This is a genomic window from Thalassotalea castellviae, from assembly GCF_031846185.1.
GTDB classification, from domain to species: Bacteria; Pseudomonadota; Gammaproteobacteria; order Enterobacterales; family Alteromonadaceae; genus Thalassotalea_H; species Thalassotalea_H castellviae.
This window is the reverse complement of sequence record NZ_JAVRIF010000006.1, coordinates 115,343-173,013: the sequence shown is the minus strand read 5'-3', so window position 1 is coordinate 173,013 and position 57,671 is coordinate 115,343. Positions and strand designations below refer to the sequence as shown.

General features: G+C 36.3%; 44 protein-coding genes (2 of these 44 running past the window's edge). 27 read left to right on the top strand and 17 right to left on the bottom strand.

The genetic code is table 11. The annotated features are described in order from the left end of the window. The 4 genes in view from RM573_RS12270 to glmS are tightly spaced (each overlapping or abutting the next) and all read right to left on the bottom strand, a layout consistent with a single transcriptional unit that may run on beyond the window. Positions 1-572: the 5' portion of an AMP-binding protein gene (locus RM573_RS12270; RefSeq protein WP_311582329.1), read on the bottom strand. 1,000 nt of this gene lie to the left of the window's left edge; the window shows 572 of its 1,572 coding nt (coding positions 1-572); the start codon lies at positions 570-572; the stop codon falls past the left edge of the window. Beyond that, on the bottom strand, positions 563-1,783 hold the full coding sequence (locus RM573_RS12265; protein WP_311582327.1) for a glutamate mutase L: 1,221 nt from the start codon (positions 1,781-1,783) through the stop codon (positions 563-565). Before RM573_RS12265 ends, RM573_RS12270 begins: the two co-directional genes overlap by 10 nt. Then, complete coding sequence (locus RM573_RS12260) at positions 1,780-3,144, bottom strand: hypothetical protein (RefSeq protein ID WP_311582325.1); 1,365 nt, start codon at positions 3,142-3,144, stop codon at positions 1,780-1,782. Before RM573_RS12260 ends, RM573_RS12265 begins: the two co-directional genes overlap by 4 nt. Next, positions 3,144-3,569: a methylaspartate mutase subunit S gene (gene glmS / locus RM573_RS12255; protein ID WP_311582322.1), complete on the bottom strand. Its 426-nt coding sequence runs from the start codon at positions 3,567-3,569 to the stop codon at positions 3,144-3,146. The genes RM573_RS12260 and glmS overlap by 1 nt, the downstream gene beginning before the upstream one ends. A gap of 129 nt (positions 3,570-3,698) precedes the next feature. Here glmS and rraA point away from each other — a divergent pair, with 129 nt between their 5' ends. Then, entirely contained in the window at positions 3,699-4,178 is a 480-nt protein-coding gene (gene rraA / locus RM573_RS12250) for a ribonuclease E activity regulator RraA (protein WP_311582320.1), read from the top strand. 114 nt (positions 4,179-4,292) lie between these two features. Beyond that, on the top strand, positions 4,293-8,057 hold the full coding sequence (locus RM573_RS12245; protein WP_311582317.1) for a S8 family peptidase: 3,765 nt from the start codon (positions 4,293-4,295) through the stop codon (positions 8,055-8,057). Between the two features lie 108 nt (positions 8,058-8,165). Here the strand turns inward: RM573_RS12245 and RM573_RS12240 are convergent, their stop codons facing one another. Continuing rightward, a complete protein-coding gene (locus RM573_RS12240) occupies positions 8,166-9,353 on the bottom strand; it encodes an amino acid aminotransferase (RefSeq protein ID WP_311582314.1) in 1,188 nt (395 codons plus the stop codon). A gap of 297 nt (positions 9,354-9,650) precedes the next feature. Between RM573_RS12240 and RM573_RS12235 the strand changes: the two genes are divergently transcribed. Continuing rightward, positions 9,651-10,370 (top strand): hypothetical protein, encoded by a 720-nt coding sequence (locus RM573_RS12235; RefSeq protein ID WP_311582311.1) that lies wholly within the window; start codon positions 9,651-9,653, stop codon positions 10,368-10,370. A 40-nt stretch (positions 10,371-10,410) separates the two neighbouring features. Here RM573_RS12235 and RM573_RS12230 read toward each other — a convergent pair whose 3' ends face one another. After that, the gene (locus RM573_RS12230) at positions 10,411-11,418 is read right to left on the bottom strand and encodes a LacI family DNA-binding transcriptional regulator (RefSeq protein WP_311582308.1); all 1,008 of its coding nucleotides are present in this window, start codon (positions 11,416-11,418) and stop codon (positions 10,411-10,413) included. Positions 11,419-11,562: 144 nt separating this feature from the next. Here RM573_RS12230 and RM573_RS12225 point away from each other — a divergent pair, with 144 nt between their 5' ends. The 4 genes from RM573_RS12225 (at position 11,563) to RM573_RS12210 (ending at position 16,584) form a co-directional block, all read left to right on the top strand. Beyond that, positions 11,563-12,606, top strand: coding sequence for a UDP-glucose--hexose-1-phosphate uridylyltransferase (locus RM573_RS12225; RefSeq protein WP_311582304.1), 1,044 nt, complete (start codon positions 11,563-11,565; stop codon positions 12,604-12,606). Beyond that, positions 12,606-13,751 carry a galactokinase gene (gene galK / locus RM573_RS12220; RefSeq protein WP_311582301.1) on the top strand — a complete coding sequence of 382 codons (1,146 nt, stop codon included), beginning with the start codon at positions 12,606-12,608 and terminating at the stop codon, positions 13,749-13,751. Before RM573_RS12225 ends, galK begins: the two co-directional genes overlap by 1 nt. A 51-nt stretch (positions 13,752-13,802) precedes the next feature. After that, the gene (locus RM573_RS12215; RefSeq protein ID WP_311582298.1) at positions 13,803-15,377 is read left to right on the top strand and encodes a sodium/sugar symporter; all 1,575 of its coding nucleotides are present in this window, start codon (positions 13,803-13,805) and stop codon (positions 15,375-15,377) included. A gap of 142 nt (positions 15,378-15,519) precedes the next feature. Next, positions 15,520-16,584 (top strand): aldose epimerase family protein, encoded by a 1,065-nt coding sequence (locus RM573_RS12210; protein ID WP_311582296.1) that lies wholly within the window; start codon positions 15,520-15,522, stop codon positions 16,582-16,584. Between the two features lie 50 nt (positions 16,585-16,634). Here the strand turns inward: RM573_RS12210 and RM573_RS12205 are convergent, their stop codons facing one another. Together RM573_RS12205 and lacZ are read right to left on the bottom strand one after the other, a co-directional pair. After that, complete coding sequence (locus RM573_RS12205; protein ID WP_311582294.1) at positions 16,635-18,968, bottom strand: aminotransferase class III-fold pyridoxal phosphate-dependent enzyme; 2,334 nt, start codon at positions 18,966-18,968, stop codon at positions 16,635-16,637. Positions 18,969-19,034: 66 nt separating this feature from the next. Continuing rightward, positions 19,035-22,178: a beta-galactosidase, LacZ type gene (gene lacZ / locus RM573_RS12200; RefSeq protein WP_311582291.1), complete on the bottom strand. Its 3,144-nt coding sequence runs from the start codon at positions 22,176-22,178 to the stop codon at positions 19,035-19,037. Between the two features lie 240 nt (positions 22,179-22,418). Between lacZ and RM573_RS12195 the strand changes: the two genes are divergently transcribed. Beyond that, positions 22,419-23,141, top strand: a complete 723-nt coding sequence (locus tag RM573_RS12195) for a FadR/GntR family transcriptional regulator (protein WP_311582288.1) — start codon at positions 22,419-22,421, stop codon at positions 23,139-23,141. A 69-nt stretch (positions 23,142-23,210) separates the two neighbouring features. Here the strand turns inward: RM573_RS12195 and ygjK are convergent, their stop codons facing one another. Further along, complete coding sequence (ygjK, locus tag RM573_RS12190) at positions 23,211-25,625, bottom strand: alpha-glucosidase (protein ID WP_311582285.1); 2,415 nt, start codon at positions 25,623-25,625, stop codon at positions 23,211-23,213. Between the two features lie 137 nt (positions 25,626-25,762). On the opposite strand from ygjK, the gene RM573_RS12185 reads away from it, so the two are divergent. Continuing rightward, positions 25,763-27,757: a tryptophan halogenase family protein gene (locus RM573_RS12185; RefSeq protein WP_311582283.1), complete on the top strand. Its 1,995-nt coding sequence runs from the start codon at positions 25,763-25,765 to the stop codon at positions 27,755-27,757. Between the two features lie 42 nt (positions 27,758-27,799). Here RM573_RS12185 and RM573_RS12180 read toward each other — a convergent pair whose 3' ends face one another. Further along, positions 27,800-30,736: an nSTAND1 domain-containing NTPase gene (locus RM573_RS12180; protein ID WP_311582280.1), complete on the bottom strand. Its 2,937-nt coding sequence runs from the start codon at positions 30,734-30,736 to the stop codon at positions 27,800-27,802. 243 nt (positions 30,737-30,979) lie between these two features. Between RM573_RS12180 and RM573_RS12175 the strand changes: the two genes are divergently transcribed. Then, positions 30,980-31,615 (top strand): hypothetical protein, encoded by a 636-nt coding sequence (locus RM573_RS12175; RefSeq protein WP_311582277.1) that lies wholly within the window; start codon positions 30,980-30,982, stop codon positions 31,613-31,615. 131 nt (positions 31,616-31,746) lie between these two features. Here the strand turns inward: RM573_RS12175 and RM573_RS12170 are convergent, their stop codons facing one another. From RM573_RS12170 to RM573_RS12160, 3 genes are all read right to left on the bottom strand, one after another. After that, entirely contained in the window at positions 31,747-32,895 is a 1,149-nt protein-coding gene (locus tag RM573_RS12170; protein ID WP_311582274.1) for a saccharopine dehydrogenase family protein, read from the bottom strand. Between the two features lie 11 nt (positions 32,896-32,906). Further along, a complete protein-coding gene (locus RM573_RS12165) occupies positions 32,907-33,974 on the bottom strand; it encodes a saccharopine dehydrogenase (RefSeq protein WP_311582271.1) in 1,068 nt (355 codons plus the stop codon). Positions 33,975-34,078: 104 nt separating this feature from the next. Next, entirely contained in the window at positions 34,079-36,793 is a 2,715-nt protein-coding gene (locus RM573_RS12160) for a TonB-dependent receptor (RefSeq protein ID WP_311582268.1), read from the bottom strand. Positions 36,794-37,254: 461 nt separating this feature from the next. Between RM573_RS12160 and RM573_RS12155 the strand changes: the two genes are divergently transcribed. Genes RM573_RS12155 through RM573_RS12145 form a run of 3 tightly spaced genes read left to right on the top strand, consistent with a single transcriptional unit; the run spans position 37,255 to position 38,845 of the window. Further along, positions 37,255-37,746 carry a DUF2878 domain-containing protein gene (locus tag RM573_RS12155; RefSeq protein WP_311582265.1) on the top strand — a complete coding sequence of 164 codons (492 nt, stop codon included), beginning with the start codon at positions 37,255-37,257 and terminating at the stop codon, positions 37,744-37,746. Beyond that, positions 37,743-38,291: a chalcone isomerase family protein gene (locus tag RM573_RS12150; protein WP_311582260.1), complete on the top strand. Its 549-nt coding sequence runs from the start codon at positions 37,743-37,745 to the stop codon at positions 38,289-38,291. The genes RM573_RS12155 and RM573_RS12150 overlap by 4 nt, the downstream gene beginning before the upstream one ends. Beyond that, the gene (locus RM573_RS12145; protein ID WP_311582257.1) at positions 38,291-38,845 is read left to right on the top strand and encodes a DUF3833 domain-containing protein; all 555 of its coding nucleotides are present in this window, start codon (positions 38,291-38,293) and stop codon (positions 38,843-38,845) included. Before RM573_RS12150 ends, RM573_RS12145 begins: the two co-directional genes overlap by 1 nt. Before the next feature lie 5 nt (positions 38,846-38,850). On the opposite strand, the gene RM573_RS12140 is transcribed toward RM573_RS12145, so the two are convergent. After that, on the bottom strand, positions 38,851-39,750 hold the full coding sequence (locus RM573_RS12140) for a TIGR01777 family oxidoreductase (protein ID WP_311582254.1): 900 nt from the start codon (positions 39,748-39,750) through the stop codon (positions 38,851-38,853). Positions 39,751-39,929: 179 nt separating this feature from the next. Here RM573_RS12140 and RM573_RS12135 point away from each other — a divergent pair, with 179 nt between their 5' ends. From RM573_RS12135 to RM573_RS12085, 11 genes are all read left to right on the top strand, one after another. Next, on the top strand, positions 39,930-41,759 hold the full coding sequence (locus RM573_RS12135; protein ID WP_311582251.1) for a fasciclin domain-containing protein: 1,830 nt from the start codon (positions 39,930-39,932) through the stop codon (positions 41,757-41,759). Positions 41,760-41,904: 145 nt separating this feature from the next. Next, positions 41,905-42,477 carry an LON peptidase substrate-binding domain-containing protein gene (locus RM573_RS12130; RefSeq protein WP_311582247.1) on the top strand — a complete coding sequence of 191 codons (573 nt, stop codon included), beginning with the start codon at positions 41,905-41,907 and terminating at the stop codon, positions 42,475-42,477. Positions 42,478-42,580: 103 nt separating this feature from the next. Next, on the top strand, positions 42,581-43,198 hold the full coding sequence (locus RM573_RS12125; protein WP_311582244.1) for a sigma-70 family RNA polymerase sigma factor: 618 nt from the start codon (positions 42,581-42,583) through the stop codon (positions 43,196-43,198). Further along, positions 43,191-43,865 carry a ChrR family anti-sigma-E factor gene (locus RM573_RS12120; protein WP_311582241.1) on the top strand — a complete coding sequence of 225 codons (675 nt, stop codon included), beginning with the start codon at positions 43,191-43,193 and terminating at the stop codon, positions 43,863-43,865. The genes RM573_RS12125 and RM573_RS12120 overlap by 8 nt, the downstream gene beginning before the upstream one ends. A 23-nt stretch (positions 43,866-43,888) precedes the next feature. Further along, on the top strand, positions 43,889-44,848 hold the full coding sequence (locus RM573_RS12115) for a YbgA family protein (protein WP_311582238.1): 960 nt from the start codon (positions 43,889-43,891) through the stop codon (positions 44,846-44,848). Positions 44,849-44,880: 32 nt separating this feature from the next. Continuing rightward, positions 44,881-46,269, top strand: coding sequence for a deoxyribodipyrimidine photo-lyase (gene phrB, locus RM573_RS12110; RefSeq protein WP_311582235.1), 1,389 nt, complete (start codon positions 44,881-44,883; stop codon positions 46,267-46,269). A 91-nt stretch (positions 46,270-46,360) separates the two neighbouring features. Then, positions 46,361-46,822 (top strand): nuclear transport factor 2 family protein, encoded by a 462-nt coding sequence (locus RM573_RS12105; protein WP_311582232.1) that lies wholly within the window; start codon positions 46,361-46,363, stop codon positions 46,820-46,822. Next, positions 46,822-47,544, top strand: coding sequence for an SDR family NAD(P)-dependent oxidoreductase (locus RM573_RS12100; protein ID WP_311582229.1), 723 nt, complete (start codon positions 46,822-46,824; stop codon positions 47,542-47,544). The genes RM573_RS12105 and RM573_RS12100 overlap by 1 nt, the downstream gene beginning before the upstream one ends. Then, positions 47,541-48,815 (top strand): NAD(P)/FAD-dependent oxidoreductase, encoded by a 1,275-nt coding sequence (locus RM573_RS12095; protein WP_311582226.1) that lies wholly within the window; start codon positions 47,541-47,543, stop codon positions 48,813-48,815. Before RM573_RS12100 ends, RM573_RS12095 begins: the two co-directional genes overlap by 4 nt. Further along, the gene (locus RM573_RS12090; RefSeq protein WP_311582223.1) at positions 48,815-49,588 is read left to right on the top strand and encodes a DUF1365 domain-containing protein; all 774 of its coding nucleotides are present in this window, start codon (positions 48,815-48,817) and stop codon (positions 49,586-49,588) included. The genes RM573_RS12095 and RM573_RS12090 overlap by 1 nt, the downstream gene beginning before the upstream one ends. Before the next feature lie 35 nt (positions 49,589-49,623). Then, positions 49,624-50,850, top strand: a complete 1,227-nt coding sequence (locus RM573_RS12085; RefSeq protein WP_311582219.1) for a cyclopropane-fatty-acyl-phospholipid synthase family protein — start codon at positions 49,624-49,626, stop codon at positions 50,848-50,850. 105 nt (positions 50,851-50,955) lie between these two features. Here RM573_RS12085 and RM573_RS12080 read toward each other — a convergent pair whose 3' ends face one another. Continuing rightward, positions 50,956-51,747: a sulfite exporter TauE/SafE family protein gene (locus tag RM573_RS12080; protein WP_311582216.1), complete on the bottom strand. Its 792-nt coding sequence runs from the start codon at positions 51,745-51,747 to the stop codon at positions 50,956-50,958. Between the two features lie 646 nt (positions 51,748-52,393). Continuing rightward, the gene (locus RM573_RS12075; RefSeq protein WP_311582213.1) at positions 52,394-52,858 is read right to left on the bottom strand and encodes a hypothetical protein; all 465 of its coding nucleotides are present in this window, start codon (positions 52,856-52,858) and stop codon (positions 52,394-52,396) included. Positions 52,859-53,077: 219 nt separating this feature from the next. Here RM573_RS12075 and RM573_RS12070 point away from each other — a divergent pair, with 219 nt between their 5' ends. The 3 genes from RM573_RS12070 (at position 53,078) to RM573_RS12060 (ending at position 57,170) form a co-directional block, all read left to right on the top strand. Next, positions 53,078-53,461 carry a hypothetical protein gene (locus tag RM573_RS12070; protein ID WP_311582210.1) on the top strand — a complete coding sequence of 128 codons (384 nt, stop codon included), beginning with the start codon at positions 53,078-53,080 and terminating at the stop codon, positions 53,459-53,461. Beyond that, complete coding sequence (locus RM573_RS12065) at positions 53,458-56,268, top strand: DEAD/DEAH box helicase (RefSeq protein WP_311582205.1); 2,811 nt, start codon at positions 53,458-53,460, stop codon at positions 56,266-56,268. The genes RM573_RS12070 and RM573_RS12065 overlap by 4 nt, the downstream gene beginning before the upstream one ends. A 458-nt stretch (positions 56,269-56,726) precedes the next feature. Continuing rightward, a complete protein-coding gene (locus RM573_RS12060; RefSeq protein WP_311582203.1) occupies positions 56,727-57,170 on the top strand; it encodes a hypothetical protein in 444 nt (147 codons plus the stop codon). 151 nt (positions 57,171-57,321) lie between these two features. On the opposite strand, the gene RM573_RS12055 is transcribed toward RM573_RS12060, so the two are convergent. Beyond that, positions 57,322-57,671: the 3' portion of a DUF1810 domain-containing protein gene (locus RM573_RS12055; RefSeq protein WP_311582200.1), read on the bottom strand. The gene runs 76 nt beyond the window's last position; 350 of the gene's 426 nt are visible here — the last part of the coding sequence; its start codon lies off the right edge, out of view — the gene reads right to left on this strand; the stop codon is at positions 57,322-57,324.

Here is a 57,671-nt window from a genome sequence, read left to right as displayed (position 1 = left end):
AAATATTGCGAAACTACACGTGCTGAATCAATTAAGTTACGATGAGAAATTACAATACCTTTTGGTCGACCCGACATACCAAACGAATAAGTAATTACGGCACTGCTGTAACTATTAATATTGCAGTGATAAGGCTTATTATAATATTTGAAAATCTCTTCAAACGAAGCCATGTTGTTATCGGTGGTTTGATATGAAATGACTTTGCCTGAAAAGTTTATTTCTTCAATACTTTCAAGTTGTTGCTTATCAGTAATAATACACTGTATGCCACAATCGTTAATAATATACTCAACTTGCTCAGGTTTTAACAACTTAGTGAGCGGTACTAAAATATAGTCGGTCGATAAAATCGCTAAGATGGCAATTACTTGTTCAATACTTTTACTTGAATAGATACCAATGCGTGAATCTTTCGGTAAATCGAGCTCTTTCAAATAAAAAGCAACTTGATTCACTTTTGCAAAAAGTTCTTTGTAAGTTATTGATTTATCGTTATATACAATGGCAGTTTTATCGCTATGCGTTTCTACCGCATTTTCAAGAAGCGTTCTAATACAGTTTATTGACATGCTGCTTTTCCTTTGGCACCTAAAGTCCAGATATCATAATTACTATCTAGTACAGTCGCAGGATTGTGATCTGAATTCATAATTTTCTTATAAAAGAAGGAGATAATATCTTCAATTTCTTCCACGGTAAGCACTTTCGTGATCCCTCCGGTTAACACAAAAGAGTTCACAGATAATAATTTTAGGTTAACATATGCTTTTTTGTAATGTGATATTTTGCATAAAACTAAAAAAATGGCTAATTGCATCAAAATCTTAGTAGCTTTTTCACTTTGTTCTTCGAAGATATTTTCCGTCACTTTTAAATGCATTAATAACTCATAAACAAATTCGTTGTTTTTCGCGGCAAAAATTAACGACTGTTTCGATTTATATACCCCTAATTTTTTGAACACTAAACGATCGTATTCATTTTCGGTGACAATGTTTTCATCAACTAAGTCTTTAGAGTAATGAATATCTGTGGTTGCGCCACCAATATCAAGCAAAACAAACGGATTGACCACTGAATATTTTGAATCAATAAACGGCAAGGTTTTATTGACTACGTAAGGCGTAGAAAAAATTTGATTATCGGTAATGTCGTATAAGTCTTTGATGTCTTCTTTGCCTTCAATATCTTGCTGATAAAGGTTAGTTAAATACTCTTTTAAGTCATCTTCAACAATATGCAACCGGTCATCAATAATATTGGGTAAGACCACAACATCGTTAATATTGTCTTTTATAAGTTGCGCATCACATTCGCTGCCTACATACACAATATTTGAGTAATTCAATTTTGCTAAATAACGAAATAAATCATCAGAAAAATTATTCGCGTTTGAGTTAATACCACCAGTAATAATCACCACATCAATTAAGTCACTCGGTACCGAATACGTTTCAATGTTTTGAAACAGTAGGGTATCGATAATATTGATGCCAGAATTAAAGGCGATATTGGTGGCATACTTTAACGAAAAAGAATTGGTCACACCGATAATAAGCGTACTTAAACCACCATTTGCTGAAGAACAAATATGAATATCTTTTTTATCAAAGCTGTCGATAGCATGGCCACATTTATGGGTTAAATCATCGATAATAGACTTATTAAAATCACGAAAATGTTGCTCAATACTGTTATTGGTGCTTAATTTAAAATAAGTACTGCCGACATCAATTAATAACTTTTCTTGGCCGTTATCGGCATTTTTTAGCTGGCTCATTGCATAATTCCTATGTCATGAATAATGTCGTTGACAATATCTGTGGTATCTTTTGTCAAATTACATTGAGCTTTTTCAAACGTGTAACAACGATCAGGAATGGGCACATTGCCACGTTTAATAATACGAATATTTTTGTTAGCATCGCGCACGGTGATCATATTATTGTGATTAATAATATGTGGTGAAAATGGCACATCAATGATGCCATTTTTAATTGAGTTAAACACTTTTCGCCATAAAGTATCAGCAGGATCGTTAAAAACTGCTTCCATAATCGCTTTCACTTCTAAAGTAAGAATTTCTTCTTCTTCTTCATCTACTACATTTGGTAAGCCATTTAAAATACCTAATGAATATTGCGTATTAGCTACAGTCTTTGCATTCGCTTCTTTGGTTGGAATACCAGAAGCTTCTTCACGGGTTTTAGTGATAATTTTATCTGCGCCAACCATAGAGGCAATCACCGTAGAAATACTAATTAATTGCTCAGCATAATTTTTGTTCATCGGAAATGCCCCCATCCATTGGTGATAAACCAAATTAATGGCGGCGTCTGAACAGTTAATTTCTGCGGCATAATGCTTAGCAAGTTTTTTAAGTACTGCACCGGTGACAATATCTTGATTCATTGAACCTTGTTGCGCGAAAGACACTGAGAATGATTTCACGCCTTCTTCTAAAGACAGCAACATTTCTAATAATTGAATAACAATGGTAATTGATGGCGGTACTAAGGTAGCGGTTAGTGGCCCAAATGATTCACGATTTATTGGCTCATTTAATTTTGAGTAATTCGCACAAACCCGCTCAACATATTTCCAGTACAAAAACGCTTTATCTAACGGAAAATTCTTTGAATAAGGTAACAGATAAGTGATAGGTCCGCCTTCAATTTCAAAAATACCGGAAGCAATCGCCGTTTCAATTAGTAAGCGAGCATCTGGCGTTCCGTGTCGTAAACTTACTGGCTTGTTAAAATGGGTGATCATTTTACGCGTTGTGCGATAACCATGATTAACCAGCGGATAACCATTTAACATATCCACATCGTTTTCTTCACTCAAACGTAGCATTTTCTTCGACGTAGCATAATCATTAAGGCGAGTATTAGAATCTATGGTAAGTGGTAATACATCAACATTGGCATCAACAAAAAATTCATATAACGCATATTGCTTTTTATACGTTGGAAAACCGCCACGTGGTTGCACCAGCATTTTTTTTTGATTTTTAAAATGATGTGAGATAAATAAATCTTTGCTGGCATTAGTGACAAATTCCGCCACTTCCGTCAAATCAAAACTATCAACGTATTCATTATTGAGAATAATTTCTCGTTCTTCTTGCAATAAACTCATTAGTTTTTTCTCACTTCTAATTGTCTTTCATTGATCATTGCTTCTAATGAGTCTAAACCAGTATTTAAATCTACTTGATGACAAACAATATCAAAACCGTAACCTTTGTAACGTGGAATAATGTCATCAGCGTTACCTGTACCAACCACTAAGTTGCCACCAATCATCATAATAACGTCATCTAGTTTCTTATATTTAGCTTTAAGCAGTTGTACTTCTCGCCCCCAACCTTCAGCTTCACCATTTAACGACGAGATCAATAAAACTTCTGCGCCAGTTTCGATAACAGCGTCAAAAAATTCCTCTAAATAAGTATTTACCCCGAGGTTAAACACTTCAAAACCCCTTGCTTGCAAGGAAAGATCAATCAAACGGTTGGCGACAACATGGATATCATTTCCCACAACGCCTGTTACAACTTTCATATGGTAAATTGCCTAATGTATATACAAGTATATTTATTCAATAAATGTGAATATATAGTATCAAATATTCTAATAAAACACTGCTTTAATGATAGAATACTGGCTTATAAGTAAGAACAGGAAAGATATATGACAATTTTCACTGCAGACCTTTGTGATGAATATAGTGACCAAGTACAGGTTTTGGCGGCTGGTTTTCAAAATTATGGCGGAGTAGATAACTGCCATGGCGAAATTATCACCATCAAACTCAATAAAAACAATAGTGATCTTATCAAACTACTTCGTGACGAAGATGGCACCGGAAAAGTCGTTGTTGTTGATGTAGATAAAGAATACTTTGCGGTAGTGGGTGAAAATTTAATGAAATTTGCTCATCAAAATAATTACGCCGGCATTATTATTAATGGTTATGTCAGAGACACGTTTCAAATAACCGATATTCCTGTTGCATTATACGCATTAGGGACCTGCCCAAGAAAATCAATTCCGGTAACTTCAGGCGAACGTGCCATTAAGCTCGCTTTTGGTGGCGTTGAATTTAGCCAAGGTGATTATCTTTATGCTGATACTGATGGCGTGATAGTTACCAAAGAAAAAATAATATAGTGTCTAGTTTTTAAAATAAGTTTAATGACGTACATCATTTGCTTTACTTAGATGCTCATTAATCGGTAACATTCAAAACATTATAATAATGTAAACAAACTACAAGGATGTATTTTGAAAAATATTTCTGTCTTTTCGCTTTTGATGCTCTTTTATATTCCTAATTGTTTTGCAGGAATTAAAAAAGTTGAAATGATCTCCTCAACAAAAATTATAAATGCTCCAATAGAACAATATATTGTTGTGTTAAAAGAGCCTTCCATCTACGAAAAAATTAACTCATCAAGTAAAGCATCTACAAATAACACTAAAGCCTCGCAACGCTTTTTGGCTAGAACAAATGTTATACTCCAACAGCAAAAAATTTCAGCAGAAATTAATAATAAATTTAAGGGAAAGGTTGTTGTTAGCAATCAATTTCAAAATTTAATAAATGCAGTAGTAATTTCTGCATCAAAAAGTCAAGTAAGTCAAATTTCTTTATTAAAATCCGTAAAGAGAATCGATAAGGTTGTTTACCATAAAATCAATGCTACCGAAAATGTAACAGATATTAATGTCATTAACGCTGATCAAGTTTGGTCTAAAGAAATTAACGGCATCAATGTCACTGGGAAAAACGTCACAGTAGGTGTATTAGATACAGGAATTGATTATAACCACCAAGATTTAGGTGGTTGCTTTGGATCTGATTGCAAAGTTTACAGCGGTTATGATTTTGTTAATGATGATGATGACCCTCTAGACGATGAAAGCCATGGAACTCATGTTTCAGGTATTATCGCTGCAAATGGTGAAATAAAAGGTGTTGCACCAGATGCAAAATTATTGGCTGTAAAGGTTTGTAATGAACACGGCTTTTGTTCTACAACTGATATTATTGAGGGGCTGGAATTCTCGTTAGACCCTGATGGTGATCCTGAGACAAACGATGCTGTAGATATAGTGAACATGAGCATAGGTTCTTCTTCACATGATAAAGCGCTAATGGAAACGACAAATAATATTGTTAAACAAGGAATAGTTGTTGTCGTTGCGGCTGGTAACGATGGTCCAAATACAAATACAATAGGCTCACCCGCCGATGCTGAAAAAGCGATAACTGTCGCGGCTAGTAATAGTAATAACAGTATTGCAGACTTTAGTTCAAGAGGTTTCCCTTCTTCAGGCGAGCCATTACTGAAACCTGAGGTGGCTGCTCCAGGCGTTTCGATAAACTCAACATTACTTGATGGAAAATATGGCCAAAGAAGTGGTACCAGTATGGCATCACCTATGGTTGCAGGTGTTATTGCCTTAATAAAACAGCATTCTCCTGAGAAATCGCCTGAGCAAATTAAGGCTGCATTAATAGCAACAGCATCACCTATAGTAAATGATATACAAATTGAAGGTTCTGGCCTAATTAATGCGCTGTCGGCAATAGAATTGCCTATTAACATTAATACTCCCATTATTTCATTTGGAGACAGCAATTTCTCTGAAGAAACATTTGAAGTAAGTGTTCCTGTAGAATTCCATAATCCGAGCTCTAATGAAGTTAGTTTTTCTTTAGATTTAAATGAGGTTAGTCACTCGGCTATTACTTTTCAAAACTCATTGTCTAATCTTGTTATTCCAGCTAATGAAACTATCACTTTAGATATGTCTGTTAATGTTGATACAAATCAGCTACCCATTTCAAAAGGAAACCCGACTTATAGCACTTCATTAAATTTTGATATTGAAGGTGTTACTTACCACATACCAACGATACTTTTTCATCGTTCATATATAGACATTAAATTTAGTAACTACGCAGAAAATTATTCGGATATGAAATTTTTCAATTCAGAAGTAAATATATGGAAAAATATTTGGTCTCCTAATTCTCTATCAGATCAAACAAAAAGAATATTTATTGCCCCTGGTACATATAACATAGTTGATTCTGCTTCTAATGAAAGATCGAATGAATTAAGGGAAGTAGCATTCCTTTTTTACCCCAATATTGAACTTGTAAATGCATTAACAATTGAAGTTTCAACCGAACATGCTATTAACAAAGTCTTATTAAATTTAGAAGATCCCCATGGAGATAAAATTAGTGGTGATGTAGGAATAAAGAATGGTATGCAAAAAGGTGTAAGGTTAGCAATGTTTGATAAAACCTCAGGATTTATTATTGAAAATGAATGGCTTCCGTGGTCACTAAATGAAAACCAAGAAGCAACCTTTAGTTTTACAGATATCCCTGAAGGATACTCTTTTCATCTTTTTTCAGAAAACAATGAGCACACTCCAAACCCATCTGAAAATATTGCTTTTGCAAAAGAGTTTAACAGTCCAATAACTCAAGATATCAATATAGATATTAAGTCGGAAGATTTTCATAAAATATCATTGAGTTATGCACAACCTTCATACTTAACCTCGCCATATTTATTACCTTTTATATATCAAAAAGAAAACATTTATGCCGAAACTGCTCTAGGTGGTGCTGTTCAGATAGAGTTTAATGATATAAATGATGGCCGTACTTTATTTATCACAAACATGAACGATAACTTCCAATTTTCTTATTTTAGTGAACAAATTAATAATAAACAGTGGACTGAAGAAGGTCATGAAATACTTTATTCTGGGCCGAACTTTAAAGTTAATGAAAACAATCAATTAGCTTTATACAATTTTTTCAGTGATGACGTTATAAAAACTTATCAACAAAGTGATGACTATGAATTAACTGTTGGTAAATTATTACCTTTTTGGACTGGTATTGTAAGCAAGCAAGAAAACGGACAATTTGTATATAACTTTACCGACAACGACAGCAATGCTTTTTTCAGAGATAGCCATTTTAGCTATTGGAAAGATGACATTTCTATTATTACCAATAACATCAACGAAAACACTATTAGTAATCGGTACGTTAATATATATCAGGGAGGGATTACACAAAACATCACTATTCCCAAACAAAGCGGGAAAATACAAACTGACATTAGCTTTGATGGCTATATTATCGAAGACAGACAAAGTAACATATCAACTCAATTAACTTTCGATTTAGATAGAGAACAATTCAGCCCTCCAAGTATCAAAGACTTGAAAATCAACTCTCTCGGAAAATTAACGCATCAACTACATTGCGGTAAAGGTAGTATTTCAATTGAATTAAATAAAGACATAGCATTAGATAATTTACAATTATCAATTAAATCATCAGATAAAACTGAGAGAGAATTTCCAACAATCCAAAAGCAGAATAATTTAATAGTTGTAGATCTTTCAGAACTATTAGTAGGCTTTTATGATTTAAATTTTTCAGCCATAGATGTAAATGAAAACAGTCTAACTTATAGCGCAGAGCCCGCTTTCCATGTTACAGACTATGAACTATTAGAAAATGATGCTGACTGTGATGATGTATTAAATGATGAGGATGCTTTTCCATTAGATCCAAGTGAATGGTTAGACACTGATGGAGATACTATTGGTAATAATGCAGATAATGACGATGACAACGATGGTGTTATTGACAGTGAAGATGCATTTCCACTTGATGATTCAGAATCACTAGACAATGACCAGGATGGTATTGGTAATAATGCAGATCCCGATGACGACAACGACGGGGTTAATGACAGTGAAGATGCATTTCCACTTGATGATTCAGAATCCATTGATACTGACGATGATGGCATTGGTAATAATGCAGATCCCGATGACGACAACGACGGGGTTAACGATAGTGAAGATGCTTACCCCTTAGATAGCAGCCGATCTAAATCTACCACTATTTTAACAAATAAGAGCTCTTCTGGCGGTGGAGGTAGTATTGGAGTAGGTCTTATATTATTAATTATTTTGACTTCTAGATATAAGATAAAAAGCTGAAAAATTAGTATTTATTACTTGACTTATAGAGTAAAGTAAGTAAATAAAGAAGCCCTTGAAAATTTAATTCCAAGGGCTTTTCTTTGTTTAGTTATTTTATCTTAGTTATTATAATACTTTCGCGATGGATTGCGTTAAGTAATCAACATTGTCAGTTGAAATGCCTGCCAAACTTATACGGCTAGAACCAACAATATAAATGCTAAATTCGTCTTGTAGACGTTGCACTTGCGCTTGATCTATACCTAAAAATGAGAACATGCCATTTTGACTCGTGATAAAACTAAAATCACGTTCTACACCGTTTTCTTTTAATTTATCAACTAACAACTGACGCATGTTATTAATGCGGTCACGCATTTCTTTTAATTCGCCATGCCATTGTGTTGTTAATTCATGCGAGCTCAAAATCGTTTCAACAATCGCTGCACCATGCGCTGGCGGCATAGAATAAGCAACACGTACTACAGAAAGTAACACTGAATTAATAATATCAGCAGCCTCTGCACTTCGCCCAATAATCGAGCAAGCACCAATTCGTTCACGATATAAACCAAAGTTTTTCGAACATGAACTACAAATAATCATTTGCTCAACAGTGTCTGCCATTAAGCGTAAACCGTATGCATCGGAGTCTAAATCAGTACCGAAACCTTGATAAGCCATATCAACAACTGGCATAAAACCAACATCTTTTGCAACTTCTGCTACCGCTTGCCACTGTTCTTGGTTTAAGTCCATACCACTTGGGTTATGGCAACAGGCATGAAGCAAAACCGCATCTTCTTGTGGAATATTTTTCAGTGCATTTACCATGCCTTCAAAATCTAAGCAGTTGTTTTCATAATCGTAATACGGATATGTTTTTACAATTAAACCTGCTGCTTCGAATACCCCTTTATGGTTTGCCCATGTTGGGTTACTGACCCAAATAGTCGCGCCAGGCGTACATTTTTTAATGAATTCACCTGCAACACGTAATGCGCCAGTGCCCCCAGGAGTAGACACAGTGCGAATACGATTTTCAGTAATAACCTTGTGATCGCCTAATATAAGGTCAGTCATTTTCGTATTAAATACTGGCGAGCCTGTTGAACCTAAATACGCTTTACTTGCTTCATTATCAACGCGAAATTGTTCCGCTACTTTTACACAGTCTAACACTGGCGTATTACCTGCAGCATCCTTATAAATACCTGCACCTAAATCAATTTTATTAGGGTTATTATCCGCTTTAAATTTAATCGATAAACCTAAAATTGGATCGGCGGGTAATTGCTTTAACTGGGAAAACATAACGATTGATACCTTTTACTGCGTTGATGAATATAGTTAGCGCGGATTATAACTCAAATTCGCAGCAAAAACTGAAAGAATATACACAAAAAAGGAATAAATAATTACAAAAAGCAGGTAAAATTGCTTTTACTCTCTAAAGCAGAAAAATAGCTGCGTTCACATTAGCAATACTTGCGTGCTAAACACCTTGCTATTTCAATAATTATTTCACCACTGCAAAGCTAGGTAAGTCGCAAAGCTGAATATCCAATTTTCTGCTACACTCATCACATATGCAATAAATAAGGAGATTAGGTGAAAATTTTATGGGTATTTTTCTTGCTATTATTACCTAAGCTATCCGTTGCAAAAACAATCACCTTAAGTAGGGGACATGACGCGACTGTGCAAAGTGTTTCAGAAAGCGTGCTATTAAAAGCCTATCAAGATTTAGGCATAAATTTAACGATTATTCATGCTCCCGTAGGCAGATCATTACTTTTAGCCAACAATGGGGAAGTAGACGGTGAAGTATCAAGAATAACCAATGTAGAAAATCAATATAAGAATCTTATCAGAGTGCCTGTTGCGATTAATTATGTCGACATTAGAATGTTTACTTATAATAAAAAGCTCTTGAGCCATGAAAAAAACATAAGTAGTTTTTACCGGATAGGCTGTATCAAAGGAGTTGTTCTCGTTGAGAAAATTATCTCAAAACTCAATGAAACATGTCATAGTTTAACAGGCTTTAAACAAGCAATTGATATGTTGAATAAAAATAAACTAGATGCGCTCATACTTCCTTTATCGGTCGGATTACATTTCAAAAAAATAGACTCTCAGTTTTTTCATAGTATTTATGGCAAAACATTAGGGAAAGAACCGTTATTTCATTATTTGCATAAAAAACATCATGAATTAGTGCCTAAGTTAACGCATATTTTAAATAACATGGCACTAGATATTAATGCTGAAAGTTATCGAGAAACAATCAATAAAACACTTGTTAACCCCTCTACCATTAGAAAATAACAAGAGGGTGTCATTATTTAATAAATGACTAACTTAGCGGCTAATCAAGACAACTGCTAGTTGATTCTCTTTTTACTAAACTGGGTATATAACGATGCTTAAAGTCATTTTTCGATGCAGAGTTATTACCAAACTCGATCGCTAACTTGGCAGCATTTTCAGCCATATTTTCAATAGGATAATGCATAGTCGTTAGCTTAGGTCTTGAATACTGCGACAATAATACATCATCAAAACCGATCACGGACACATCTTCGGGAATTCGAATACCATTATCTTCAAGTACGGAAATAGCGCCAATCGCCATTGCGTCATTATAAGCAAAAACAGCTGAAAAAGGTTTATTTAGCGAGAGTAACTGTTGCGCCGCCATTTCCCCTCCTTTTAGCGTAGGTTCATGATTTATTTCTTGAATAATGGCTTGCACTGAATTCGCATTTTCAATGGTTTCAACAAAACCTTTACGTCTTAAATTTGGATCTTCAATATCAAAATTACTGTTTAATAAAGCAAAGTTAGCATGACCTAACGCCAATAAATGCCGCGCGGCAATTTTTCCGCCTTCCATATTTTCTAACCATATACATCTTTCTTCAATACCGGGAATGATACGGTCAATAAAAATGATACCTGGCACTTTTTTACTCAATTCTATTAATGTCTCATCAGCAAGTTTTTTGCTATGTACCACCATAGATTCACATCTTTGCTCAATCAGTAGGTTAATAGCATTCAGTTCACTTTCACAACTAAAACCACCAGTACTCAATAGCATATGTTGTTTCTTATCACGTGCGATACGTTCAACACCATTTGCTAATGAAGCAAAGAACGGATCATTTAAGGCAGGAATGACGACGCCTAACGTGGTATTTTTTTTCTTTACTAAGGCACGCGCATTTGCATTAGGCGTGTAGCCAATCTCAGCCATCACTTTTAATACTTTATCCCGCGTTTTATTGCCAACTTTAGGCCCGTTATTTACCACACGAGAAACGGTTGCAATAGAGACGCCTGCAATACTGGCAACATCTTTTATTGTCGACAAGGGTAATCGTTTAACCTTTGCTGGGATATTTATATGACTAACTTAACGATTAATTAGATTGTGTTCAATAAAAATCAGTAGAATCGTTGCAAATAAAAATGTAAACGTTTACCCTTTTATAAAAAGTCCAAGTGAATAAACAAGATGACAAATATATTTGATCCAACTGAACATCCTCATCGTCGCTTTAATCCATTAACGGATGAGTGGGTATTGGTGTCGCCACACCGCGCTATACGCCCTTGGCAAGGGCAAATAGAATCAATAGAACAGATATGTCGTCCTAGTTATGACGAAAGTTGCTATTTGTGTCCGGGGAATACAAGAATTAATGGCGAAGTTAACAACCAATATAACTCGACTTATGTTTTTCAAAATGATTTTGCCGCTTTAAAAACGGATACTCCTAAAATCAGTTCAAACGATCCGCTTTTTAAGTTTTCCGTAGAACAAGGAGAAAGTCGTGTCATTTGTTTTTCACCAGATCATAGCAAAACACTGCCACAGTTAAGTCAGAACGAAATTAGCGCCATTATCAAAACCTGGATTCAACAATATCAAGCACTGGGTAAAACGTATTGCTCAGTTCAAATATTTGAAAATAAAGGCGCAATGATGGGCTGCTCAAATCCACATCCGCATGGACAAATTTGGGCTCAACAACAAATCCCCACATTAATTGCAAAGAAACAACGCGGACAACAAAAATATTTTCACGATTATCAACAACCGCTATTACTTGATTACGCCATTAAAGAGGCCAAAGCTGCGGAGCGAACAGTCGTTGAAAATGATGATTGGTTGGTGGTTGTTCCTTATTGGGCCGCTTGGCCATTTGAAACGATAGTGTTACCTAAATTCAATGTGCAGCGAATGGTAGATCTCACTTTAACCCAACAAACATCACTCGCGGATATTTTAAAGCAAATCACGATTCGTTATGACAATTTATTCAATTGCTCATTTCCTTATTCGATGGGGTGGCATGGTGCGCCATTTGATGACAAACCCCACCCAGAGTGGCAATTACACGCAAGTTTTTTACCGCCATTATTACGTTCATCCACAGTACGAAAATTTATGGTGGGTTATGAAATGATGGCGGAAGCACAGCGAGATTTAACGCCAGAGCAGGCCGTTGAAAAACTCAGAAATACCTCATCAGTACACTATTTAGAGGATGTGTAATGGATAGAAAAATATGGATTACCAAGGCTTTTACGCAACATTTTACCTCCACACCCGATATAATTTGTCATGCTCCTGGCCGAGTTAATTTAATTGGCGAACATACCGATTACAACGCTGGATTTGTGTTACCGGCAGCGATTAATTTTGGTACAGATATCGCCGCCAAAAAGCGTACAGATAACATAGTCCGTATTGTTGCCGTCGACTTAGATAGTGAAGTTATTGACTTTAACTTAGAGGAAATTTCATATAACCCAGACAGCATCTGGATAAATTATGTCGCTGGCACATTAAAAATATTACGTGAAGTTTTCCCACACTTTACTGGCGCAGAGCTTGTGGTAAGTGGCAATGTCCCTCAAGGGACGGGATTAAGTTCATCCGCAAGTTTTGAAATTGCCGTACTCAAAACTTTCGCACAACTTCATCACTTAGCACTAGATGGCGTCAAAGCCGCTTTAATTGGGCAGCAAGCTGAAAATACCTTTGTCGGATGTAACTGTGGCATTATGGATCAACTAGTCTCGGCCCTAGGTAAGCAATCACATGCGATGTTACTAGATTGCCAATCATTACGTTATCAATATGCCAATATTCCTGATAATTTAGCATTAATAATTGTCAATTCTAACGTTAAACGAGGCCTAGTTGACAGCGAATATAACACTCGCCGAGAGCAATGTGAGCAAGTTGCTAAGTACTTTAATAAGCCGACCTTACGAGCGGTTTCATTAGCGGATTTACAAGCTAATCAAGCAGAATTATCTCCAGTGTTGTTTCGAAGAGCCATGCATGTCATCACTGAAAATATTAGAACTGAAAAAGCTTTACAGGCATTAAACAATAATGACATGAAAATGATGAGCAAACTAATGCAAGACTCACATCTTTCCATGAAAAATGATTTTCAAATCACAACAACTGAAATAGATTACTTAGTAGAAATAGTTGCACAAGAGTTAGGGGAATATGGTGGAGTACGAATGACAGGAGGAGGCTTTGGTGGTTGTGTAGTGGCATTAGCACCCCATAAGATGACCCAACAGATCACCGAAAAAATCACTCGTTGTTACAAAGATAAAACCGGGTTAACTGCAGATATTTTTGTTTGTAGTACCACCAATGGCGCATTCTACGAGTAATCAAAAAAATTAATATATCTTAATATAATAAAAAACAGGTAGGTAGGAATAATGAATTTTGAAACTACACTAAGCACCCTAGATAGCGGTGTTTTTATGGTATATGTGGCAGGGCTACTCATCTTAGCCTTGTGGATTTCACGCAATGAAAAAAGTGAAGGAGCAAATACCGAAGATTACTTTCTTGCCAGTAAAGCACTTCCTTGGTGGGCAATTGGGGCGTCGTTAATCGCATCAAATATTTCAGCAGAGCAAATTATTGGTATGTCTGGTTCAGGTTATGCTTTAGGTATGGCCATTGCTTCATATGAATGGATGGCAGCAATTACTTTGATTTTAGTCGGTAAATACATGCTACCTATTTTCTTAGAAAATAAAATATTTACCATGCCGCAATACTTGCAACAAAGATATGATAATCGTGTTAAAACCGTTATGGCAATATTTTGGTTAGCGGTTTATATTTTTGTCAACCTTACCGCTGTTTTGTGGTTAGGTGGTTTAGCCATTGAAACAGTCGCAGGCGTTGATTGGATGTACGGTATGATATTTTTAGCCGTTTTTTCGATAGCTTATTCATTGTACGGTGGACTAAAAGCGGTTGCTTATACTGATATACTACAAGTAACCCTCCTGGTATTCGGTGGCTTATTTTTGAGCTATCTTGCCTTAGATGCGCTCGGTGCAGGCTCTGGTATTTTTGCGGGCTTTACTCGGATCACCACAGAAATACCTGGCCATTTCGATATGATTTTAAGCCCCGATCATCCAAATTATATGAGTTTACCTGGTCTTTCAGTGCTAATTGGTGGGATGTGGGTGATGAACTTCAGTTATTGGGGATTTAATCAATATATTATTCAACGAGCTTTAGCTGCTAAAAATATTAAAGAGGCACAAAAAGGGATCGCGTTTGCCGCCTATTTAAAATTACTTATGCCGTTAATTGTCGTTCTACCGGGTATTGCCGCCGTTATTTTACAACCTGACTTAACGACGCCCGATAAAGCTTACCCTTCAATGATGGCGTTAATGCCAGAAGGTATTAAAGGTCTTGTTTTTGCAGCCTTAGTGGCAGCAATCGTTTCTTCTTTAGCATCTATGACCAATAGTATTTCAACTATTTTCACTATGGATATTTATCATAAATTTAAGCCAAATCAATCAGAACGACACTATGTACGTATTGGACGAATTGCAGCTTTAGTTTCTCTTTGCATCGCATTAGTGGTTGCCGAGCCCTTACTCGGTAAGTTTGAGCAAGCGTTTCAGTATATTCAAGAATTTACCGGATTTTTTACTCCTGGCATTGTGGTGATATTTGTTATGGGAATGTTTTGGAAACGTACAACGTCCAACGGAGCCCTCGCTGCCGCAATCGGTTCAGCTGTTTTCTCATTAACGCTTAAATTTGCGTGGCCATCACTGCCATTTATGGATCGTGTTGGCTTAGTCTTTTTAATCTGTTTAGCATTATGTTACCTAGTTTCTTTACAAGGTAACACAGCTAATAGCGATAGCTGTGTTGATATCAAAAACATTAGCTTTTCAACGGAAAAAAGCTTCAATCTAGCGGCTCTTGGCGTAACATTGATTTTAATAGCCTTGTACGCGGCTTGGTGGTAATCAATCTAAAAAATGCGCGAATCCCTAATAAAGAATCGCGCATTTACCTAAAATTATAATCGGTAATTTTCTTTGAATATAACGAGGTTGAATAAATTTCACCACTGAAGAATTTTTGCCTTACTTTGTTGCTGAAGATTTTATGACATCGTTACATTCTTTAACCATTGCTCAAAAGCAAATCATTAACAGTGCTTTGGACAAACCTATTAAACTTGTTACTTTAACCAACGATAATGGTTTAACCGTCTCATTATCAAACTTGGGAGCAAGTATTTGGTCTGTCACAATACCTAGTCAGCACAACAACCAAGCTGATAAAGAATTAGTACTTAATTATCATAATGTTGCTGATTGGTCATCTAACCCATATTATTTTGGTGTGACAGTCGGGCGAGTAGCAAACCGGATCAGCCATGCTTGTTTTGCGCTTAATCGTAAAAAAATTAAATTATCAGCCAACGAAGGCGACAATCAATTACATGGTGGCCCCGAGGGAATAAGCAAAGCTTTTTGGTCATTTGAAAGCTTTGAAAAACCGAATACTGTCGGCGTTATTTATCGATATCACAGTCCAGATGGAGATCAAGGTTACCCTGGAAACATGGACATTGAAATAACTTATAGTTTGAACAATAGCAATGAGTTAACACTCAGCTATCAAGCAATTGCCGATCAAACCACCCCTATTAATTTAACGAACCATACTTATTGGAATATTGCCGGCACAACATCCCGTGATATTTTAGATCTAACACTTGAGTTACCTGCCGAACATATCCTAGCGCTAAATGAACAACAAATTCCAACAGGAGCGTTACTACCTGTAACCAATACGGCATTTGACTTTCGCCACAGTAAATCCATAGGTAAAGATATTGAAACGCTTGCTCATGGTTATGATCATTATTTTATTATCGATCGTAAAACCCGTGATTTAATAAAAGTTGCTGAATTATTCGATCCAAAGTCGGGCCTTACCATGGAGGTTTTATCGACAGAAAAAGGCCTTCAATTGTATAGCGGCAACTTTTTAACCAATAGCCATTTTGGCGGTGATGGTAAACCATTGAATAAATTCAAAGGTTTATGTATTGAAACTCATGGCTACCCCGATGCGGTTAACCATGCAAACTTCCCCAGTATTATTGTCGAAAAAGGAGACATTTACCGACAAACTACTCTCTTTAAATTTAGTCAATTTTAACCGGTTCTTTACCCTCAATAACATTTTATTCTGGGTTTACTTGAGTAAGGTTACAACTGCTTAATTAATAATTCAAAGCCGTATTTCAGTGCTTTTATAAAGATATCTGCATCAGTTTTATTAAAAACCATAGGAGGCTTAATTTTTAAAATATTATGAAATTTGCCTTCTGTACTAAGAATTATCTGTTGAGCTTTTAAACACTCAATCAGTTGTTCAGTGAACTCCGTCGCTGGCTCCTTACTCGTTCGATCAACGACTAATTCAACACCAATAAATAAACCAAGACCTCGGATATCACCAATAACCTCATATACTTGTTGTAATTTTTCTAACTCTTGTTGCAAGTATTTCCCTGTCTCAAGTGCATTGTCCATCAATTTTTCTTCTTGGATAACCTCTAAAACTGCCTGTCCAATAGCACATGAAACAGGATTACCCCCAAAGGTATTGAAATATTCCATACCAGTAACAAAAGCATCCGCTATAGCCTGTGTTGTGATCACTGCAGCCATTGGATGACCATTGCCGATAGGCTTACCTAAAGTAACAATATCTGGTACCACGTTTTGTGTTTCAAACGCCCACATATGGCTACCAACACGACCAAAACCTACCTGTACTTCATCTGCAATACAAACGCCACCTGCATCTCTAATCATTGAATACACAGATTGCAAATATCCAACTGGCATAATAATTTGTCCAGCAACCCCTTGTAGTGATTCACAAATAAACATCCCTGGCTTTTTATCTTGTGCACCAAGTCCAGTGATCACACGTTGTACATCTTCAGCATATGCCTGTGCACTAATGAGACTATTTCCGGTAAATTTTCCTCGATAGGGATCAGGTAACATGACTTGGTGCACATATTTTTTTGCTCCTTCTCCGCCTGGACCATCAAACTTATAGGGACTAGCATTAATACAGGCATTAGTATTACCATGATAGGCACCTTCGACGGTTAAGAGCTCTTCTGAACCGGTGTAATTTTTTGCCAATCGAAAAGCTAGCTCATTCGCTTCGCTCCCTGAATTAACAAACATACACACAGATAAAGGCTCTGGCATAGTTGCTAATAATTTCTCTGCATAAGTCACCAAGTTATCATGCAAAAAACGCGTATTCGTATTAAGTTTTGCCATTTGTGCTTGTCCAGCGGCAACCACTTTGGGATGGCAATGGCCTACATGACAAACGTTATTAACCATATCAAGGTAAGGAGTACCCAGTTCATCATATAGATATGTACCTTTTCCTCGGACAATTTTAAGCGGCTCTTTAAAACTAAGGCTTAATGTTTTACCTAGATGAGTTTCTCTAAAGGTTTTTATATCTTTTTTACTTTTCCCTGAGTCAGGATTTACATGACATGCCGCCTTTAGTTGACAAGTAATGGTAAAAATATGTTGTTGCTTGAAGTAACTAAGTAACTGCCAAGCGGGCGCTACTGAAACCGCTAAGTAGTCGTTATCGGGCTCTTTTTTCATGGCTAATGCTGCATTACACACACTGCTACACAATCTTAGTAGGATCAAACTCAGTAAAACATCGAATTCGTCGTTATTAAGTGGATACTCTTGATAAAAACCAACCACGACGCGTTTTAGGGTTTCAATTGGTTCAGCTTGTCCCATCATTGCATAAGCCGCTGTAACAGCGAGTTCATTGATAGAATGACTAAAAACCATATCGCCAAAATCAATCAACCCACAGATATTTTTAGGGTTAGTAATGTTATCGACTAAAAGATTATGATCATTTGCATCATTATGAATAACACTGCGTGGCAACTTCGCGAGAATCGGCATTGTCTGGGCTTGATAATTCATTAAACAGTCAGTGACAATTTTCTCTTGTTTTTTGTTGAGAAATTGTTTCTTTTGTTGGCAAATCGAAAAACCATGCGCTAGATCCCAGTCGAAATAACGGTAGGCGCCTGGATGTTGAAAATCAGCGAGCGCCGAAGTTACTGTTGCCATAAACTGCCCAAGGTTTTCCCATAACTCAGGCCCAACAGCTTCACAACTTGCTTGAGCGTAGAAATCACCTGTTAAATACGTAAGTACCCTTAAATAAAAGGTGTTATCGTCTTCGTCGTGAATTTCAGTAATGTAATAGCCATCTTCATTTTTTTGAGCCTGAGGAACAGGTAAGCCTTTCGCAGTTAAGTGCGCCATTGCACTGTTTTGCATTTCAAGCTCAACTTTTTTATCTGCTCCATTGGCAACTTTAATGACATAACGCTGTTGACCAGTATTTAATAAAAAATTTTGATCGCTATAACTTGCTAGAGGCGTTAACTCGCCTGCTAATTGATAGTGCTGCTTTAAATACGTTAATAAAGTATCCATTGTAAATGTTGGCTTTACTGAATTCATACTGATCTCTGTTGTGTAAGCTGATGCGAACCTCACTTTTTAGTAAGATTCACAACCATAAATACCTTAGTTAAGATTAATCGGCGATAAGGTAAAGCGATAACTTAAATCTGTCGCTTTAATGGAATATTTATCATGTACTAAACGCCCCCACGAGGTATCACCGCCTACCCCCATCTGCAAGTGATCGATATTTACTGTCGTTAAATCACGTCGAGGAACATCTATTGCGTGTTTCGTTGTTACCGGCACCAACCCAGATGCAGAAGCAGAGGCGTCACCTTTAGCAAAGTCAATATCAGCCTGTAAATAGGGCCATGCACTAACATTTAATAACTGCTCGCCTGCTGCTGTAAATCCGACACCGTTATCATTGGTGACCGTTAGCCAACGTACCTCAGTTTTATTGGCATTCTCTTGTGGACGAATATAGTGTTCAATTTGTTCATCTACTTTTGCTTTATACAATCCTACTTTTGCACCTGTTTTTCTATCCCAGTATGTCTCATGGGGTCCTCTACCGTACCAAGTTAAATTTTCAAATTGGCCTGGCATAACAAGTTGCATACCAAATCGAGGCAAGTTAGGTAACGTTTGACCATCGTCTAAATCAAGGGTTGAGGTAACTTGTAATTTGCCGTCTTTGGCAATCTCATAGTGTAAGCTAAATGAACCTGCAAAGTCCTTTGAACGGTAACGTGCTAACAACCCTGCATCGCTTACTTTTAAGCTAGTTAATGATAAACCTTGTTCTGCCGTTTGCCACATTGCAGCCCTGTTTTGCATATTATTACCTAAATCATTATCTGTAGGTGCACGCCAAAAATTAGGCTTTAAAGGTGCAAGCAACAGTTGTTCGTCATGATATTGATAAGCACTTAAATACCCGGTGTTTTTATCAAAAGTCGCCTTAAATTCATTTCCTGTGAAGTGGATAAATTGCCGATCTTTTGCTTGTATTAATTGTCCAGTCGCTGCAATGGTAAAAGGTGCTTGTTGTTCTTTGCTCTCAATAATAAATTGTTCAAAAGCAATTTCATGGCCGATAGGGAGTAAAGGTTGTTTATTCCTAATCACAGCACTTATCGTAATCACGTACTCTTTACTGTCATCAGTTAAAAGCTTACGAATAGGCAATGTTATCTTGCCTGTTTCACGGGGTGCGATAGCAGGCATAGATTGCTGGCCACTCGCTAGTTTTTCACCGTCTGCAGAAACCTGCCACTGTAATTGATATTCGCCGATATTGGTGAAGAAAAATTGGTTGTTAATTTCAAAAGTACCCGCTTTGGCATTTAAGGCGGTAAATTGAATATTTTGGTAAACCTTTTTTACTTCATATGCATGTGGGTGAGGTACACGATCTGGGTTGAATAAACCATTGTTTAAAAAGTTACCATCACTCGGTAATTCTGGATGAAAGTCTTTACCGTACGCATAGTATTTTTGACCATTATCATTAACATACTCCAATGATTGATCGACCCAGTCCCAGATAAAACCACCTTGTAATGAAGGATATTTTTCTATTGCTGCCCAATAATCTTTTAAATTGCCTACCGAATTTCCCATAGCATGAGCATATTCGATCATAATGCCAGGGCGATACGGATCAGACTCTGCATATTCAATTAAGCGTTCAATTGATGGATACATAGGCGCAAAAATATCAGTGTAATGCTCGGTACCAGCAGGTTCATATTGTACAGGGCGCGAATTATCGTTTTCTTTTAACCATTGGTAAGTTGCTTCGAAGACTTTACCTTCGCCAGCTTCATTACCAAGAGACCAAATAATAATAGAAGGGTGATTCTTATCACGCTCATACATACGACGAGTCCGTTCAATATGAGCAGGGATCCAGCTCTCTTCATTACCAATTTGTGTTGCTGGATTTGTTGCAAGCGGATGTGACTCAATATTTGCCTCGTCAATCACATATAGTCCATATTTATCCGTCAAATCATACCAATAAGGGTCGTTCGGATAATGGCTAGAACGCACAGCATTAATATTAAACTGTTTCATTAATTGAATATCACGTTCCATCGACGCTTTATCAACAACATGACCCGTGCGTGGATCCGTTTCATGGCGATCAACCCCTTTAATATAAATAGGCTGACCATTTACCAATAGTTGAGCATTTTTAATTTCAATATGACGAAAGCCAATATCATCTTTCACCGACTCTATTAACTGACCATTATGATCGAGAAGATTAATCACTAATGTATATAAGTTGGGGGTTTCTGCAGACCATAATGCAGGCTTGTCTAGCTCGCCTATTAACGAAATTTCCGTCGATTTTTTAGCAAAAAGTTGCACTTTTTTCTGACCACTAAGGACAGGTTTCATTCCATTTCTTGGATCTAGTAGTTTATATTCAATCTGAGAAACTTGCTTTTTATTTTGATAATTTTGAACGGTAACCGCTAAAGTAAATACACCTTGTGTAAAATTATTTATTAGACGTGGCTGAGCATGAAAATCGAAAATATGCTGCATTTTACTTGTAAATAAATAAACATCTCGTTCAATCCCCGATATTCGTAGCATATCCTGACTTTCTAAAAAGCTGGCATCGGTCCATCGTCTTATTTGAAAAGCTAAAAGATTGTCACCCGTTTGTATAAAGGGCGTTAAATCAAATTCAGCAGGTGTTTTTGCGCCTTGGCTAAAGCCCACTTTCTGTCCATTTAACCACACATCAAGCGATGACTTTGCTGCTCCTACATGTAAAAAGACTTTTTCCCCTCGCCACTGATCAGGTATGGTAAAGGTCTTCCGATAAGAGCCAATTGGATTATAGTCGGTAGGCACATTTGGCCACTTGGTAGTGAATGGAAACCTTTCATCTAAGTATATTGGGTAGCCATAACCTTCAATTTCCCAATTTCCCGGCACAGCAATTGTACCCCAATGACTATCATCAAACTCAGGTAAATAAAAGGATTTCGGTGCGCGTTTAGGTGTCTTTTTCCAGTCGAACGCCCATAAGCCATTCAGTAACATAAAGTTACTATTGAGTTCTTTTTGATCGATCAACGCGGCTTCTTCACTTTGAAATGGAAAAAGTGTTGCTCGTGGTTCAAGCTTATTAATTGCAAATACCGTATGGTCTCGCCATGGTTCTTTTAATTCACTTGCAACAACTATATTAACTAACAATAACAAGGATACTACTGCGAAAACTGGTTTTAATAACATTTTTATGCTCTTCTCAATCTTTATAGTATTTATACTACAATATATAATATAACAGACAAGAGAAAAATAGATATTTATTAAGCCTATTTCGTAATCACATGTAATTTAATGGTATTTTTATTATTAATGGGATAAAAATAAATGAATAATAAGTTAGTGCTGGAGTTAAGTAATTTACTCATTTATTATCAAAAGATTAAGTAAGCTTTCTCGGCTTTATTATAAATTCAAAGGGACCACATGCACGCTCGACATTTAAATTTAACTCAACAACTTGTCCATGAGCTTGGCCGAGCAATACTGAAAGGGAAATATAAAGTAGGCGATAAACTTCCTTCTGAAGCAGAGCTCGGTGAAATTTACGATATCAGCCGAAATGCTACTCGAGAAGCGGTAAAAATGTTAACGGCTAAAGGGTTGATTAATTCACGTCCCCGTAAAGGTATTCAAGTAGTTGAAAAGAACAAATGGAACTTGTTTGACACGGACGTACTCGGTTGGATTTTAGTAGGTAAACCTGATTTATATATGTTGCGTCATTTTTTACAGTTAAGGCAACCTGTTGAAGCACAAGCAGCATTTTTAGCAGCACATTATGCGACAAATGAAGACTATGAATCTATCGAACACGCTCTGTCAAATATGCAATTAGCTGAAGTTAATAATGATGCAGAAGCTACGCATCATTCTGATGTTGAATTTCATAAAGCCATTTTAAATGCAACACAAAACCCTTTCTTCATTCAATTAGAAAATTTTATTGAAACAGCATTACAAGTAAACTTACGCTACACAAATCGCATTAACCCAGTAACAGAACGTGAATACCAAGCACATGCCGATTTATTTGCGTCAATTAAAAATGGCGATGCCACTAAAGCATACAATTTCGCGATGAAAACACAATCAGCTACCTTAGCACTTGTTGATCAAGCAATTAAAAAGTTTGAAGCAAATCAATAGTGTAAAAACGGCTAAATTAAACTCATTAAGTAAAATTCAGCCCCCGACTTATAAAAAACAATGATTTAGCTATTTTTCCAGCGATAGCATGTATAAATGTGCTGCACTCCAACTAAAGTTTGTTGCTCCCTGCATTTCTCCTGTTTCAGGGTTATAATTTTCTCGAATTGGCTCGTTTAACACTAACCCTTGTGCATTATTAAACAGCTTATTAACCATAGTGTTTGCTTGCTTAGTGAAGCCGTAGTTGTTTAATGCTTCAATACCAAAATAGAATTGATCTAACCAAACACGGCCACGCCAATAAATATCTTTGTCATATGCAGGGTTTGTTAATGCTGCTGTTGGCATTGGAATTAGCGTATTAAATTGCTTTTCAGATAACATAGTTGCAACCACTTTATTTGCTTTTTCTGCAGAGGCAACTTCAGCCCAAAGCGGACTCCAACCTTCTGGCCCCATGCCACGATGTGTCAACAACTCACCCTGACACTCGAGTGGCTTCAAAGTTTTAGCACTTATTTGTAAGTCATAATAAAAACCAGTTTTTTGATCAAAAAAGCAATGATTGATCAAGCGAGTTAAGCTGTTTATATCTTTTAGCAAGTCATTTTTAAGTGACTCTTTGTTTAGTAAAGATGCCATCTCGGCTAATATTTTCTTTTCTTTCACCAAGTATGCATTTAACTCAACTGACTCTTGATCAATAGAAAAGCCAAGTAACTGACCTTGTCTGTCACGGTTTTCAAAAAACCTTACTTGCCAATCTTTTTTCGCTTTTGCTAAATTTCCTTGATAATGTTTTTGCGAATATGCGGTTAACTGGGTTTGATTAATAAAACCAAAGCGCGCCGCATTATCCATACCCGACTCCCAACCGGCGCCATGTTGAGCTCCAATGTCTAACTCTTTATAATCACCATTAGCCAGTACTTGCTCATAAAGTGCTAAACCTTGGCAAGACAACCATCCTTCATTAGCAGGCTGACAATGTTGTTTATATTTGTCATGACTTTTTCCGGTTACTTTCAAACTAAAACTGATATTGCCCTGTGCATCATTATGAAAACGATGTTTTGTTGCGCCATATTCAATTAATCCATTGTTATTATGGTCTCGATTTCGATACCACCAATCATGGTAATCTAATAAAGGTTCAAACATTTCTTTTACAAATGACAAATCTTGAGTTGTTTTATATATTTCCCAAACAGCCCAAGCGGCTAATGCGGGTTTGGTATTTCGTTCATTCCAATTGCCGCCGTCACCACTTCGCGCACTATCTTTGTTATAAAAAACAGCATCAATGACCATGCCATGATCTTGCGGACGAACTGGATCATTAGATTTGACCTGATAATCAAACATGGCTCTAATATTTTCTTTTGCCACTTCTGGGGCAAAATGCGCCATAGCAACTGCATGTTTCCAGCTATCCCATGCCCATACACCATTGAACCACCTTGCGGTGACTGAAGGCGTTACCCCATCATGTTTTAATTCACCAGCAGGGCTTCGCCAATTACCAATTAATGTTTCAATAGATTTGGCTGCGATATCTTGTTGTTTTTTATTTTCAATCAATTTAATACTGGTTAAGTATTGCTGCCAACGAATTGATGCATCTGATAAAAATTGTTCAGGGTTCACTAAAACTTTAGCGGTTAAATCCTCTCCAGACTTAGCTTCTTGTTCATTATGGTAATAGCTTTGCGTTGAATAAATAGTTTGATTTTCATTGGGTAATAAAGTCAGCGATGATTGGCTTGCATAAGACAACTGCTGCTGATCCAACGTTGTTTCGCTGTCAATTGAACGCTTAATAACATACTGAGAAGTTCCAGAAAACATCATGTTCCAAGTACTGCGAAGTCGTTCAAACTTAACCGTCACACCTTGTGCTGTTTTAGATAATTTACGTTGCCAACTCGAAAATTGCTCAGTCACTGATATTTCGGGCGTCCATTGCGATAATAATTCACCTGTCCATAACAAAGAAAGTTGTCTGGTTGTTGAGCTTAAATTATCGATTGAAGTGCTGACGAGTGCGGTTCGGTTTGACACAAATTGCAGGGTAAAAGTAACGTGGATATCTTCTCGACGATATTTCTGAACGAGCTTTCCAGGCAATGAATATTTTTCGTGGCTAAATGTTTGCCAGTCGATAACTTGACCATTTTCTTGATTGATCAGCGTTAGTTTTTCTAACTGCTGCGCGATAAATACTCCATATTCTTCTGCAATGACCATCGGGCCTGTAAAACCACCTAATTCACTATGATGAGTTGGTAACAAAAAGCCATGCCAACTACCAGCGTCAAATAACGGGTTATATTGTTGGTTACCATATTGGTCAAAATCTTGATGAGCAACCGGAGTGCCTGAACGATTAATCAAGTTTTTAAATTGATAATCTTCATCAAAAGCATGAACAGTACTCATTAAGAAAAGGGATAATCCCCCTATGAACCATCTATTTAACATAACGCCCTCTTTATTATTTATATCAAGTACTTATGGCAAAAATATTCACCCTCGCGATGAAACAATTTCGCGAACCCTTTTAAATATCCCATTTATACTATATATTTTACATTCTTCACATTTTTCGGGGAAAGTAAATGATTAAATCAATCGTTGTATTAGGTGGTGGTAGCGCAGGTTGGTTAACTGCATGCTTAATTGCCGCTAAACACGTTAACGAAAATTCTCCTTTTTCCGTAACCTTAGTTGAGTCTCCTAATATTCCAACCATAGGTGTAGGAGAAGGAACATGGCCAACCATGGTAAACACCTTACAACAAATTGGTATTAGTGAATTAACTTTTATACAACGTTGCGATGCTTCATTTAAACAAGCGTCGAAATTTGTAAATTGGGTGAACAATAAACCAGGCGATGAATACTATCATCCATTTACCCCGCCACAGTCATTTGATCAAATCAGTTTAGGGAGAGCTTGGCAACAACAATACTCTGATAAGCCTTTTGCAGAAACCGTTTGTTTACAAGCATTACTTTGTCAGCAAAAACGTGCTCCTAAACAACTTAACCTTGGCGATTTCAAGACGATAGAAAACTATGGCTATCATTTAAATGCCAGTAAATTTTCACAGCTATTAACAGAACATGGCACTGAAAAACTGAGCGTTAAACATATCCTTGATGATGTTATCGCGGTAAAAAGTAAGTCAAACGGTGATATTGCATCATTAACCACCAAAGAACACGGAGATATTAACGGAGATTTATTTATCGATTGCTCGGGTCAAGCAGCAGCATTAATAGGTAAACATTATCAAGTGCCTTTTATCAGCAAAAAAGAGGTATTGTTTATAGATAAAGCCATTACAGTGCAGGTTCCCTACCCTTGTGAAAAAGCGCCAGTAGAATCTGCCACCATATCAACGGCACAATCCGCGGGCTGGATATGGGATATTGGCTTACCTAATAGGCGAGGCGTTGGGCATGTATTTAGTACAAAATATACAACTATTGAAGCAGCTACAGCACAACTTAAATCATATTTAGCACAATCTGTAGATAACATTGAACAACTTACTTTTAGAACACTTGATATCAACCCTGGATATCGAGCAACCTTTTGGCATAAAAACTGTGTTGCAGTTGGCATGTCTTCTGGCTTTCTAGAGCCTCTAGAAGCATCAGCATTAGTCATGGTGGAACTCGCCGCTAAAACACTTGCCCTGCAAATGCCAGCGAGTCGTGAAGCAATGGATGTTATCGCCCGCCAGTACAACAAAAATATGACCTTTCGATGGCAACGTATTATCGACTTTTTAAAGTTACATTATGTACTGAGCAAACGAGGTGATAGTGATTTTTGGCGTGATAACCGAGACCCAGCAACAATACCTGATTCATTAAAAGAGTTACTGACCTTATGGCAATACCAACCGCCAGAAAACAACGGTTTTTTAAGTCCTTACGATCTATTTCCCGCAGCAAGTTATCAATATATTCTTTATGGAATGGGGTTTAATACTCAAGTGAACTGTCTGGGTAACGAAACGGAATTAGCTAAATTATCAAACAATGCGATTGAAAAAGTAAAATCAAGACAGAGAAAAATGCCTGCTTTATTACCAACAAACCGTGAAATATTGACACAAATTAATCAATTGAACCGTGAAATTACTATAGACATTACTCAAGAAAATTTACCAACAAGTCAACCATGGCAATACGTACCCAACAATCATCTATCAAAAGTAAGCCAACAATATCCGGTGTTTTTTAAGAAAACAACATCCGGCTATTCACCTATTTATTTAACCCATTTAACTGACCAAGGTAAGCTTCTTCACGCTGACGATATCAATAGAAAAAGATACCTTGAGAATACGAATGCAACTACGCTATTACCAGTTAACGATGATGAATTATTAGAGCCGGTAAAACTCGACATTAGATTAAATGATGACACGGCAATAAAAGTGACCGGCTTATATGTATTTCAACAAATAAAATGGCAACAATTTAAGTCATCGCAACAATGTTCAGCAAAGTTAACCGAGCTGGTCGAATTAACGATGTCCTCTTTGCAACATGTATCACGGCTAATCGCCAAGGAAAACAAAGCAAGAAATATTTAATAAAACTGGTATTGGCGATAGCTTATGTTTGAATACTTACATTTAGTTTAATTCTGTACGATGCTGATTTAACAATTGTGTTAATTGCGCTTTTGTTTCTAAAGTATCCTTATGATTTCCCCCTAACACTACCGTTCTTGCTTGCAGCGTTTGTCGAAAGAGTGCTTCAGCAAATTTCACCCTTGTTGTTTCCATAAATAGCTTTGCTAAGTAATGATTTGCCTCTAACACTTCAGGGTGTTCTGAGCCATAAACAAGTGTGGCAGCTTTGATAAGTTGGGTTAATAAGTTTTCAGCCTGAGGATATTGCCCGTTTGCTAACTTTGTTAAAGCGAGCCCTTTTAAACAAAAAAGGCTATAAGGATTACTGATGCCTGATTTATTTAACCACTGTTCATAACAAAGCTGATAATATTGCTCTGCTTGTTTGTAGTCTTGCTGGGTATAATAAAGATCACCTAAATTTTCAACTGAATATAATGTATGACGAAAATTTTCGCCAAAAAACTCTCTACGCTTCTGATAAACCTGAGTAAAAATGTCTTCCGCTTGAGCAAATTCTTTGTTATTTAAATAATAACTTCCTAAATTGTCCAAAGCACCTAAGGTATCTTTATGATCATCGCCATAAATAGTTTTACTGACATCAATAGTTTCTTTTATTATCGTCAAATCATCCATGCCGTATTTTAAATTATTTAACCGGCTAAAATTGAACAATAAACCTAAATAACCTTCATCTTTTTCTAACTGATTTTCTTTGTATATATCAAACCCTTTAGATAAGTGTTGTTCTGCGGGGGCTATTTTCCCTAAATCAATATAAATAAGACCTAATGTTTTATGAAGTAAGGCTTCTACATGAGCGGGATAGGTATTTTGAGTAGGATCATTTAATTTTTTTCCGGCATCGATAAGCACATCAAGTAATGAGACTTCTTTACCTTGAGCAACAAAAGGGCTACTCGCCGCTAATGTATCTGTTAAAAATTTTGAAATTGCCTTTGTTTTTTGACTTTGCAGTAAAGCAATATCGCGCTCTTTCGTCACTTGTTTCGCTTGAAACCAAGTCAGAATGCTAAATCCCATAAGCGCAATAACGGCAAAGCTTAACACTAATTTTTTTCTTTCTTGGTAGCGTTTAGAACGCTTAATAAATGCAAGTTCGTTATCATTTAGCGTGATAGCTTTACTTTTGATTAAACCTTGAGCGTCGAGCACCTTTTGTTTGGAGTTAAGTAGTGCGTCATTCGCTTTGTGATTATCCAACCAAAATTGACAATCTTCCGCGAGTTGTTCTCGTTTATGTAGGGCAACGCTATTGTTGTTTAACCATAATTTAATACGTTGCCAATGCTGCAATAAAGCTTCATGAGCAATACTAATAAATTGAATATTTTGAGCACTGTAACCCCGATCTTCTGTTGAATAACGGCGTTGTTCACCGGTGTTAGTTTGAATGAGGGTGACAAATAAGCGGGCATTAAGAAAATGTTGAATGAATTTTTTTTCATCAGGCTTTTTAAAAAAATTTATCGGGACTTTTCGAGCAGTAACATTGTGTTTGTTTTTGTGGTCAACTTGAATTAACGCATGAAGAATATTATCCCAGCAAGCTTGTACACTTTTAGGCAACTCATTAAATACTTTTTCAGCTTGCTGTGCGATTGCCCCTTCAATCCCCCCCATTTTACGGTAAGCGCTCAGTAATAATACATTCTCTCGATTACGTTGCTGGTATAACAAATCTAAGGTGTATTCTAATAGTGGCAATGCATCGGGATTTTTTACTGCTGCCGCGAGTAATATTTCGTCTAAGCGTTCTTCGGTTTTTTCGTCATACTCAAAACTTAATCCTGCAGCAATGGCTGGATTTCTGATCATTCTAGTTATTTCAACCGGCGTAGGGGCTTGTAAGTCGTATTGTTTTCCTTGATCTTTTAATTCATAAAAACCATTTACATCAAGGCACTCAGCATAAAAGTCATTTCTAAGTATTGCGATGAAAAGTAACTGTTGGCATTGCGCGAGTATAGTTAAACAATTCACTAAATTTTGTTTATTGGCTTTAGTTAAATCTTCATCCAATAAAAATCGTTCAAATTGATCAATAACAAGCAATTTATAATCTTTAACTTGTTGAGATTGTTCAAGCTTAACTTCTTCATTCTTTTCACTAGGAATATCTTTTAAGGCACTTTTTAGCGCGAAAGGATCGTCAGCAATTTGTGAGATTAATGTTGGCAATTCAATAGAGGTATGTATTAAGTTAAGTTTTACTAAGGCATGTACAAGGGTTGCTATTGGTGATTCATCAATACTTTGGCTAGGGCTTACTATATGATATTGAGTTACTCTTAATTGTGAAAATCCAGTGTGACTGTTTAAAAAAGGTAACACTCCAGCTCTTATTAATGATGATTTACCACTACCGCTTTTACCTAAAAGCAATAAAAAGTTATTTGCTCTATTAACACTCGTTTTTAACTGGGAGATGACATCAACAATCGCTTTGGTTCTCCCGAAATAAACGTTACTGTGATGCTGATGAAACGTACTTAGCCCTAAGTATGGCGAACCTTTTGTCCACTTTTGTAATGATTGTCTTTCAGACACCTGGTTAGCTGTTGTTGGAAATTCAACTTCCGCTATTATTTTATAACCGCGACGATAAATGGTCTCAATATAACTGGGGTTTTTAGCATTACAACCAAGTTTTTTTCGTAACCCTGCAATACATTTTTGTACCGGTGCATCACCGTAAAAGGTACCGGACCAACAGGCAATTAATAATTGTTCTGCGCTAACCGTTTCGCCTATATGTTGGCAAAGGTAAATGAGAACATCCATCATTTTTGGTTCAATGACAAAGCGCTCACCTGCTTTTATCAGTTGGTTAGAATCGCCGTCAACTGACCATGCCCCTAAAACAAAAGTACGAGATAGATCTGATTGCTCTTTAGTCCTTTTAGAGTCCACTCATTTCCTACCTTTTATTTAGAATAATGATAAATTTTTCCTAAAGCTTATAGTATAAGTTCAGGTTATGCCAATCAATGTCTATCTAAAAACAAAACTAAGCAACTGAATTTAATAGTTTTTATTAAAAACATTGAAATGGTAAGGAAACCGTAAGTCTTTTCTTCATTTTTTAAACAATAATGCTACGACATGGAGTAACCACTGAATATTAATACTTAGTATTTAACGTCGAAGGAGAAAATGATGAACTATACAACCAAACTATTGACAATAATTAGCCTAATGATTTTTCAAGCTTTAGCTAGTGCGAACAATATTAATGAGCATACTGTAAAAAGTAGTGAAAAATGGAGTTTTTCTAAAGAGTTAAAAGCACAGTTTGTTAAAAAAGAAAATGCTAATTACCTTGTTGTTAGTAATAAAAACAACGAAGTTATTGCTAAAAAGCTAATTCCAAGAGCTAAAAATTTATCTAACATCACTTGGTCGAGTAGCGATCAGTACTTAACATATACTGACAACGATCGAAGTTTATGGCTATTTAATATCGAAGAAAGCTCAGTAACGCTTATTGAACATAACCTGCTCAGCCAAACCCCTTTAAAATTTAATGCACAATGGTCACCAAATGGTCAATGGATGCAGTATATATCTAAAAACAACTCGCGATACCCAGCAAAAGTATATTCTTTACAACGAAAACGCTCTTACTTTGTACCTATTGCTTCAAATCTAATTTCTGATATTGCGTGGCATAGAGATAATAATGAATTAGTGATTAATGTTGAGCAACCAATACAATCACAACCTAAAATGTCGTTACTTGATATCAAGATGACCGTTAAATCTGGTACACAAGTAGTCCAACTTTATTAAAATATTATAAAAATTTAATTAGTTAGATTTTAGCGTCTAAGCAATTAATTAACTAAGGTATCAATAAAAAAACCCCTTAGAATCAACTAAGGGGCGACAGTGTTATAAAAACATAGTCAAGGAAATTCCTATTAAATCAGTTGCTCTATTTGCGCTGATTGACCCAGTGTTGCAAGTTTATCTAACCATTGTTGAGCAATTTCAGGTTGACTCGGTGCGGCATGAACACCTGCTGGAATATCGCCAGCTATCACAGCTTCTATGCCAAGCGCTACTGTAATAGACACTAAACGTGCCATTGCTTGCCCATTTCTATTACCGGCAGCGTCCATATAATAACGTTGATGCCAAATGGTGTTACCTGCTCGTTTTGCTTCAAGCTCAACAGACATAACGACACGGTCTGGTTCACCTTCTTCATAGCTATGCATGTCTTCTAAGTCCTTACTAATAGCTTCCATTTCTGCTAAACCAGCTTCGCCCTGTAAGTCACCTACTTGATCAAATAAATATTGCCACGCTTGTGACCAACCATTTAATCGTAAGGTGCCACGAACAAATTCTTCAATTTGCCACTCAGGTTCAAACTCATATTGCTCAACAAAAGGAAGAGAATCTCGGTTTGGATATGCTTGGAATGTTTCATTAACTGCACTAATGTGAATATCTTTTAATGCTTCCCATGGGCCTTTGGAAGTTTTTACAACCCCATTTTCTAGCCATTTTGCAGGCGATGTTAATGCTTTAAGTACGCCTAAAGGTGACCAGCTGAATTTATATTTGAAGTCATTTGCAACTTTAGGAAAGCCACCACAATAAGAACGAAAGTACAGTTTTGATTCCGTATTACATGCGTCACTTGCTTTAAAACGTGCGACTAATAAATGCGCAAATAAGTGATCAATACCTGGATCTAAACCAATTTCATTGATAAAAGTTAAGCCTTTCGCTTTTGCTTGTTGATCAAGCGCTTTCATTTCCGGAGAAATATAGCTGCTTGAAACAAAATGAGCCGATTTTTCTAAACAAAGCTGTGCTACTTCAACATGCATATTCGCCGGTAGCATGGATACCAAAATATCACCCGATTTCACTTTTTCAGCTAATGCAGGCCAATCTAATTGTTTCAATTCGCAGTGAATTTTAGCTTCGTTTAACATCGTTTGTGCTTTATCAATACGACGGTTCCACACCACTAAGTTATGTGAGGAGTTTGCTAAATATTTAATTCCTGGTGTGGCAGATAGCCCAACACCAAGCCAATGTATGGTGGATTTCATAAAAGGTACTCTTATAAATTTTTCGTTTTTTGATGATAAATATCGAGTGCTTGTTGCCAAACAGGTCGACTCAAATCATCTAACCTTGCTAAATAGGGCACTAATTGTTGGCCAAAATCTTCACTACTTTCTTTCGGTAATAACGACGGTAAATGATCAATCGCAATTAAGTGCAAATTATTTGGCTGCGGTATTACCTCTATTGTCGGTTCATTAAACGTGGTGCAATGGTCATAAATCCGAATAGGGTTATAATCACCATAAGGATCACAGCTAACATCACAAATAACGCTTAGAGTACGTTCAGCCGTATCAAGTGAGGTGTATGTTACAAACGGCGGTAGGTCTCGATTCACTAAAACACAGTTTACTAATACATCTGCATTGTTCACTTGCGCAAATGGACCACCAACCATCGTTTCTTCCATATCCCATTCAATGGTGTTTATTTGTAACGCTTTTGCTAAACCAATAGCGCCGGAGCCGCTTCGCCCTTTAGCGCCTATGACCATCATTGTTGGTTTAGTCGCGCACTGAGCAAGCAATATTGAGACCTCGCGAATCAACTGTGCTTGATCAGGAAAAGAACTGACGGGTGATAAGGCAGTTTTTCCCAGTTGTTTATTCGCCCAAGTCCATATCCCAAGTGCTGCGCCAGCAAAACCAGCCCAATAACCAAAGGCTGCAATGCGACATTGATTTTCGTCCACTAAAAATTCCAAATCATATAAGGCACCATCACCTTGTTTAAAACGAGATAAAATGTCACTAGCGCCTGTTTGCTCTTTATAAGCATGAGCGAAATAAATATGTTTATGAACCAAAGGAAAATTGTCTTCTGGTAATTCTTTTAGCCCTAAAATAAAAGCACTGTTGGGTGCTTGTGGCCAGCTTCCTTGTGCGACAATGTCACACCCCACTTTTCGGTACTTTTCGGGATCGAAAATATTTTGCTCACTTCGCTCAACTGACACTTTAAAGCCTGATTCAATTAATGTTTTAGCGCCTGAGGGGGTAAGTGCAGTGCGTTGTTCTTGTGGTTTTGTTTCGGCACGTAACCAAATATGCGTCTGACTCATAAAAATTACTACTTCTTGTTCAATGAATTCAAAAACAAAGTAAAAGTCAGTTAGCGTTTTTATTAAAAACAACTAACTGACTCAGCATCATATAAATTCTAAATTTAGAAATTGCCTCGAATACCGACCGAATATCTAGGTCCCGTTTCGGTCACAGTTAACGTTTGGTTAGCATATTCTGCGTTTTTAATATAAAGCTCGTTGGTTATGTTAATTCCTTCGAAAAATACCGTTAAGTTTTCAGTGAGATCATAACTACCACTAATATCTACTTGTTTATAATCATCGACATAGTGACCATCGCGCCATGATTGCGGTTTAGATTGCATAAAACGGTCACGATTGTTGTAGGCAATCCTAAATTGAATCTCATCTTTCTCATAAAATAAGATTAAGTTTTGAGAATCACTTAAACCAATTAACGGTAGTTTTGCTCCGCCTTCATCAGCCGTTGATTCACTATCAACAAAGGTCATGTTTGCAATAACACCTAAGCCGTTAAAAGGTGATGGCAACTCAGTAAACATATGCTGAACAGCAATTTCAAAACCATCAATTTTGGTATTATCTTCATTAATAGGGCGCGACATTTTATATGTGTATGTACCACTTGGTACCGTCACAGTTTCTTCTGTTTCACCTGAACCTAAATACCCATCTACATCTTTGGTAAATCCAGCAATTGCGGCATAGCTGCCTTCTTGGTAATACCATTCAAGTGAGAAGTCATAATTGGTTGATTCAAATGGATTAAGTTTTGGATTGGAGCCTGAACCAAATAATTGATCTGTAGGACCATCACCGTAGTTAGCAAGCGGTGACATTTCAGACAACTCTGGACGCGTTAAACTTTTCGACCAAGCAAAACGTGCTATGACTTCATCGGTAATTTCAAGTTTACCATTTAAGCTTGGCAACACATTACTATAGCTATGACCAATCTCCACAGAGACATAATCATCAGAAGTAATAGCACGTACTTCGCCAGGCTTCTCATTAGACTCGACCAAGTTTAAAAGCGCTACTTGATTGCCTTTTGAAGTACTGTCAGTTTTCACATAACGAACGCCCGCCACTACTGACCAAGGCATTTCATTAACGTCTCCTTCAAAATAGAAGTCGGTGTACAGTGACATAAGTTCTTCATTTACATCATAGGCTGTCGGATCATCGACAATAGCAAAACCCGCACGGGTAAAAATATCACGTGCAACGTCTGGATCATCTAACTGGGCAATTGCTTCTTCTGTTCCTAAAAAGGCAAATAAATCATCTGAATTTAACGTTGGCCAAAATTCAGTAGGGCTCCCTGAGCCGCCCGATAAAAAGCCATCGGCATTGTATGTCGTTAACATACCGGCGGGTAACGGAATACGCGTGCTGTTATCGGCATAAATCCACGGCAATGGATTCTCTGTTTCAGCATAGGTTGAGCCTAATGTACGATCAGAATAATGCACGCCAAAGCCAACTTTCACTAATGCGCCCATTTCTACGAAGTAATCATTGTCGATTTTAGCTTCAAGTACTTCATCTTCTACCCGAGTACCTTGTAAAGATGCCCAACCAGCAGTTAAAACGTCACCATCTTTAAAGTTTTCAAAGGTCATAGTAGGCACTAGATCCCCTGATGTACGGTCATAGTTATATTCACCTGGACGACCAGCAACCACATCCGACCATCCTTTACCGGGATCATGCTCCGCTTTAGAGGTATTGATGTCTGCTGTTAATCCCCAGTTTTCATTAATTTGCCAATCGAGATTTAAGCCAAACGCTTTTAATTTATTATCCGCATCAGATTGACGTACTAAAGTTTCGATATAACTATCAACAAAATCAGCTTTTACTAAGGTGTTATTTTCATCGATAACAGGGTTTCTTACGTTGCCCGTTTCAAACCACATTGGGAAAACATCTTGACGATATTGCACATTAAAATCTGAGTACAATGCATCAGCAGTAACGGTAACATTTTTGCTGGGTTTATATTGTAAGACTAACGTGCCACTGTTTCTCTCTCGCGTTTCTGTTTGGGCAATTTGATCAAAGTTTTGAGGGAAGTATATTTCACCAAAATTTTGACCGTCTAAATCACTTTCTGTTTTATAGTAATATGCGGTATTAGCTTGGTCGTAACGACTTTCTCGTTTGTAATGCGAAAACGATGCGAGCACACCAAACTTGTCATCATCAAAGGTATTACTGACAAGACCAGAAAATTGCGGGCTCATTTTGCCCGTCATATCATCATATAAACCTTTAATGCTCCCTACAGCTTTAAAGCCAGGAAAGTCCATCGGTTTAACCGTACTTATATCAACCGTAGCACCAATAGCCCCTTCTTGGAGGGAAGCATTTTGAGTTTTATAAACTTCAGCACCATTGATTAATTCAGAAGCAAGTACATCAAAACTAAAAGCACGTCCACCACTTGTTGTTGCTAAAGTACGACCATTAAGTAATACCGAATTGAATTCTGGTCCCATGCCTCGAACGGTGATAAGTTGCCCTTCACCACCGCTTCGGTCAATTGAAACACCGGTTATTCGTTGTAAAGATTCAGCTACGTTTTGATCCGGAAATTTACCAATGTCTTCCGCAGAAATAGCGTCTACCACATTGCTCGAATCCTGCTTGATCCCCACAGAATTGATTAAACTGCCACGGATACCAGTGACAGTGATAACCTCAGTGTCATGGTCGGCTTCATTTTCTTCATTTGTAGTTTCACTCGCCCATGTAATTCCTGATACCCCAAGATTTAGCATGAGTAGAGATGATATATAGCTGAGTTTGAATTTTTTACCGTTTTTCATACCTATTCCCCATTTTTCATGTCAATAAAACGCATGTCTTAATGCATACTTATACTACTATCGTATTTATAGTATAAATCAGATAATAGTATTTTTATTCAGTGAATGTAAAGAGTGAATAGTAAATAATCATTTCCTAGCTATAAAAACGTAGAGGGGTTTTAGGTACTTATGGCTCAAGCAAAGCATTAATTCAGAGGGATGTTGATATAGAAAATAATAAACTATTGTTTATGTAAATTTTAAATTTTGCGCCTCTTTTATCAAAAGTGGTTAGGTTAGTAGATTTATTTATTACTAATAAAAAGTAAAATTTACTGCACAAAACAAAGACAAAAATTCGATTTTCGATGAGGTATCTGCAGGTCATCACACAAGTGAGCGCATAATATAATTTCATTTTTATTAAACTAATTGCTCACTTTCATCGTATAACTGATAAAACTCAATATAGATTTATTATGTTATTCAATTTAATCGCATTTAATGCTTCTTGGTTAGGGTTAGTCTTGGTGGGAAATGCTGCTATTCCTATAGTATCTCTATGGCTTTTATTTCATATATATTCATCTAAACAGCGAATTGCTGAACTTAAATTAATTTTCTCCGTGACAATTGTTGGCGTATGTTTAGATACCATTTTAGTCGCTTTTGGAGTATTCACATTTAGTGATCATTTTATCTTACCATTGTGGTTAATCATGTTATGGGCAGCTTTTTCTGGCACTGTTGCACATAGTTTAAATTTTTTAACGGCGAATAAACGATTACAATTTGTTATTGGCTTCATCTTTCCGCCATTTAGTTATTTAGCAGGCGCTTCATTATCAAGAGTAGAATTAGGCTACCAAACCTTAACTACTTATTTGATCTTAGCGCCACTGTGGGGATGTTTATTCGTTTTTATTTATTTACTGAAAAATGCTTTTTATCTTGGGGAGGCGACAGAATGATTCGCCTGTTTTTATTAATACTTCTCTGCTCATCTAACACCTTAAATGCCAAAAAAAATCATTTACCTTTTAAGTTAACGGAAAACTTAACAACAGAAATGATCGAGTCAGAATATAAAAAAATAGGTAGTGCATTATTCAGTGTACTTTTTTGGGATATTTATAACAGTACTTTATATACCGAGTCAGGAAAATTCATTGAAGGAAGCGCACAACAAACAATTGTTTTTAAAATTGACTATTTTAAAGATATTACCCGTGACGACTTAATAGAACATACCGTTGAGCAATGGCAACATCTTAAAATTCATGAAAATGAATACCTACATTTCTTGCCAGAATTAGCTGAGGTTTGGCCAAATATATCAGCGGGGGATTCACTCACTTTATTGATTCAAAATCAAAATTCACGCTTTTATTTTAATGGTAATTTTATCGGTAGTATAGAAGAACACTCGTTCGGCTCCTTGTTCTTATCGATATGGTTATCGCCACAAACAAGCCAAAAAACACTTAGAAGTAAACTGCTTGGAGAAATTAAATAATGAACCGTTTATACAATATTCCATTGTTTTTTATAGTCTTTTTTTTAATATCAAGTTGCTCTACAGCTATCACCGATTACCAAAACAGTAATCCACCCTTTGACATTAAAAGTTACTTTAACGGTGAAGTTATTGCGTGGGGTATCGTTCAAGACTATAACAATAAAGTAAACAGAAGATTCTGTGTTGAGATAAAAGGAGATTGGCAAGGAAATACAGGAATTTTAGCTGAAACCTTTTATTTTAATGATGGCGAAGTTTCTTATCGAAATTGGCAGTTAACCAAAAAAGCTGATGGCACTTATCGAGGAACCGCTGAAGATGTAGAAGGAATAGCAATAGGTAAACAAAATGGCTTTGCTTTTCAATTTAATTACACCTTAAATCTTACACTTGATAATAAAACCTACCAAGTTGCGATGGATGATTGGATGTACCAAATCGACGAACATAAAGTGATGAATAAAACATCCATGAAAAAATTTGGTGTAGAAGTGGCAAACATCACGTTATTTTTTGATAAAGAACTCCCTGTAAAACAATGTCAAAAATAATCCTATTATTTTTGAATTAGATGGCTAAGTGCCGATTCAATGATTGGGTATTTAAACTTAAAGCCATTCTTTTGCAATTTATTTGGCACAACATGTTGACCAAAAAGTAAAAGGTCTGCCATTTCACCAAAGATTACTTTTAATATAAACGCAGGTGTTGTTATCAAACTAGGCCTATTTAATACTTTTGCTAATGTAGAAGTAAATACTTGGTTACTCACTGGATTCGGTGCCGTGATATTAACCGCCCCCTCTAACGTAGGTGTATTTTGAATAAATATAATAGCCGCGATTACATCCTCAATATGAATCCAAGACATCACTTGCTTACCATGACTAATTTTACCACCTAATCCTAATTTAAATGGCAATAACATTTTAGCTAAAGCGCCGCCTTTTTTAGCTAATACAATGCCCGTTCTCAAGATTGCAACACGAGTTTTTGACGATTTAGCTAACAGCGCAAAATGCTCCCAAGTGTTGCAAACACGATGAGTAAACTCTGGATGAAATTGCTGAAAATTTTCATCAATAACGTCATTATCTTGCCTGCCATACATCCCTATTGCACTGCCAGAAATGAATAAGCTAGGTGGATTTTTTGCTTGCTGAATATATGTGCTTATTTTTTCAGTAATATCCCAACGGCTCTTACATATTTTATTTTTTTGACTATAGGACCAACGTTTATCAGCAATCGGCTCTCCTGCTAAATTAATAATCGTGTCTTGGTTTTCTATATCCTCTAAAGAAAGGGAGCTAATTAACTTTATGTTTGCATTTAATAATTTTGAGGCTTTTTTAATATCTCTCGTCAAAACAGTAATCTGATCATTTTCAGTATTTAATGCATTAATCAAAGAACGACCAATAAGACCAGTACCACCAGTAATAAGTATGTTCATTTTATTCCTCTTACTTGTCGTTAAATACCCAAATTATTTTGTATTGTTAACTTAAATAATACGAATTTTTTTACGGTAGGGATCAGCAAAATAATTAAATATTTTTTTATTAATTTCTTGTGATCTCTGTTTGTTTTTTCGCCGTAGATTTCTCAGTAACATTAATTGAGAGAGCTAACATGAAATATTCAAAAATTATAAGCGTAACCCTTTTAAGTATGATGTTTTTGCAAGGTTGTAATGATGACGACAACAAAGTAATTGTAGAAGAATCAGAAGAAATTGCTGTCACTACAATTGTTGATGCTGCTGTGAGCAATGGTAACTTCACTACGTTAGTAGCCGCATTGCAAGCAACAGGATTAGACAACACATTAGCAGACACGAATAGCAGTTTCACAGTATTTGCCCCAACAGACGATGCATTCGCATTACTAGGACAAGAAACTATCGATGCGCTACTAGCTGATACCGATACGTTATCTGACATTCTTACTTATCATGTAATTGGTAGTGAAGTTGATGCTGAAACAGCCATTGGTTTAGCTGGCACAACGGTTGAAATGGTTAATGGTGATTTTATTGGTTTATCACTGGATGGTAGTCATTTATTAGTAAATACCGTGACAGTAACCACAGCAGATATTCAAACAGATAACGGTATTATTCATGTCATTGATGCGGTGCTTCTGCCACCTGAAGATATGATGGATCCCACGCTAAACATTGTTGAAACAGCTGTTGCCAATGGTAGTTTCACCACACTGGTTGCGGCTCTGCAAGCAACAGATTTAGATATTGTGCTCGCGGATGAAAGTACAATGTTTACTGTTTTTGCACCAACTGATGACGCCTTTGCACTGATAGGTGAAGAAACGATTACTACTTTGTTAGAAAACCCAGATGTACTTTCAAATATATTATTACAACATGTCATTGCTGGTAGTGCTGTCGACTCAGTAACCGCTTATTCATTAAATGGTACTATGGTTGAAACCGCTTCAATGGCAACAATTCCTTTAGCTATTAATTCAGCAACTGACATGCTGATGTTTGGTGGTGCCAATATCATCATGAAAGATATTTACACAACCAATGGTGTTATCCATGTAATAGATGCTGTGGTAGTCGGGGACGTTGAAGTGCCAGCCCCAGCAATGAGTTTAGTCGATGTAGCAGTCAATAATGGCAACTTCACAACACTTGTTGCTGCATTGCAATCAACCGGTTTAGACACAACACTAGCCGATTTAGACACTGATTTTACTGTATTTGCGCCGACAGACGCAGCATTTGCAAAGTTACCAGAAGGTACGTTAGATAGCTTAACGGCTGATCAATTAACCAATATTTTGCTTTATCATGTGCTACCTGGAAAAGTGATGTCTGATGCAGCAATTACCCTTGCACAATCTTCAGATAACATGGTTGAAGTTGCCAATGGAGACAAGGTTTCACTTTCATTTGTCGACTCTATGTTATTTGTTAACGGGGCATTGATAAGTACTGCAGACGTGATGGCTGATAATGGCACGATTCACGTCATTGATAACGTTATTTTACCACCAGCAATGATGGAAACTCCAACACAAAACATTGTTGAAGTTGCATTATCGGACCCTGACAACTTTTCAACGCTTGTTACAGCTCTAACTGCGGCAGATTTGGTAACAACATTATCAAATGAAGAGGCAATGTTCACCGTATTTGCTCCAACTAATAATGCTTTTGCAGCGATCGACCCTGATGCTTTATCAGCCTTATTAGCTGATACAGAAGCATTAACCAATGTATTACTAACTCATGTTATCGGCGGTGCAACTTTAAGTTCATTAGATGCTTACGCTGCTAATGGTAAAATGTTAACAACGGCTTCAGGCGAAACGATTGAAGTTATGATTAATGCAGAAACTGGCATGTTAATGATTGGCGGTGCACATGTCTTCATTTCTGACATCTATACCACTAATGGCGTTATCCATGTTATTGACACGGTGATCCTTAATTAACCAACAAACTCCCTTTCCACAATGCATACCATTTAATTGTACTGCATGGTTTTTGCCCCTGTCTTCAGGGGCTTTTTTTATCTTAAACTGATCAAGTATCTACGCTTGTTCGTATATCAATACATAGTTAAAAAAGAATATACTTATGAAAGCTGTAAACTCAAGATTACCTATTTTCCCTTTACCGGTATTTTTATTACCCAATGGCATCACGCGCTTAAGAATTTTTGAACCCCGTTATTTAAAATTGGTAAAAATAGCCTCCACAGAACAAGGGTTTATTATTTTATTAAACGCTAAATCATCATCTTTAACTGAAATAAAGTGGGGAAGCTGGGTCGATATCATCAACTTTGATGAAGGTGAAGATGGCGTATTGGAAATTGACGTTCAGTGTAAGTCTTTAGTAGAGATTTTATCCATTGAAAACGAGAAAGAACAATTAAATTTTGGCTGTGTTAAAGAAAAATCGCACTGGTCTCAAAAAGTTAATCATATAAAACTTAGCGAACTTTCTTCATCACTAGAAGACGTTTTTAAAAACAATATCATGCTTAATACTCTTTACAATGAAAAGCCAACCCATAACGCTAGTTGGGTAGTGGCAAGATGGTTAGAACTTTTACCTATTAATTTAGCAATTAAAAATACCTTTATTAACGATCATTCTTATCAAGATGCAGAAAACTTTGTTCACGCTATTATTCTCAATGATTAGCCGCATCATCTTAATTACAAAAAAAATAGAATTAAAGTGATCTACTTTAAATTTTAACCCGTATAACTAACCATGTTTTAACCTAGTACTCGGTGATAAAGCGATGCAAACCCACTTGCTAAGCAAAGTGACAAATGCTAAATCTAGTAAAATGTCAGATAAAATAAATCATCCTCAGCTTTGCGAATGGCTTAATGCCGTAGCAATATCACGAGACAAAAAAGCGTTTACGCTATTGTTTAAGTTTTTTGGTCCTAAAATTCATGGCATAGCTCGCGGAAAGTTTACTAATGAAGCGCAAGCTAGCGAAGTAGTTCAAGAAACAATGAGTAATGTTTGGCGAAAAGCTCATTTGTTTGATAAAGACAAAGGTGCTGCTACTACGTGGGTTTATACGGTTATGCGTAATGTAACTTTTGATATGTTGCGCAAAATTAAAGGTAATAGAGAAGATAACCTTAGTGAAGACATTTGGCCACTTGCAGAAAGTATGGTGGGTAACGATGAATCATTTGATGATCATCTTGAAAATAAGCAATTGCTTACCGTTATAGAAAAGCTACCTGAAGCTCAGCAACAAGTAGTAAAAGGTTTCTATTTTAAGGAAATGTCTCAAGAGCAACTCGCCGAACATCTCAAATTACCGCTTGGAACAATAAAATCTCGTTTGCGTTTAGCATTAGCAAAACTCAAAGTGCAGTTAGGAGAAAAAAATGATTAAACATCACCCTAAACTTGAGCTGATACAGGCCTTTGTTGACGGCGATTTACCAGCGTCATTATCAGCAGGTATAGCCATGCATGCTGAAATGTGTCCGCAATGCCAAGAAAAAATTGTCCTATTAACAGAGCATGCTGCTGAAGTTAGTTTCGAGGAAGGCTTCCTTGATAAATTTATTGTTGATGATAGCTCAAATAATGACATTGATTTTGAAGCGATGGCTAACCTTATTTCACAGTCAGATGATATTGCTATTTCAGAACCCATATTAGACAAATCAATTGTGTTTAATGATACAACTTATCAATTACCTAAAGTCCTGAATAATATGACAATAGGTAATACAATCAATATAGGCAAATTATCGAGAGCACGATTACAGTTAGATGAAAATGAAATTCACACCAGCCTATTAGAAATAAAACCTGGTGGCGGTGTACCTGAACATACCCATAAAGGATTTGAATTAACCCTATTGTTAGACGGCTCTTTTCATGATGAAAAAGGTGAATATACAAAAGGTGACTTCATTATGCTCGATAGTTCACACCAGCATCATCCAGTTTCAAACAACGGATGCCTTTGTTATACCGTAGCTAATGACGCTTTACACTTTACCCAAGGCATTAATAAATTACTGAACCCAATCGGCGCATTAATTTATTAATAACAAAAATAATAGGTGTACTTATGATTCATACCGTTGATAAAAAAGACTTACACATTGGTATTAGTGCGTGCTTAGTAGGAGAAAAAGTACGCTTTGACGCCAGTAATAAGCCCTCTAACTTTTGTATAAATGAATTGGGACAACATGCAACATTTAAATCCTTTTGTCCCGAAGTTGCGATTGGATTACCTATTCCACGCCCCACTATTCGACAAATAAAGCGTGATGATGTCATAAGTGTATCTCGACCAGATGGCTCTGGCGATGTCACTGAAGCACTAAGTGCCTACGGTAAAAAAGTGGCGTCTATGACACAAAACTTAAGTGGTTACGTATTTTGTGCAAAGAGTCCAAGTTGTGGAATGGAACGTGTAAAGCAATATAGTCCTGAAGGTAACTCATTAAAATCTGATGGCGTAGGTGTTTTCGCCAAAGAGATCATGGAGGCTAATCCATTATTACCTTGTGAAGAAAATGGCCGCTTAAACGACCCTATTATTCGCGAAAACTTTGTTGCTAGAGTTTATGCCTATAAACATTGGCAAACAGTTGAAGCCTCAGGTTTAACAAAGCATAAGTTAACCACTTTCCATAGCCAATATAAATACACGGTGATGAGTCACGACTTAGTTGCTTACAAACAATTAGGTCAATTATTAGCAAAAGCTGATATGCCATTAGCTGAAATGGCGGAAAAATATGTTTTTGGATTAATGGCGGCTTTAAAAGTTAAAGCAACTCGTAAAAAACATGCAAACACACTTACTCACATTCAGGGTTACTTCTCAAAGCATTTAAAAAGTAATGAACGACAAGAGTTGTGTGAACAAATTGATGCATACCGTAAAGGTCTTATTCCTTTATTTGCTCCGCTGACATTAATCAAACACTATTTGTTGCAATACCCGAAAGATTATTTAGCAAAGCAAGCATATTTATCACCATATCCAGATGAACTTAAGCTGAGATATGCCTATTAATTTTAATACTGTAGTAATAAAAAGGATTCGATTTGATACTTTGGTTTCGTAACGATCTAAGAACGCACGATAACCCCGCCTTACATTATTTTCTGACGCTTGCAAAGTCAGAAACCCCGCGTAAGGCGTTTTTTTTTGTGTCAGAAAAACAATGGCTAGAGCATGATTGGTCCGAAATAAAAATCGATTTTATTAAACGTCATGCGAACGCATTAGTTTTAGAGTTAGCTGAATTAAATATTGCTCTTGAGCTTGTGGTGCTACCCGATTTTCCCGCTCAAGTGACTTTTCTAAAAAATTATTGTGAAACCAATAATATTCAAGAAGTTGTAGCGAACAGTGAATTAGAATTTAATGAGCAACAAAGAGATGAAAATTGCATAGCGCAAGGTGTTCCATTAACCCTATTTGAAGCAGATGTAATTATCCCAAAAGGCAAGGTGTTAAATCAGTCAGGGACTATGTTCAAAGTTTTTACACCGTTTAAAAAAGCATGGATAAAGTATGTTCAATTAAATGGCTTTGACTATTTAGGCAAGCCTGCAATATCAAACAAATCGTTAAGCAATACCAACGACACTAAGCCAATAGAACCGACTAACTTGTCTGCCGCATGGCCATTGGCAAAAGAGTATGAATCAAACACTTTAACGTCATTTTTTAGTCATAAGATCAGTGATTATCTTGACTATCGAGATATCCCTTCGATTAAAGGAACATCTGGCATTTCACCTTACTTAGCCGCTGGGGTAATTAGCCCTAGGTTTGTATTATTTTCATTATTACATCGTTTTCCTGATCTTTTACTCGCAACTGACAGTAAAGAGTTTTCCTGGCTCAATGAAATCATTTGGCGAGAATTTTATCGTCATCTTATGTTTCATGAACAACGCTTATGTAAGCATCAATGTTTTAATAAAAAGTATCAATCCCTTTCATGGAGTAATAATCAATCGTACTTTAAAGCCTGGTGTGAAGGTAAAACAGGTTACCCCTTGGTTGATGCAGCCATGAGGCAACTTAATCAAACAGGATGGATGCACAATCGTCTGAGAATGGTGGCAGCTAGCTTTCTAACCAAACACTTACTCATTGATTGGCGTTTAGGTGAACAATATTTTATGCAGCATTTAATCGACGGTGATTTAGCTGCAAATAATGGTGGCTGGCAATGGGCTGCTAGTACGGGTTGTGACGCTCAACCTTATTTTCGCGTGTTTAATCCAATAAGACAAAGTGAACGATTTGATCCTGATGGTAGTTTTATACGTAAATACTTACCAGAGCTAGAAAGTATTCCGGTAAAACATATACATTTTCCACATCAGTATATTGAAAACCAACAGTTAGCATTATATTGGCCGCCAATTGTTGAACATAAAACAGCAAGACTACAAGCTTTAGCGTTTTATAAAAAATAACTGACTGATATTTTTTATATTTTAAGGGGTTATTTTCTACAATTTATTTATTGCTGTAACAGAGAGTTCCAGCGTTAACTTGGGATTAAAAATGCAAACAAAAGTATTTAACGATCAGCCTGAAAATAAGCCGTTATGGCTCAGAAATTTTGTGAGTATTTATCAAACGCTTACTATAAGCAACCTAGATTTGTTGGCTCACATTTATCATGTTGATGTCACTTTTATTGACCCAATGCACAAGGTTGAAGGTATCGATGAACTCATCAAATATTTTGAAAGCCTTTATCAAAATATCGCCTCATGTCGCTTTGAGATTGATCATGTTATTACTGAAAAACATGAAGCCTCAATCTATTGGAAGATGACCTATCAGCACACTAAATTAAATAAAGGGAAAGATGTCACTGTTTATGGCAATTCACATATAAAAGGACAAAACGATAAAGTTATTTATCACCGAGACTATCTTGATTTAGGTGAGATGTTGTATGAACAGGTACCTATTTTTGGCAAACTGACTAAATGGATTAAAAACAAGGCGGCTAACTAATGTCGTCTAAACATATACTTATCACTGGTGCTACTTCAGGCATAGGTCAATCATTGGTTGAACAGTATGTTGCTAATGGCTATTCCGTAACAGCGTGTGGGCGCAATAAAGAAAAATTAACCGCACTTAACAATGTTCACAATACCTGTTTATTTGATTTAAATAATCAGAAAGAAATTTCACAATCTACAAAACATGTCGAAGAAATTGACGTATTAATTTTAAACGCAGGCGATTGTCGGTATATCGATAACGCAAAGCAGTTTGACGGTGAATTATTTGAAGAAATTATCTCAACTAACTTAATTTCTTTAGGTTACTTACTTCAATTTTTATTACCTAAAATGAAACAAGGTGGACAAGTAGTATTTATCAGTTCTAGTGCAACGATATTGCCCTTCCCAAGAAGTGAAGCCTACGGAGCTTCAAAAGCCGGTATGGACTATTTGGCAAATAGCTTACGGTTAGATTTATTAGCGCATAATATTGCAGTAACGCTAGTGCACCCTGGTTTTGTAAAAACACCTTTAACCAACAAAAACAACTTTGAAATGCCATTTTTAATCACCAGCGACGATGCCGCGAATAGGATCATTAATGGTATAAACAAGCGAAAAGCCTACTTACATTTTCCTAAACGTTTTACTTTTATATTAAAAGTATTGTCTTTCCTACCGTCTTCACTTTGGCAATGGCTTATCACAAGGAAACAATTCGCATGAAGCATATCGCAATTATCGGGTCAGGTATTTCAGGCTTAACAGCGGCTTACCTGTTATCAAAAAAACACCAAGTAACCGTCTTTGAAAAGAATAATAAAATAGGGGGCCACACGGCAACCGTTGATGTTAAAAAAAATGGTCAAAACTATGCTATAGACACTGGTTTTATCGTTTTTAACGATATAACTTACCCAAATTACCTAGCCTTATTATCGGAAATAGGGATAGGTAAACAAGCTACAGAAATGAGCTTTTCAGTACATAATTGCAAAACAGGAATGGAATACAACGGTCACAACTTAAATACCTTATTTGCGCAACGACGTAATATTTTTAACCCGCGATTTTGGGTGCTAGTAAAAGAGATTTTAAGGTTTAACAAATTATGTAAAGCTATATTTCATCAAGGAAATTATCAAAAAGGATACGCTTTAGGGCATTTTTTAAAGGAAAATAATTTTAGTGAATTCTTTGCTGAACATTATATTTTACCTATGGGCGCAGCTATTTGGTCAAGCTCTTTAGCTCAAATGGAAGATTTTGAATTTCGATTTTTTGTCCAGTTTTTTCATAACCATGGTTTACTAAACATTGCTGATAGGCCGCAATGGTATGTTATTCCGAACGGCTCTCGCAGCTACTTAACGCCTTTGTGCGCTCCATTTGAGAAAAATATTAAACTAAATGCAGAGATTAGTGGCGTTACACGCTCTGACGAGAAAGTGCATTTACATTTTAATAATAGCTCGAGCGAAACATTCGACGAGGTCGTGATAGCCTGTCATTCTGATCAAGCACTTGCTTTATTAAATGATCCAACAGATGAAGAAGAAGCCATTTTATCAGCCATGCCTTATAGTGAAAACTCAGTCGTGCTTCATACAGATAAAAAGCTGTTACCCAAACGAAAAAATGCATGGGCAAGTTGGAATTACCAATTAAGTGATGATCGCAATAAAGCAGCTAGTGTTACCTACAACATGAATATATTACAGGGCATCAAAAGTGCAGATACCTTTTGCGTTACCCTTAACCAAAAAGAGGAAATAAATCCTGCCGAGATTTTAGGCGAGTATGTTTATCATCATCCAGTCTTTTCAACTCAATCAATTAAAGCACAAAAGCAACGTTCATTTATTTGTGGAATAAACCATACACATTTTGCCGGCGCTTATTGGCACAATGGTTTTCATGAAGATGGCGTAAGAAGTGCGGTAGAAGTCGCAAAGCGTTTTGATTGCTTTTTAGATGTTCATGCGAAAGGTGCTTAATGGATAATCCATTTAGTCAAAGTTATATATATTTAGGGGAAATATCCCATCGACGATTTTCGCCCAAAAAGCATAGTTTTAAATACCGTTTATATATGCTTGCTATCGATATTACAGACATTGAAAAACAAACCAATAAGCTTGGACTTCTAGGTTCCTCTTGGTATCACCCATTACACTTTGTTGAAAAAGATTACTTACCCGGTGAACCATACTCGTTACGACAACGTATAACTAACAAAGTACGTTTACTCAATGGTTATAAAGATATTGAGAAGATTGTCATGCTCGTACAAGTGAGGTGCTTTGGTATTTATTTCAGCCCAGCAAATTTTTATTTTTGCTATGACAGTTCTGGAAAATGTACTCAAATGCTCGCTGAGGTGAGTAATACACCTTGGAACGAGCGTCATTACTATTTAGTAGATTTATCGACAAACAACGAAAAGGTGAATAAAAAAGCGTTTCAAGTTTCACCTTTTATGGACTTAGACATGTCGTATTTTTGGCATGTTAAGCCGCCTTGTAACAAAGATAGCAAACTGGTGATTCATATCGAAAATAAGCGTATTGATAGCGACAAAAATATCAATAAAAAGTTATTTGACGCCAGCTTAGTAATGAATAAAAAACCATTAACAAAAACGAATTTAACCAAAGTTTGGTGCCAACTTCCAGTAATGACAATAAAAATAGTGTTCAGTATTTATTGGCAAGCATTGCGACTTTTTATCAAACGTATCCCGTTTTTAGGGTACCAAAAAGCAGATTAACTGAACGTATGAAAATGAATTATGAGGAACCAGAGATGGAAAAGATAAAAGGCCTAATGGTATTAAAAGAGGCAAATTGGTTTGATAAACGTTGCCGCTCAATCGTTCAGTCTGTTTTTTCGAAAATAAATTACGGACAACTTGAAGTTGTTGAAGGTACTACACGTTCATTTTTTCCTAACGAAATTATAGATAGCAGTATTAAAGGTAAAATACATATTCATGACATTAGTGTTTATCGAGACTTTGTTAAAGGTGGCAGCATAGGTGTAGCTGAAGCATATATTGACGGTAAATGGAGTAGCCCGAACCTGACAACTATTATTCGTATTTTTGCTAAAGCTCAACAACAAACAGACAAGTTAGAAGCGAAAAAATCCTGGGCTAATAAAATAAAGAATGCCATCAGCCATTGGCAAAATAAAAACACTCAATCAGGTTCAAAGCGAAATATACTGGCACATTACGATTTAGGGAATGAGCTATATACTCGTTTTCTTGATCCTGAAATGATGTACTCATCTGCGATATACCCTAAAACAGATTCAACATTAAATGAGGCACAACTTTATAAATTAGACACTATCTGCCAACGTTTATCACTCAATTGCAAAGATCATTTATTGGAAATAGGCACAGGTTGGGGCGGCTTAGCTATTTATGCGGCTCAGCACTATGGCTGTAAAGTAACCACGACCACAATCTCTGATGCTCAATATAATTATGCAAAAGCAAGAATTGAAAAATTAGGGCTCTCAAATCAAATCACACTTTTAAAAGATGACTATAGAGATTTGTCTGGTCGTTATGACAAAGTGGTGTCAATTGAAATGATTGAAGCTGTTGGTTATGAGTTTTTACCAAGTTTTTTTCAACAGTGTAACGAGCGATTAAAACCCGGTGGAAAACTACTGATACAATCAATCACCATTGCAGATCAGAGGTTTGATTACTACAAAAATAATGTAGATTTTATCCAAAGATATATATTCCCTGGCGGCTTTTTACCTTCGGTTAATGTTTTAACTGAGCACATCACTAAGCATAGTGAATTAGTTATAGAAACATTAGACGATATAGGGTTGGACTATGCTAAAACACTCGATGACTGGCGGAAAAACTTCTTAGCTTCATGGTCAGAATTAACATCACTAGGTTACGATGAAACATTTAAACGATTATGGCTGTATTACTTTGCTTATTGTGAAGGGGCATTTTTAGAACGATCAACCAGTACCGTTCATTTAGTCGCAAGAAAGTAACATTTCATACATATAAACAGTCTCATAATTGAGGCTGTTTTAAATTCAACATTTTATTTTTCGTTAAACCCAGTTAAAACTGACAATGAAGCTGATAAAAACAATTTAATTAACTGCTAACCACCCTCCTAAAATCAATAAAACGTAATTCATCACTTTTTCAAATAATTGCTTATCTAAGTTTTGATTGATTTTTAAACCTAACCAATTACCCACCAAAGCCAACGGGAAAAACGCCAGCGCAGTAATAACGGTTTCAATAGATAATAATCCTAATGACAATACCCCCATTAGTTTTATGATATTCATCACTGCGAAAAATGCGGCAGCAGTTGCAACAAATTGGGTTCGAGGCAAACCTATTGCAGTAAAATATATGATTAATGGTGGGCCTCCAGCATGGACTAAGGTACTTGAAATCCCAGAACATGCAGACATAAAATAAGCCCCGACACGATTTTGTATAAAACTAAGTTGTAACCGTTGAAAGAAAATATTTTTAAGCGCAAATATTATACAAATATAGGCAATTATGTTTCGTAAATACCCTGAATTTATATAATCTATCAGTAAATTGGCAATAACTATTCCGACGATCGCCCCTGGGATAAGTAAAGCCAACAACTCTTTATCCCATTTTTTCCAAAAGCTTTTTATGCTCATCGTATCGGCGATAATCAACAAAGGTAACATCAAAGTAATCGCTTCAATTGCCGTGAACTTAAACATTAATAATGGCACAGCAAAAACACCTAATGCGCCTGCAAAAGCTGATTTTGAAATACCAATAAGTAAAACAACAATCGCGATAAGCAATGCCGCAGAAGGTTCCATGACTACTTCACCTAAATTTATCTTTCTCTTGGTGCCATATAACTTAACGTTTTTAACTACCACGAAAAACAGCTTAAGAATTACAGCAAGAAGTTACTATGTTTCAGTCAAGTAAGAGATAATAAATTCGAGCCTGTTGTTACGAGGCTCGAATTTTACATGCTACTTTTTGACCTTGCTTTGATTGGACATGTAAACTAACAACAAAGTATCATACTTTTGTATCTGTAAGACTCCCTATTATTGGACGCTTAAAGATAAGTATTTTTATTAAAGTATCACACTTCAAAAATTAAATTTGTAGCGGAGCTATAAATAACAAACAATAAAGTATCATACTTTTTACTTGTACTACTTGTTGAATTAACTTTCTCATGTAAAAATGAAAATAATTATCTATAAACTGACTTAAATATAATTGCTAAATATTTATTGGGAATTAACCCTAGTTGTCCTCGTATTTATGCTCATATCTTAAACAATAGCTTGCATTAGTATACATACTCTAATCCCCCCCTAAATAACTTATGGATACTACTCTGCATTAACTAGAGGGTGCCATATTCAATTAAAAAATAGAAACTTGATTTACTCCCTTAAAATTTGGGTAATTAATGTACTTCTATCGAACAAAGCCCCCACTCACAAGTCAACTTAATTACTAGTTAAAACACTTTGCCTGCGGACTTTTTTCCTTTTAAGTGATTACTTATATACACCGCCCATATTTTGAATTCAGTAAATTTACAATAAGATCCATTACAGGTAACTCTAAAAGGTCATTTATTTCTGGATTCATATAGCAATTCATTTCGTCATCCCAAGGTTCACCAGTTGCATATTCAGGGCCCCATATATCAGCAAGTTCGAAAACATATTCAATATGTAACCTATCGCATGGCCTAATTATGCAATCAACTAATTTAAGATCAATTTCAAAATCCCAGCCTCCAAAATACTCAACATCAACGTTCAAGCGAACTGAATAACCTAAAGGTAATCCTAATGAACATGTCTTTAGTATCACATCGTCTTGCCTTTGCACTTCTCCATTTAGTAAATAAAGCAATTTATCTTTGATACGTTCGGGCATCCTACTGCTATCTACTGATGTCCCTTTAAGCGTTACATTCTTCACTGCTGTGTTAAATATTTCAGGTGGTAAGAAGCTCATTACTTTTCCTTATTGCATTTTATGAAGTCAACAATACATATGCTGGGAAATATATTAATAATCTCATTTTCGTACAAATTTGCACACAAGTTATGACATTACTAATGTCTTCTGATTAAATATTACAATTTATCAATGTACTAACTTCCACATAGTTCAACCTTACTCGTATTAATCCCAGCATAAACCTTGTTAAGTTCATTTTGACAAGGCATAGCTATGAATAAAACAGAATCAAATAACCGATACTCAGAATTAAAGCTCATCGAGCCTACATTAAAACTGCCAATAATTTTCTCCATAATTTCGCTCTTTGCTGGTTGTAGCAGCACTATTGATTTTGTGGAACCAAGCGAGTTTCAGAATAAATTCATCGTTAGATATGAATGTGAGCAGGGAGAATCCATACACACCATTTCAACTACATCCATGCATAAACTATCAAAACCAGCTGTTTGTTTGGCAATCAGGGCAGGTGCTAAAGAATACGGCTTTAATCCTAATAAATGCCAAATAATTCGTATCGAGCAACTATCAAAAAGCGGACTTCCTTACAAAACCATCACCAAATTCAGCCAAATTAACACTGGAGAAAATAAATGAATCAGCTACCAGAAAAAAAACTATATAAGCACTTGAAGTCACAATATAATAGCAATGCCGTTAGCTTGGTTTATCAAGATAACGATAGAACTCAGCTCAAAAATATTTTACCTATCGATACACATCAGGCAAACGCTGTGCTGTTTGCAATCAACCAGCCAGTCAGTTTAATTTATGGTCCTCCAGGCACAGGAAAAACAAATACACTTGTCAATTTAGTAGCTGAGTTATTAGCAAGCGATAAACAACTTTTAATTCTTACCAAGAAGCAAGAGCCAGCTAAAATAATACAAGAAAAATTGGCAAAGCTTGGGCTTGGCGATGTAATACTAGATCTAAGTCAACATGATATTTCCACTAAAAACTTACTGAATAAACTAAAAATTCAATTTGACAAAAATCACTTTAGTTTCAGTAAAAAAAATGATGCATTTACAGTAAACGAAGAGCTTGTGTCGCTTAGTAATCAACTTTCATATTATGAAATTCGGTCTAAAGAGACATCACTAACAGTAGAGCAGATGATAAATAAAGTTGCTGAATTTACGGCTGACTTCAACCAACAGAACATTCAATTATCAATCGTTCCCCTAACTGATGTAAAAGAAGATATTACTCGTTTAGAGCATCAGTTTTCATCATTTCCTATAGGTTTAAAATATGAAACTGACAAATTGCTGAAACACTGTGATGCTAGTGCCCTAACAAACCAAAATTCATTGTTAAACTCGCTTAATATTTTGAACGATGCTGGTAATTCATTAACTAGTGCGCTACCTGAAATGACTAAAGCCTTCTCTCTCTATCAACTCAGTAAACTCTATCAAACAATAGGTCTCGCAAAAAATGATGCCACCATTAACTGGGCAAGCTTGGTTGAGCAACAAAAGCTAGTTTATGCTCTTTTTAATAGTCAAAAACATATTAATACAATTGAGACCCACTGGAACAAGCATGTATCTAATAGCTTCTGGCACATCAACCTAGACCTAATTAACACTTATTTTTCTGCAAATAAAATAGGGCAGATAATTCAGTTTGATAATAAAAAGGCTTTACAACAACACCTTAAAGTTCCACTCGCTACTATTTCACCTCAGCAAGCCATTGAACTTATTAAAGCCTTAGAACAACACCAATATTTATCGGTACAGAAATCATCAAAAGAAAAATTGATTGGCTTTTCATTATCCAACCTTAATATCGGCTATATCATTAGCCTACTTGATGAATTACAGCATATTTCAACTGACCAACTAGCTGCGTTTAAATTAGAAGCAAACCAATTAAACAAGGCTAGTTTTGATATAGTATTTTCAAAATTAAATGATTGCCCAAGTGTTATAACCAAAAGCTTCAATCCGATAACAATCAAGCAGTTTTTAAGCTACGTAAAGCCCGTATTAACCTCTACGGTACAAATACAAAAATACAAACAAAAGCGAAATGTAGTTAGCAATATATCAACGTCTCCTTTCGAAAATTATACAACGATCCTAGAGCAGTTTTACGACAAATCCGAAACAACAAAGTTACTAAAACTAATAAAATATCAACATGCACTGCGTACAATCCAGAATCAATACAAACTCGACTTTGAATTGATTGCACAAAAGCAAACCTTATTGTCTAAAAAATCTGAATTAGAAGAAGAAAAACAACTAATCGCGCAACAAAGTCTTTGTGCTCAATACTCAGGGCTTAGTGCCAAACTGACAACACAAGAAAACTTAAGTTTACGCAAACTGTTAAGTGAAAAGAAAACAGATAAAAGCAGTGTCGAAATATTGAGTTTATTGTCGACACACATAAAAAAATTATGTCCTATAACCTTAATCACTCCCGAGAGTTTGAAACACCTTAAATTAACTCAGCACCATTTTGACTTTTTGATCATTGATGAAGCAAGTCAATTACATTTGCCCGAAGTGTTACCCGCTATGGAGCGTTGCCATCAAATGACGTTATTTGGTGATGATAAACAAATGCCTCCAGCAACGTTTTTTAAAGCGGATGCCAGCAATACTGAAAACAGCGAGAGCATGTTAAGTATTTGTTATCGATATGCTGCGCCTAGTGTGATGTTAAAAAATCACTATCGCAGTCAGCATAAAGACTTAATTACATTTTCAAACAACACCTTTTACCAAAATCAATTAATCACCAAACAAATCAAGCCCAATGAACTTGAAGGTACAGTTATTAATAACCACAACGGCTTTTATCAACCTAAACCTGATGCAACAAATATTGACGAGGCTAAACATTTAATAAAACGACTTAGTGACATTGCCCACCGATACAAACCGATGACCGTTGCCATAGTAACCAGTAATACCGCTCAAATGGCTTTAATACAAGAGCACCTAAGACTAACCCGTAAAAACGACACAGTTCTAGATAACTGGCTAAAACAAGTTGAATTAAAGGCACCGCTTATTATTGGTAATTTAGACAACATACAAGGCAAGGAGCGAGAATTGGTTTTAGTGAGCTTTATATATGGTTGGCAGAAAAACAATAAATTAAAACAACAGTTTGGGCTTTTTAGCCAATATGGCGGAGAGCGGAGACTTAATGTATTACTAACACGAGCTAGTAAACGCTTAGAGTGGTTTTGTAACTTTAGCGCGAGCGACTTAAAGATAACTAGTAGTGCGCCTTTAGGAGTGAAAACGTTAAAAGACTTTTTGTGTGAATATGAAGCTAATCAAGTCTCTCACCTGAATACGAAAGCGACTCAAGTAGTACAACTAGCCCAACCAGCTAAACTCGTTAAAAACATGTCTCACCTTAGCGGTGTTTAGCGTCAACGTTAATCCCAGCATATAAGCATAATGACATTAACAACAAGAGGTCAAACAATGGAATTTTTAATTTTCTTACTCTTTATTTACGGTATTTTTAGCTTATTTAGCTCTAGCGGGTCATCTAGTTCTGGGGGATGTTATCTCAGACCAAAATGTTCTAAAGGAGGAAAATGCAACTGCAACGGCCCAAGCCGATATAGCAACAGTAGCGGTCATGTATGCAGCTGCACTAAATGCAGACAAGAGCATTAGGTAATTGTCAATTTGTATATAAAAAGGGGCGGCAGCTTTAGCTAATATTATTATAAATATGGCTAATTAAATTCGCCTTTACCTTTAACACATGCCAAGTGTATAGCCTTGCAACAATAAAGACGTTTTCAAACATCTTCATAATGCTAATTGGCATAATAACTTTTTTAATTTAAAAACACCTAAATAGTTGGTATCTAAATATGACAGCAGTTGAACTTATAAATAAAATAGATGAAATTAAAGAACATGATATTTTCGGCTACTGGAAAGCCATTGAATATGAGGCTGAAGAGATCCCTCTTGTTCAAACAATCAGAGCTTACGATAAAAGTAATACATACATTAGCCTGCTTACAATAGTGTTTACTGACGATAACTTAAAAGTTATAAAACTCTCTTTTGTATTTTCAGGCACTTGGCGCTTTAAAGATAAAACAATCGTTACCCTACTGGATGAGTTCAAAATTGAAGATAAAGACACCAAAAAATATCTAAGTGATAATCAAGATGTCATGGCACATCTCACTGAACAGTTATCAAGCCGATTAAATAGTGAGCAAATACATAAAATTATTGATTTGACCAAAAGCACTCTACAAACAGAATGTGAGGGGGAGTTGACTGTACTACAAAGACAAGAGTGATAGGTTACAAAGCTGAGTTCTAAAGCCTTAAACTGCAATAGTGCAAGCAGATATAGACTTTGTAGCGACCATTTTTACGCACTTGCACTAAATACCGACAAGTGCATTAAGCACTTTTCGATTTATGTATAAAACAGGGCGATAGTTTTAGCTAATCTAACACACCATCGTTTTTCAATATTTGCCAAGTTCGTTGGCAATAGCGACCAGCAAAAAATTGATGTAGAGCTTGCTTAAATACAAGATTGTCTGGGTGGGTTAACGCAAACAAAGTCATGCACGAGTGAAATTTAACCGTATCGTGATCAAAAATATCAGCAGCGGTTAAGTTTTTATGGTTACAACACACTTGGGTAAGCTCTAATAGTCGCTTGCCAAGTATCGGGTGGGCCAAATATTCCCTTGCGTGCTCTCCATCTTCTAGTGCGAACTTTTGCGCTATTTCGCTTTGGCCTAACCCTTCTAGTTGCGGAAAGACAAACCACATCCAATGGCTTTTCT

Coding starts and splice junctions, on each gene's coding strand:
- RM573_RS12060 (WP_311582203.1), top strand. CDS start 56,727: ATGACAGCAGTTGAACTTATAAATAAAATAGATGAAATTAAAGAACAT.
- RM573_RS12095 (WP_311582226.1), top strand. CDS start 47,541: ATGAAGCATATCGCAATTATCGGGTCAGGTATTTCAGGCTTAACAGCG.
- RM573_RS12130 (WP_311582247.1), top strand. CDS start 41,905: ATGAAAGCTGTAAACTCAAGATTACCTATTTTCCCTTTACCGGTATTT.
- RM573_RS12175 (WP_311582277.1), top strand. CDS start 30,980: ATGATGAACTATACAACCAAACTATTGACAATAATTAGCCTAATGATT.
- RM573_RS12125 (WP_311582244.1), top strand. CDS start 42,581: ATGCAAACCCACTTGCTAAGCAAAGTGACAAATGCTAAATCTAGTAAA.
- RM573_RS12185 (WP_311582283.1), top strand. CDS start 25,763: ATGATTAAATCAATCGTTGTATTAGGTGGTGGTAGCGCAGGTTGGTTA.
- RM573_RS12240 (WP_311582314.1), bottom strand. CDS start 9,353: ATGTTTTCCCAGTTAAAGCAATTACCCGCCGATCCAATTTTAGGTTTA.
- RM573_RS12170 (WP_311582274.1), bottom strand. CDS start 32,895: ATGAAATCCACCATACATTGGCTTGGTGTTGGGCTATCTGCCACACCA.
- RM573_RS12210 (WP_311582296.1), top strand. CDS start 15,520: ATGACATCGTTACATTCTTTAACCATTGCTCAAAAGCAAATCATTAAC.
- rraA (WP_311582320.1), top strand. CDS start 3,699: ATGACAATTTTCACTGCAGACCTTTGTGATGAATATAGTGACCAAGTA.
- RM573_RS12260 (WP_311582325.1), bottom strand. CDS start 3,144: ATGAGTTTATTGCAAGAAGAACGAGAAATTATTCTCAATAATGAATAC.
- RM573_RS12160 (WP_311582268.1), bottom strand. CDS start 36,793: ATGAAAAACGGTAAAAAATTCAAACTCAGCTATATATCATCTCTACTC.
- RM573_RS12075 (WP_311582213.1), bottom strand. CDS start 52,858: ATGAGCTTCTTACCACCTGAAATATTTAACACAGCAGTGAAGAATGTA.
- RM573_RS12100 (WP_311582229.1), top strand. CDS start 46,822: ATGTCGTCTAAACATATACTTATCACTGGTGCTACTTCAGGCATAGGT.
- lacZ (WP_311582291.1), bottom strand. CDS start 22,178: ATGTTATTAAAACCAGTTTTCGCAGTAGTATCCTTGTTATTGTTAGTT.
- RM573_RS12215 (WP_311582298.1), top strand. CDS start 13,803: ATGAATTTTGAAACTACACTAAGCACCCTAGATAGCGGTGTTTTTATG.
- RM573_RS12145 (WP_311582257.1), top strand. CDS start 38,291: ATGAACCGTTTATACAATATTCCATTGTTTTTTATAGTCTTTTTTTTA.
- RM573_RS12195 (WP_311582288.1), top strand. CDS start 22,419: ATGCACGCTCGACATTTAAATTTAACTCAACAACTTGTCCATGAGCTT.
- ygjK (WP_311582285.1), bottom strand. CDS start 25,625: ATGTTAAATAGATGGTTCATAGGGGGATTATCCCTTTTCTTAATGAGT.
- RM573_RS12085 (WP_311582219.1), top strand. CDS start 49,624: ATGGAAAAGATAAAAGGCCTAATGGTATTAAAAGAGGCAAATTGGTTT.
- RM573_RS12135 (WP_311582251.1), top strand. CDS start 39,930: ATGAAATATTCAAAAATTATAAGCGTAACCCTTTTAAGTATGATGTTT.
- RM573_RS12115 (WP_311582238.1), top strand. CDS start 43,889: ATGATTCATACCGTTGATAAAAAAGACTTACACATTGGTATTAGTGCG.
- RM573_RS12225 (WP_311582304.1), top strand. CDS start 11,563: ATGACAAATATATTTGATCCAACTGAACATCCTCATCGTCGCTTTAAT.
- RM573_RS12065 (WP_311582205.1), top strand. CDS start 53,458: ATGAATCAGCTACCAGAAAAAAAACTATATAAGCACTTGAAGTCACAA.
- RM573_RS12070 (WP_311582210.1), top strand. CDS start 53,078: ATGAATAAAACAGAATCAAATAACCGATACTCAGAATTAAAGCTCATC.
- RM573_RS12090 (WP_311582223.1), top strand. CDS start 48,815: ATGGATAATCCATTTAGTCAAAGTTATATATATTTAGGGGAAATATCC.
- glmS (WP_311582322.1), bottom strand. CDS start 3,569: ATGAAAGTTGTAACAGGCGTTGTGGGAAATGATATCCATGTTGTCGCC.
- RM573_RS12265 (WP_311582327.1), bottom strand. CDS start 1,783: ATGAGCCAGCTAAAAAATGCCGATAACGGCCAAGAAAAGTTATTAATT.
- RM573_RS12165 (WP_311582271.1), bottom strand. CDS start 33,974: ATGAGTCAGACGCATATTTGGTTACGTGCCGAAACAAAACCACAAGAA.
- RM573_RS12150 (WP_311582260.1), top strand. CDS start 37,743: ATGATTCGCCTGTTTTTATTAATACTTCTCTGCTCATCTAACACCTTA.
- RM573_RS12120 (WP_311582241.1), top strand. CDS start 43,191: ATGATTAAACATCACCCTAAACTTGAGCTGATACAGGCCTTTGTTGAC.
- RM573_RS12155 (WP_311582265.1), top strand. CDS start 37,255: ATGTTATTCAATTTAATCGCATTTAATGCTTCTTGGTTAGGGTTAGTC.
- RM573_RS12105 (WP_311582232.1), top strand. CDS start 46,361: ATGCAAACAAAAGTATTTAACGATCAGCCTGAAAATAAGCCGTTATGG.
- galK (WP_311582301.1), top strand. CDS start 12,606: ATGGATAGAAAAATATGGATTACCAAGGCTTTTACGCAACATTTTACC.
- RM573_RS12140 (WP_311582254.1), bottom strand. CDS start 39,750: ATGAACATACTTATTACTGGTGGTACTGGTCTTATTGGTCGTTCTTTG.
- RM573_RS12205 (WP_311582294.1), bottom strand. CDS start 18,968: ATGAATTCAGTAAAGCCAACATTTACAATGGATACTTTATTAACGTAT.